Genomic DNA, 57671 nt, shown 5'->3' on the forward strand with positions numbered 1-57671 from the left:
ATGACATGGTGACGTATCAACTAAATCACGCCCGAAATCAGTTCTTTAAAGCGCGAAAAGCAGGCATTAAAAAAATCATATTTATTCATGGCGTTGGTGAAGGTGTGCTGAAACAAGAACTTCGGAAAATGCTCTCAGCCTTCGACGGAATCACAGTTTACGACGCTGACTACTCTAAATACGGACAAGGTGCAACTGCTGTAGAAATTTGGAAGCGAAGCGAAGACTGAAAGCTTGCAATACTTACTTTTTTTCATAATCTGGAATGTATTGATGATTGTTGGCCCATTGTCAGAAACTTTGTCAGCCGATTGAAAATGTTCATTAAATTTTTTATTTTTTAATTTAAAAATGAAAGAATACAATCAAAAGCGAATCGATTATCTTTGTGAACGAAGGGTATAATTAATACAGTATTTCTTACAAATGGAATTGAACATCTTCCGAGAGTTTGTAGTAGTTTTAGGGGTTTCCACCTTGCTTATTTTGCTTTTTCAGCGGATTAAAATGCCCTCCATCATTGGCTTTCTGGTCGCTGGAATGCTTATGGGACCTACTGGCTTGCGGCTGATCAGCGATATTGAACAAATCGAAATTCTCTCGGAAATAGGCCTTGTACTGCTACTTTTTTTAATAGGCATTGAATTTAACCTCAAAACCTTATCAGCCATAAAATCTACTGTGTTTATCGGTGGCGGTCTTCAGGTGTTGCTTTCAGTGGTTTTAGGCGGGATTATATCTTATATTTACGGCTATAGTGCCAATGTATCCTTGTTGATAGGTTTTATGATATCGCTGAGCAGTACAGCAGTAGTCATAAAGCTTCTTCAGATTCACGGACGCATCAACAATCCTGAAGGGCGAAATACCTTGGCAATTTTGATTTTTCAAGACCTGATCGCGGTACCTATGATGCTGCTGATACCCGTAATGGCAGGCAATGGTGGAGGAAATACCTGGCAACTTCTTGGCTTGCTTGTTTTGAAAACGCTGGTTGTGCTTATACTCGTGTATCTGGCAGCCAGATACATATTTCCGGCTATCATGTATCAAGTGGCCGCTACTAAAAGTCAGGAACTCTTCATCATCGTCATTCTACTCACCTGTTTTGCAATTGCCTGGCTTACCAATGAGGCCGGACTCTCACTAGCGTTAGGTGCCTTTTTGGCCGGACTGGTCATTTCCGAAAGCGAATACAGCCATCAGGCAGTGGCTAATGTATTGCCATTTAGAGAGGTATTTATGAGCTTTTTCTTTATTTCAATCGGCCTTTTGGTCGATTTAAAATTTTTGTTTCAGAACCTCCACTGGATTGTCGTGCTGGCTTTAGCCGTTATGTTTATTAAATTTATCACTGGCGCATCTGCCCTGATAATCAATGGTAAATCAACCCGACTCGCCATTATTACTGGCCTGGCGCTGGCACAAGTTGGAGAGTTCTCTTTTGTCCTGGCTAAAACAGCGATTGATCAGAAGCTTATTACAGCCGGAATGTATCAGTATTTCTTGGCTGTTTCGATTGTTACGATGATTATTGCTCCTTTTATCATCGGTCGAATTGACACTATCTGTGATCTTTTGGGGCAAACGAATGTACCGGTTATCCTTTCTAAGTTTAACACCATCATCCGGCCAGGTCAGAACGAGGACATAGAAGGTGCTTCAGTTGATGCGCTGGAAGATCACCTCGTCATCATCGGCTATGGCATCAATGGCAAAAACGTAAGCCGCGCTGCCCGATACTCAGGAATTCCGCATGTAGTGATCGAAATGGATGGCCGGCTGGTGCGCGAAGCCAAAGAAGAAGGAGTACCGGTGTTGTTTGGCGATGCGATACATTCCGAAATACTTAACAGTGCCCATGTAGAAAAAGCACGTGTAGCCGTAATTGCCATCTCTGACCTGGCGGCTACCAAGCGCATCATCTCAGCCATTCGCCTTTTAAGTCAATCCATTTATCTGATTGTGCGTACCCGCTATGTGCGCGAAATTGAAGAGCTCATTGCCCTCGGAGCCGATGAGGTCATACCTGAAGAGTTTGAGACATCCATCGAAATCTTCAGCCGTGTGCTCCATAAGTACCTGGTACCGATGCATCAAATCTCCGACGTTATCACCCGCATCCGCAGTACGCATTATGAACTCTTTCGCCCAATCGAAGCGCGCAGCTCAAGCTCAGTTGACCTTAATATTCCAGACCTGTCGGTAGCAGCTGTTCAGGTGAGCAAACTTTCTGCCGGACTTTCAGGCAAAAAGGTCTCTGAAAGCAGACTTCGCCAAGATTACAACCTAAACCTCATTGCCATTCGTCGAGGTTCAGAATTCATTCAAGAAATCAAACCTGATGAAAAGATTCAAAAAGACGATGTGCTCTATGTGGTAGGCACCTACGACAACATTGCTGCCCTCTACCGCCGTGTGAGCGATACCGGCCCCTGGGGCGTAGATGAATAGCCCCAGGGCAAAAAATACTCTACCTTTGCCTCTCTAATTCGTAAATTTTCTAATGGCTACAACAAGCGCCGACTTTCTTAAAATCGTCCGTGAAAAGTCTATCTCGCTCAACGATCAGGAATACCTCGATACCATTAACTACCTTGTCGACGAACAGCCTGTCTTAGCCTCTCTGCTCTTCGACCTTGACGATGAAATCTCCGAAGAGATGCAGGAGTACCTCTATCAGGTCGTTGTGATGCTTGTCAACGGCTTTAAAGAAACGGGCATTCACGTAAAACTCATTTCTGAAGAATCGGTCAAAAACATCATCGCTGAAAAAGACGACCTCTACAAATCGGCTGTAGATGACGAAAATCCGGTGTTTGAAAAAGAGAAAATGCTCGCCCTTAGCCATAATCCGGCTGTGCTCGAACTTCTGTACGACAATTATTTCGACCGTGTAACTGAAAATCCGGATGCTCACAATGTGTATGACCGGCTCAACCTGCTCTTTATGCTCGATGTACTGATCTCTGCCATCGAAGAAAACACCGATCTGCAGCAAGAAATATGAATCCCCTACCCGAACCGTCGGCTATAGTGCAACTAATGATGGCAAATGATGCCTTCAGTCAGTGGCTTGGCATCACTGTGGAAGAGATCAGGCCGGGATACTGCAGCCTGAGTATGATCGTACGGCCGGAGATGACCAATGGATTCGGGATCACTCATGGAGGCATAGCAATCTCACTGGCCGACAGTGCGCTGGCTTTTGCAGCGAATGCTGCCGGCCGCATGGCCAAAACCGTACAGCTCTCCTGCCAGTACATCAGGCCTGTTAATGCCCATGAGAGGCTTCAGGCTACTGCCATCGAAACGGAGCGCACACATCGCTTCAGCTACATCGAAGTGATCATTACACGTGGTTCTGAAAAAATTGCTGCCCTTCACGGCATGGCGTATCTGAGCGATAAAGAGTGGGTTATCCCACCCACTTCCTGAGAAGTTCTATAAAGGTCTTTCTATCAATTTCTTCGGCCCCGAGCGATCGGAGGTGAGCTGTGCTCATCTGGCAGTCAATGAGTTTTACAGCTCCAGAAGATACCCATTCCCTGCATGCGGATATCAGTGCAAATTTGGAAGCATTGGCCTCCAGGCTGAACATCGATTCACCGAAAAACACCTTTCCGAGCCAAACTCCGTAATATCCACCGACCAGCCGACCTTCGTGCCAGGTTTCGTATGAATGGACGATGCCTATCCGATGAAGCTCGGTGTATGCCTCAATGATGTCCCGGCCGATCCACGTGCCACGCTGTCCGCGTCTTTTTATGCAGGCACAATGGGTAATCACCTGCTCAAAAGCCTGATTTTTTGTAAGGTGAAAATGTCCTCTGTTAAAGACTGTACGCATGCTGTGGCTTACATGTACTTTCTCCGGAAAAAGTACCATCCGCGGATCGGGCGACCACCACTCTATGGTCGTGCCCGGCTCATACCAGGGAAAGTAGCCATGACGATAGGCATCTATCAAATTCGGTAATGACAGATCACCGCCTATGAAGACAGGAAAATCTCCCGGATCATTCGATGAAGGATAGGGAAAAATGGATGACAATTCCGAATTTTGACCCTGCATACAAATACTCTTGAACAATAGCAAAATAAACATCCGCCGAAGCGATTTTTACGAAATGGTGTGGGACGTGGTGCGGCTGATTCCGCCCGGCCGAGTGACTACGTACGGTCACATTGCAGAATACCTCGGCGCCAAAGGTGCAGCCCGCATGGTGGGCTATGCGATGAACGCTTCGCACATCCATCCCGATATCCCTGCCCATAGGGTAGTAAACCGCAAAGGCCTGCTTACCGGCAAACATCATTTCGGTCACCCTCAGCGAATGCAGAAGCTCCTCGAAGCCGAAGGCATCACCGTGCTCAACGATCAGGTACTACACTTTGAAAAGCACCTCTGGATACCTTCACGGGAGTTGGGGAGTGACGCATTTTTTTCTTAATCGACCATTTAACGCTCTTTATTCAGGTGGTCTGTATAAATCAATCAGAAATTTTACGGAATTAAAAAAAAGTCACCTTGATAACACAGGCTACAGATTTTCGCTCTTTTTTATCTATCCTTCAGAAGGATTTTAGCAGAATACATCTATTGTTTGGTGAAACTTTCCCGTGGTAAGGCAAGAGGGTTAAAAAAACATGGTGTTATAATCCTTTTTCCGCTTGTGATATGAATTTTTTTTGTAGAGTCCCAGAGTATTTGTTTATTAGGTTATTGTGTTAGTTAATTAAAATTTTGGGATAAGGAAGATTTATTTACAAATTTTCCTGCAAGATTTTTTAAAGCTTTTTCTTTAATTGGATTTGTTATTTTAAAATATTCTTGCAACATAAGGCTGGCTTATATTCTTACCGTTAATTGGTCTGCAAACAACTCTGCTTGTTTTAATACGGTATCAATTGCCTTTTGTTGTTTATCAGGTGGATAGCCATATTTATTCAGTGTGCGCTTTACGATTACCATGAGCCTTGCTCTGGCACTTTCTCTTATGGTCCAGTCTATGGTTGCATTGGCTCTTACTTTGTTGGCTATTTCTTTTGCTATTTCTTTTGAGGTCTCGTTACCTAATACCTGAACGGCACTGTCGTTTACTTCCAAAGCATTGTAAAATGCCACTTCATCGGGTGTGAGTCCGAGCTTTTCGCCTTCTTTATCGGCTTCTTTTATTTCTTTGGCTATATTGATGAGTTCCTGAATAATTTCAGCGGTTGTAAGTAAATTATTCTGATAGCGTTTGATCGCGCTTTCAAGCATTTCCAGCAATTTCTTGCTCTTTACCAGATTTGTTTTGGCTCTTACTTTCAGCTCGTTGTTCAGAATTTTTTTCAGCAACTCGATTGCTAAATTTTTGTGCTGCATTCCCTGAACTTCCAACAGAAATTCATCGGAAAGTATTTCCAATCCTGAAATATCGGGCTTCTGAATTCCCGCAGCATCAAAAATGTCAATCACTTTATCGCTGCTCAATGCTTCATCCACAATTTGTTTGATGGCGGTTTCTATTTCCACATCTGATTTACCACCACCAACAGGAGCATCAAACTTTACCAATCTTGATTTAACGGCTTGAAAAAACGCCACTTCGGTCAGATGAGGCTGTACTTCTTCTTTGGTAATGCAAAGCGAAAGTGCCTGACTTAATAAACTTACCTCACGAATAAACCTCTCTTTACCGTTCTGTAACCCTAAAATGTGTTCTTCTGCTTGCAGAATGATGGAGAGTTTTTCCCGTTCATCTGCAACAAAAAATCGGCGGTAATTGAATTTGAAACTGCCTTCGTAATAGGCCTGTGGTTCTTCAACCAAAATATCATTCCGGGTATTGCTCTCTTCATAGAACATTTGCTGCACCACTTCCAGTTTCTCTTTGAAAATATCAAATGCTTTTTCGATGTTTTCTGCCGGGTCGCCTTTTCCACCTGCTTCACCGTAAAATGAAAGCGCTTTCTTTAAATCGGTTCCAATGCCCAAATAATCCACAATCAAACCGCCCGGTTTGTCTTTGAAAACACGGTTTACCCGTGCAATGGCTTGCATCAGGTTGTGTCCTCGCATGGGCTTATCAACGTACATCGTATTCAGGCAAGGAGCATCAAAACCCGTAAGCCACATATCCCGAACAATTACCAACTTCAGCTCATCAGCCGGATTTTTCATGCGTTCGGCCAACATACGGCGTTGTTCTTTAGTGGTGTGGTGTTGGGCAATTTCGGGGCCGTCTGCACTATTGGTGGTCATGACTACTTTAATAACCCCTTTAGTCAAATCGTCATGGTGCCATTCCGGACGAAGTGCAATAATTTCTTTGTAGAGTTCGGCAGCAATTCTGCGGCTCATGGCTACAATCATTGCCTTGCCTTCAAAAACAGCCTGGCGTTGCTCAAAATGCGAAACAATGTCCCGGGCTAAATTTTTCAAACGTTCCGGATGTCCCACAATGGCTTCCAGCTTTGTCCATTTGGCTTTGGCTTTTTGACCACCCCACCCTTCGGGTACCCCTCCATCGGAGGGGAATTCTTGGTCTTGTTCTAATTCCCGGTCGAATTCTTCAATTAAGCGTCTGCCTTCTTCGTCCAGATTTACCTTTGCCAGGCGACTTTCATAATAAATGGGTACCGTTGCCCCATCATCTATGGCATCTTTTATATCGTAGCGGTCGATGTAATTGCCGAAAACCTGAGGGGTGTTTCTGTCTGTACCTTCAATAGGCGTACCTGTAAAACCAATGTAGGTGGCATTGGGTAAAGCATCGCGCATGTATTTGGCAAAGCCGTAAGCAATGCGTTTGCCGATGACTTCTTTGGTTACTGCGTCTTTTTCGTCAATCAATTTTGCTTCAAAGCCATATTGCGTTCGGTGGGCTTCGTCGGCAATTACTACAATATTTCTGCGGTCGGAAAGTTGGGGGAACTTATCGCCCGATTGAGGTAAAAACTTCTGAATAGTGGTAAAAACAATGCCCCCACTTGCCACCTTCAATAGTTCTTTGAGATGCTCTCTGCTTTCGGCCTGCACAGGTTCTTGCCGCAGCAACTGAACCGATGCCGCAAACGTATCAAACAACTGGTCGTCTAAATCGTTGCGGTCGGTAATGACTACTATGGTTGGATTTTTCATTTCGGGCGAAGTGATGAGCTTGCCCGCATAAAAAACCATACTCAAACTTTTGCCCGAACCTTGGGTGTGCCAAACCACACCGCCCCGCTTATCTCCGTTTTCGGCTGATGCCTGTATGGTTGATTGAACGGCTTTATTGACGGCATAGTACTGATGATAGGCCGCTAATTTCTTAACGGTATGCACCTGGATCAATCCTGTTTTGGGGTCTTCTTTTTTCGTTTTTTCAAATACAATAAAGTTGCGAACCAAATCCAGCAGTGTGGCGGGTTGCAGCATACCTCTGAGCAGCGTTTCTAATTGTGGCTTAAACCGGGAGGCCTCTCTAATTCCGTCAACGGTTTTCCATGCCATAAAACGCGAAAAATCGGCACTTACGGTGCCTGCTCTGCATTCCAGGCCATCGGAAATAATACAGATAGCATTGTATGTGAATAAGCTGGGAATAGTGGCTTTGTAGGTTTGTATTTGCTGATACGCACTTTTGATGTCGGCCGTTTCGCTGGCGGCATTTTTCAGTTCTATGACTACCAAAGGCAAACCATTGACAAACAGCAACACATCGGGGCGTTTGTGCTGGTTGTTTTCAATAATGGTGTATTGATTTACTACTAAAAATTGATTATTGGCCGGATGCTCAAAGTCAATCAATGCCACTTCGTGGCTGCGTTCATAGCCGTTTTCCTGATAGGGTACTTTTACCTTTTCAACCAGCAAGCGGTGAAATTCTTCGTTGTTGTGCAGCAAGTCAGGCGAAGCAATCCTTAACACTTTTTGAACAGCTGCTTCCTGTGCATCTAAGGGAATGTGCGGATTGATTTTAGCAATGGCAGTTCTCAGCCGATTGAGCAAAAGAATTTGATTGAAACTTTCTCTTTCGTTACCACCCCGTACTTCGGACACCCCTCCGGAGGAGGGGAATTCGGGGGGAGAACAGGCAGAGCCCGGCAAGTATTCCCAGCCCTGCGATTGCAGAATTTCAATTGCTGACTGTTCGATGATATTTTCGGATAGAATATTCATTTATTCAGATGATATTTATTTTTTCTTCTTTGAAAAGCAATTTTCCCACCCTCAAGGATATTACAAACCGCAGTATTTATTACAGGATTTTCTAATGAACCGCTGTCATAAGATAGTTTTTCTTCGTTGTTTGTTGCAACAATGACCTGTTCAGCGTCTGCATTTACTACAAGGTTTGCATTATGAGTTACAATTATAACTTGCCTGTATTTCTTTATTTCTTTGAAAATATCAGTAAGGTCATTAAAGATAAAATCGTTATCAAGATCATCTTCGGGTTGGTCGAAAATAATAGGTTGAGAAAAAATATTTGTAGCTAATTTTAAGCACAAATAAATAGTTCCTCTCTGACCTACTGAGATTTTATTCAAAGGTTTTCCTTTATAAGTGATTTTGGGCTGAACATATAAATATTTAGAACGGGATTGAAGATCATAAAATATTTTTTCAAACTCATATCTGTTAGAACGTAAATAATTTTCAATTTTTTGAAAAGATGTATCAATGTTTCTCAGAAAATCAAGGTAATTCTCTAAATCGATAATTCCAACTAATCCTTTCAGTTCTTCATAACTGTTTTTTCCTTTGAAAATTCTGCCGTCTAACTGTTCTTTTACGAGGTCGTAAAATGCATTTATATCAAAAACTATTTCTCCCTCAATCTTGATTTCTCTGTTGTTAATAATTTTTTTCATTAATTCCTTTTGCTGCTCATTCCAACCCTCTTTTCCTTGTAGAAGCCTACTCCAGCTTTGATCAATTGTAGATTTATGACGTAATAATTCCGAATAAATTAAATCAGCTATTTTCTTTTTATTGTTAAGAGCTGATTTTCGTTGGTTTTCTTTCTCTTCTATTTCTTTCTTTCGTCTTTCGTAAGATGAAATGGTGTGTCTGAACCGTTCTACATTTGAAAGCAGGGAGGCTATATCCCCTTTATAGTCCTTAAAATCGTTTTTAATTTTTGCATTTTCTTCTTGAGCTTCTTTTATTGTATCGTCAATATTTTTAATAGCAGCATCAATACCATCAATTTGTGGTTTAAAATCTAATAAGGGAATACCCTTGTTTAGTTTAGTAATTTGTTCGTTTGTTTTTTGTAGAAATTCAGTTAGAGATGTTTTGAGTTGCTCTAAACTGAGTTTTTCGCTTTCACAGTCTTGCAGTTTTTCAATGTTTGCTGTATACTTTTGTAGTTTTTCTTTATTTTCCTCTGTTGTAATCCTATCTAATAAATTACGATTTTTATCTATTTCCTGCTGAATATAAGATTTCTGGTTTATAGGATTATTATTTTCATCCCGCTTGTTAAACCATTCCAGAATAGTATTAAATTCGGATCTATAATTCTGGATAGTTTCATCAATTTTCTGGTCAAATGAAAGCGTTTCAAGTTCCAAAATCTTCTTAATTTCCTCTCCCAATCCTTTTGCATCTTTTACCTTCTCTTTCACTTCACTTTGGGATATAAAAAGAAAGGGTAAATCGTACTGAGTATCCAATGGAAAAGTCTCATCCGTGCTATTAAGTGATTTTTTCCATTTTACTTTAAAATCTGATGATAGATTAAATTCAGATTTTTCAAAAGGAACATTGTATTGTTTAAACCCGTTTGCAAAATAGTTTATCAAAACACTTTTACCGGCTCCTCGTCCTCCAATAATTGTTACTAAGTTCTGATTTAATGGGATTCTGTTTTTCTCAAATTGTAATTGCTCATTCTCGAATACATTTACAGGATTTTCAATTTCAATTTCTGTAAAGGCAGATTTTTCAAAGTCATATGCTGGGTTAGTATTCTGTATTTTTACCCTTTCTTCCGGCTCATAAATGATTTGCTTTAGCCCTTCGAAAGTAAGATCTGATTTTATCCAAACTTTTCTATCTTGATTCTTTGTAAATAACTCATCAAATGTATGCGCATCACTTCCTCCAATACATGCTTTTAAACTTTTAAATTCATTAATGAAGTCTTCCGAAGAAGGATGTTTTTTGCCTAAAGCCCATTGTATAGTATTGGGGTTTGTAGCAATTAAAATGTCAGATTTCTGAATAAGTAATTTTCTTGCCTGATGATCCTGACCATTCCACGAAACATTGCTTAAATCTTCATCAGAGGGCAAGGCAATTAGATATTTGCCTTCAAAGATGTTGCGTTTATTTGCAAGAATTTCACATATCTGTTTGTCATCAACAACTGCATTCATCATTCCAATATACAAAGGTGATTTACCTTTGAATTGTGTGTGTTGCTCAATTAATTTTTCACCTAATTTTTCTAGATTATTTTTTTTCAATTTTCGCTTTTCATCTTCACTCTGTGGGGCGGCCTCATAAATAAAATCAATTTCATGCAGGAAATTTTCCTCAATATCAGTAAAAGAAATATCGTCAGATAGTAAGACATGAAAGTTTATTCTATTGGAACCCACCAGTTTGTTAAGTCGAAATTCTATGTTCGGCAAGACGTAAATTGATTTGATCTTCTCAATTTCTTCTGAGTTAAAAAGCTCTTTTAATTTATCTTCTTTTTCAAAATACTCAGTCTTTATCTTCTTATAACCGTCAATTGTGAAATAGTCGGTTATTCCGATAGCTGAAACATTGTTTGCAATGGCTCTTTTAAATAATTCTTTTACATAAGTATCCCAATCGTTTCCAAAGCCATTATATAAATGAGAATATGGGGTGTGAATATGCAAATCCCATAATCTCCATTCTGAACCTCTTTTAAAATTTTCTTTCATATTGCCTTTCTGATTTTAACTCTTCACTCTTATTTCCCCGCTCATCAGCTTCGGCAGCAGCGTATCCCGCAACTGCGTAAGCGTGCGAATTTGCTGGGTGTTGGATTTGATTTTTTGGAAAAGGGGTTCAATTTCTTTATCAAAGTGCTTTATCTTTTCCTTTGGGGGAATAAGAAAATCCAGTGTTCTGAATGCTGCCTTTGAAATCTCTTGAAATACAGAACCGTTTCCTGCATTTTCTATCATTTCCATATTAGCCTTACACCACAAAAACATAAAATAGTTTGAAACGATTTTGTCGCATATAATTGCGATATACCCTTGATTGATGGCAACAGGAATTTCAGTTATAGCTAAATATCCAATAGGTGCTCTTGATGAAAGCAATAAAGTGCCAACAGGCAGAAGTCCAGAACTTATTTGCTTTAAACCTTCTTCTGTGATTTTGCGTGATGTGTCAAAAAGAAATATGGAAGTTGTGTTTGATAAATCTCTTGGAGAAGTCCAATGAATATTACCATCCCAATATTTCTGTTCTGTTGTGCTCGGTGTTGTTCCGCCTTTCATTGAAACAACATCATCAATAGTTCCAACCTCCCAACTCTCATCTGCTTCTTCTATGAACCACTGCCTGAAGAGGGTTTCAGCTAATTGCTCTAAGGTTTTGTTTTGGCGGTGCAGCAGGTCTATTTTGTCGTCTAAGCTGCTGAGTACTTCGGCTATGGCGGTTTGTATTTTTACATCATCCGTAATTGAAATATCTATTGAATTGAGTAAAGTTTGAGTTACAAGTGGGTGACTTGAACCCTCAGCATAACTGTTTAAATCTAAATTCCTCAAGAAATAATATAGAAACTTGGCATTGTACCCATTCTTTGGTTTTGCTGCTAATGCATTATCTGAAACCCAAATAGGTTTATCTTGATAATAAACAGAACCACAATAAGCACCAACTCGCCCAATTATTATTGTTTCCCCATTGTAATTTGAACTATCACAATAACCTAAAATCCCGTTTCCACCAAACACGGGTATATCCCCTTTTGTTTTTGGTCTTTCCTTGCCATTTCCAAACTGAACAAATTCTGATAGTTTATATTCTTTCCACTCACTCATATTATTGGTTTATTTTTAAATTGAAATTCGTTTTTCACTTTTCATTTTTCACTTTTCGTTTTTACGCTGCTTGTTTTAATTTAGCAATGTTTTCGGGGGCATGCCTTTCGGTCCAAAGAATAAAATCGGCATTTTTGCTACGCAAAGCGTCTAAGTATTCTTGCTGTATTTCTTTTTCTTCGTTATTGATTATAGCCAGTCCTATTACTTGTTTGTTGGTAATTTTTTCTCTTACGCTTTTAATATCCTCCCAGGTAAAAAGAAAATTGGGTATATTCAGTTTATTTAGAGTATTGAATGCTTTCAAAACAATTTCTTTCTCGCGGTAGGCAATTTGAAAATCGAAAGTAAATTCCAGTCCTGTGCTTCCTTTAGAAATAAATTGGGGGGTGTAAATAATTTCTTGTTCGTCAAGATAATTGCGTACATCTTCTTTAAAGATAGAAGCAACGGTGTGCTTGGCGAGCATATACATATCGTTAATTTCAGAAATGGCGGAAATGAGATTATGTTTTTTCTGAGCGAAGTTATTTTCAGTGGCTTCTACAATTAACTCATCATTTTGTAATTGTATGCCATAGGTGAGTAAAATCCGTTCGAGCAAATCTTTTCGTTTAGGCGAACGAGTAATAGCCGCCCCTGTTAGTTCAAGATTTTTGAGCGTAATTCCATCATCGGACATAAGAATTTTGCCATTGTCTTTTTTGGCGTAAATTTCTAATGTATCATTAAACAAGCCAATGAAAGGCGTGCTGATGACTGCCCAATTCGTACCTGTATCGGTTACAATGGTTGTACGTTCTTTCAAAAAATCGTAATATTTATTGATAAGTTCGTTTATCCAATGGTTCATAGAAGTGAAGGTTGCAGTATGTTAAAAACAGTTTGCAAATGAATTAATTTGTTGAATGAAAAAAATGCCTGCTCAATATCGTTATTGTTTGAGATAGTTTTCACGGGAAAACTATCCTCGGTTAATGGCAAAGCCCAATCTAAGGTAGTTTTATATCCTTCCACATAATAATGAATGTGATGTTCGTGATAATCGAAAAACTTACCTGCAAAAGGATGAAAAATTTCAGGAACTTTGGGTGTAATTGTTTCGGGGTTTTTGTGTTGTCCGTTATAGTCTATCCTTATCAGTCCAATTTTAGTGTCATCATCAAGCAGATATAACGTAAGTTTGAAATGATTTTTCTTGCTTTGGGTTATATCATAGATAAATGTGAAATCGGTATTATCAGGCGAAATAAGCGTATATCTTACCGTAAATGGAAATGGTTGTTGATGGATTTCAATTTTATCTTCCAATACACCATTCATTTCTACTTTTTTTGGTAATTCTAAAAGATATTGTGCTTGTTGTATCGAGAACATTTTGTTGCAGTATTTTTAGTTGATATGTAACAAATTTTATATCTCAAATGCCTTCGTAGTTATTGATGAGTTTTATGTCGTAATTCATGGTATTGAAATTTCGTTGGTTTTAATTGTCTAATGTTTAATCAGTGCTGCCTTCGGGATCCTCAGGCAGCATTTGGGGAGTTTTATTATCGCTGCCTTCGAGTGCCTCAGGCAGCGGCACCTCAGGGTGGCTGAGGTTCTCGAAGCCACCCTGAGTGTTCTCGAAGCCACCCTGAGTGTTCTCGAGCTCACCCTTTTTTAAGTCACGATAAGCAAGCGCTAATTGCGGAAGTAATTCCGGTGTTCCATTTATCAACGCTTCTTTCTTCTTCCGGCTCCAACCCTGCACTTGCTTTTCGCGATAAAATGCTTCGTCAATGCGTGCATATTCCTCAAAATATACCAGCTTCACGGGTAATCTTTTCCTGGTATGATTCGCCCCTTCACCCGCCTGATGTTGAGCCAATCGCAGTTCAAGATTGGTAGTACTGCCGGTATAGTAACTGCCGTCAGCGCATTCTAATATGTACATGTATCCTTTCATACTTTCATCTATGACGGGGGCTTCGGCTATTCAGGGTGGCTTCGAGAACCTCAGCCACCCTGTGTATTCTAAAAGCAAGCACCCTGAAAAGCTCAGCCCTCATGTATGTTTATTTTAGATAAATTAGCCATGATTCTATCATTCAATTCTTTCTCTTCCTGCATTTGTTTTTCCAGTTCGGCTTTGAGGGAAGCGAAGCGTTCGGCAAAGTTGAAGTCGTCTTCTTCTTCCGGTAGCCCCACGTAGCGGCCGGGTGTTAAGGCATAGTTTAGTGCTCTGACTTCCTCAATGGTTGCACTTTTGCAAAAGCCCTGAATGTCTTGGTAAGCTCCGCCTTCGACAGGCTCAGGCATCGCTTCGGCCGGCTCAGGCATCGCATTCCAACGATGGTAAGTTTGGGCAATTTTTTGTATGTCGGCATTGCTAAGTTCACGGGTTCTGCGGTTAATCAAATGACCCATATTGCGGGCATCGATAAAAAGGATTTGCCCTTTTCGGTTTTCACTTTTCTTTTTTCGTATAAACCAAAGGCAAGCAGGTATTTGCGTATTCAAAAACAATTTAGTGGGCAGGTTCACAATGCAGTCAATCAAATCGGCATCAACCAGGGCCTTGCGAATTTCGAATTCACCGCCCGCATTGCTGGTTAGCGAGCCTTTGGAAAGCACAAAGCCGGCCCTTCCGTTGGGAGCGAGATGATAGAGGAAGTGCTGTATCCAGGCATAGTTGGCATTGCCTGCCGGAGGAACCCCATACACCCATCGCGGGTCGTTTTTAAGCAATTCGCCACTCCAGTCGCTATCGTTAAAGGGCGGATTGGCAATGATAAAATCGGCTTTAAGGTCTTTGTGGGCATCGTTTAAAAAACTGCCTTCGTTGTTCCATTTCACATTGCTGCTGTCGATGCCACGTATGGCAAGGTTCATTTTGCAGAGCCGCCAGGTGGTTTGGTTGCTTTCCTGTCCGTAAATAGAGATACGGTCTGATGGATTAAGCTGTAATTTTCTTCCGTTGTTTTTTTTGTAATAATCCTGATGGGCTTTAATAAATTTTTCGCTTTGTACAAACATGCCCCCGCTTCCACAGCAAGGGTCAAATACCCTGCCTTCATAAGGTTCGAGCATTTCTACCAAAAGTTTTACTACACTTTCAGGCGTATAGAACTGACCTCCTTTCTTGCCTTCTGCCAGGGCAAATTGCCCCAGGAAGTATTCGTACACTCTGCCCAGAATATCTTTGGCTTGGGCTTCTTTAGTGCCCAGTGTTGCGGTACTAATCAGGTCAATAAGTCCGCCCAGGCTGGTTTTGTCTAATTTTTCCTGTGCATATACTTTGGGCAAAACGCCTTTCAAAGAGGGGTTGTCTTTTTCTATGGCATCCATGGCATCGTCAATGTCTTTGCCAATGGAGGGCAGTTTTGCTCTGCCTTGCAGCCACGACCAACGAGCAGAAGGCGGCACATAAAACACTTTCTCGGCGACATATTCATTTTTGTCTTCGGGGTCGGCTCCTTCATAGTCGCCTTTGCCTTCTTTCAGTTTGTGGTAAAGTTCTTCGAAAGCATCGGAGATGTATTTTAGGAAAATAAGCCCTAAAACCACATGTTTGTATTCGGCTGCATCCATGTTTTTACGGAGCTTGTCAGCCGCTTTCCAGAGTTTTTTCTCCAAGGATTCTTCTGCTATTTCTTTTGCTTTTTTGGCCATTATTGAGATTTTAATTGTTTGCTAAATTAGGTTTTGGTTATTTCTTTTCGTAATCAGAGCTTTGGCAGGAAATAGGGCCGGCTATAGTTGAATCTGGTTTTGCTAAGGGACAAATTAAATATTCTGATACAGTTCAGCATTGAATTATTCGTGTTTTTCTCTAGGCGTCAGTTGTAAGTCGCTTCACAATAAAAAAAATCGAAGTAAAAAATTAAAACACAAATAATATGGCAATGCATGTAGGTTTATTCGTTGTCCGTTTTAAATTTGTCCTAAATATTAGTCACCTGTCAGAATGGTTTATTTTTTTCTTAATTATAAGTTGTCTGTATGTTGTTGTCAGGTCGTCTTTTACAATTGCTGTCAATGGTTTAAAACGGTATAAAGGTCTGCAATTGTTAGGATTTTTAGCATTGAACTTGATTTGAAGCACAAAACTTTTGGCTACCACTGAAATGTAATCGAAGGACGAAACCCCGAATTGCAAATGTGCTTTATTGTACAATTTTTATCATTTTCGAGGTCTCTCATTGGTGAAGAATAAGTCGTAAAGTTCATGCAGTTCAGGCTTTATACTGTCAAACAGTTTTTTTAGTTTCTTTAATATTTATAGATGCCACTTCAGGAAAAATTCTCTTCAAATGTTTTATCTTCTTTATATAGTCTGGATAATAAAATTTCACCTATCTGCCATTAAATTCATTTATTTCAATGAGTGGCCAGAGATATTCATATGCATTCCACGTTGGAGTTTTTCGAACTTTTCTTATAACACTGTCTTTTGGGATGGCAGGATTCACCCTATTTTGAATGTAACCTTCTATTGTAAACCATTCTTTCGGTAAAAATCATATGTGCAAGTTGTTTTTCTACAACTAGTCTGGCACCTTTATTTCTTTTTTCAAGTTCAACTGCTCGAAACAATACATCGCTATTGGGAATCTGCTTGACAAAGTTTTTTAGATCAAATATTGGGTCAATCGTCAACTGTCCATAAACTATCGCACCGCGCAATAAAAGGTTATTTTGAAATAAGATAGAATAGAGATATCCTAAGTGTATAAGTGTCGAGCTTAAAATTGTCCCTGTAATAAAAATTTCACCCCCCCAAAAATATACATTAAAATCGAGCTTAATCTTTCAATGCGCTTTTTGTGACCAGAGACGAAAAGAGCTTGGATTTTTACCTGTTATAGGATAATTCAATTCTTTTAAAATGACATTTATCGATATGAATCTTACCAATTTTTCATAAAAAATTCGTACTCATTAACATCGCTCATAGGGTTGGAAGCTGTTGTGAGTAATCAAGATAGTACATGCCCACTTGGCGAAGCCATTCCCTTTTTGCAATTTATCCGTTACACACGAGATAAAATCCCCACCCACATATTCCTTAAAAACACTGTATGTTTGAGCATCTAAACGAATTTTTGTATGAAAAAACTTTTTTTCGCCATCCTATTCCTATCATATATCGTTCAGGCTCAGATTACTATGACGCCTGACCTGCTCTGGAAACTCGGGCGTGTCAGCCTCGAAGACCTTTCAACCGATGGCCGTACAGCGCTTTATGGAGTTACCTTCTTCGACGTGGACGACAACAAAGGCACCAAACTGATCTATGAAATACCTGCGTCTGGCGGTACGGCTACCCTGCTGGCCGATGACCAGAAGTCCATCTCAGCTGCCGGCTATATCGACCGTCAGCGAATCTGGTACCTGCATTCAGGCCAACTTTATCTGAAAGACGGAAACCGCACCACTCGGCTGACCGATTGCGAGGAGAGCATCCTTTCAGCCAAAGTGGTACGACTGACCAACGGCAATCTTCGGATACTCGCCGTGATGGAAGTACCAAACCCCGCTTACCGCCTCCCTCAGTACAAAACACTGACCAAAGCCAGATTTCGCCTCTACGACGACCTGATGTACCGCCATTGGAACTATTGGGAAGACACTCGTGTACAACACATCTTCTACGCCGACGTACCACTTACAGCGGAAAAGTTGAAGATGAATGCCTTCCGCGACATTCTCGAAGGTGAACCCTTCGACGCCCCTTTAAAGCCTTTCGGCGGCTCCGAACAATACACTACCACTGCCGACGGCCGCTACATCTTCTACACATGTAAAAAAATGACCGGCCGTGAATATGCCGTAAGCACCAATTCGGACATATATCGATATGAGGTAGCCACAGGTCAAACCATCAACCTCACAGAAGGTCAAAAGGGGTATGACATGAATCCAACCCTCTCACCCGACGGACGTCTGCTGGCCTATCTAAGCATGGAAAACGACGGCTACGAAAGCGATGTGCCCCGACTGATGCTTTATGACCTTGCCAACGGAAGTACCCGCCTGGCCATAGACAATACGTATTTGCACGACCTCGTGTGGGAGAGCAGCAGTACACTGCTCGTCACCTACGACGACAGCGCCACCGTACAAATCGGCCGTGTGACCATCGATACCCGACGCAATCGCTTTACCCTTACGCCAGTAACCACCGGTTGGTACAACTATGGCAGCCTTCGCTCAGCCGGAGGCACCCTGCTGGCCACGCGCATGGATATGAACCATGCGCCGGAAGTCTTTCGCATCGACCGCCGGGGTCAGTCCTCTCAACTTACACAGGTCAATACCGGCATCTACAGTGCCATCCGCAAGCCTACCGTCACACGTCGGCTTGTGCCTACCACCGATGGCCGACGAATGCTCGTGTGGGTCATTCTGCCCCCCGACTTTGACGAGTCCAAAAAATATCCCGTACTCCTCTACTGCCAGGGCGGGCCGCAGAGTCCGGTGTCGCAGTTTTACAGCTTTCGGTGGAATTTTCAGGTCATGGCCTCCCAAGGTTATATCGTCGTCGCCCCTAATCGGCGCGGTGTGCCCGGTTTCGGTCGCGAGTGGAACGAAGCCATCTCCCGCGACTGGGGCGGACAAGCCATGCGCGACTACCTCAGCGCCATTGACCATGTGGCTGCTGAGCCTTGGGCCGATGAATCCCGCATGGGTGCCGTAGGTGCCTCGTACGGTGGCTACTCGGTGTACATGCTCGCCGGTCTGCACGAGGGCCGCTTCAAGGCTCTGGTATCGCACTGCGGCCTCTTCCATATGGAGAGCTGGTACGGCACTACCGAAGAACTCTTTTTTGCCGATTGGGATCTCGGTGGCCCCTATTGGCAGCATCCTGTGCCGCGCAGTTACACCGAGTTTTCCCCTCACCTCTACGTCGATCGTTGGACAGCGCCTTTGCTTGTCATTCATGGTGAGCTCGACTTCCGGGTGCCCGTAGAGCAAGGTCTTCAGGCCTTTCAGGCAGCTCGTTTGCGTGGCTTACCGGCGAAGCTACTGTTGTTTCCCGACGAAGGCCACTGGGTACTCAAGCCCCAGAATGCCCTCATCTGGCATTCGGAGTTTTTCCGCTTTCTCGAAACACATCTGAAAAATTAATTCTCCACTGATACACCCATCAGCCTATCTTCGCTCAGCAAATCACAAAATCTATTACTACTATGAGCACACCCTCTGATGCCACCATTGCAAGAAATATTGGCCTCAACAATGGCTACATTTTCGGTGCCCTCTACGGCGGCTACACCCTTGCAGCTTATCTCATTAATCTTGAATGGTTTACCATCACATGGGCAGGTACCGTCCTGTTTGTTGTGGGAATTGTGATGATGATTTTATCGATCAATACCACCAAAAAAGCCCTCGGTGGCTACATCGGCTTTCGCGACTCCTTTATTACAGCTTTTATCACAGCACTGGTCGGCTCGCTCATCAATACAATTATTACCATATTGATTTTCAACATCATAGACAAGTCAGCTGCCCAGACCGTCATCGACATACTTACTGATAAGATGGAGGCTATGATGGAACGCTTCTCTGTACCCCAGGAAAAAATCGACGAGGCCGTAGCCAATCTCGACAAGACCTTTGCACTAGCCACACAGCTTCGCGGCTTTGCCGTAGGACTGGCATTTTACGCAGCCATTTCCGCTGTACTTGCCGCATTTCTCAAAAAAAAGCGACCACTGGAATAAATGCTTATCTTTCAAAATTATTCAAAGTTCCGGAAATAGTTTTTTAACTTCAATTTCCGGGACTTTTTTTTCTCAATATCTTCTCCGGAATTTCAAAGAACAATTCCAACATATTATCCAATAAAAATTTTATTTTTCTTGTTGAAAGTCAACCATGAATTTGTGAAGCAAATTTTTTATATTTTATCTTGCTACAAATTAATTAATTATGATTGAATTGACATCAATATTTATCATTTTAGAATTAAAATAAGTGGTGACAATACAGATAAAATAATTTAGAATGAGCAGTTTTTTTCCTGTTTATTACGAATTAAAAATTGAAAAAAGATAAAAAATTGATATGTTCGGAATTCGTATGGATCAAAGATTCTAATAAAAAATAAAACCCGGCAGACCGGGTTTTATTGATCAAACTTAATTTAAATTTTAAAACTTATGCTCAAAAAACGCTTGTGACTTCGTAGGGATTCGAACCCCAAACCTTCTGATCCGTAGTCAGATGCTCTATCCAGTTGAGCTACGAAGCCATTTTTAATTTTAGGTGTGCAAAAATACTACTCAAAAAGTATTCAACAAGAACTTTTTTCAAAACGATTTCTTAATGTATCTCGGCAGATAGACCGCGGTTCAATAGCTCTGTGCACATCGGCACCAGCTCTTCGTAAGTGCCGTTTTTCACCTCGCATTTTCCTTTCAAATGTGTGATCCAAGCGCATTGTTCTGCTTGCTCGGCTGTGTGTCCGCACACCTGTATAAGCGACTCAATCACCCAATCAAAGGTGTTCACATCGTCGTTGTAAAGCACAATGCTTTTAATGGAGGTGAGCTCTTCGAGTACGAGCGTTTTTGTATCGGTCTGATATTCAAATGCCATAATACTTCAACTCCATTTTTAAATCTACTTACAAAGGTACATAAAAATAGCAACTCCTTCTATAATCGTACTTGCTCAAGCACGGGTAAAAATCCAAGAAAGTGACCCGAGATTTCTTTGAAGCTCTCCGTTAGGTCAGAAAGATAAAAGTGGTATTCGCCTTTGTATTGCGAAGGCGATAGCAGGCCTGTATCCTCAAGTACCTTTTTTAAGTGCTCAGCAACAATTTTTGGAGTATCGAGAATCTGAATAGAGTGGTTAAAAAATGCGCTTACCTCAGGTTGAATGAGCGGATAGTGCGTGCATCCTAATATTAGGCCCTCCATCTTCTCGAAATTTTCGCCTTCCATATAGTGTCGAATGAGCGATTTACTCACTTCAGTGCCATACAATCCCTCTTCGATCATACCGGCTAGTAATGGAGTAGGCTTTGCTTTTACTTCAATGTTTTCACAAGCTTTCAAAAGCTTAGCTGTGTACACTCCACTGTTGATGGTAGCTTTAGTACCAATAATTCCGATTTTTCGAAAGCCATTTTTGCACACGTACTGCACTACCGGATCGATTACATTTACAATGGGCAATCTATCGCCCCAGTGGGCACACAATGGGTCATAAGCTGCAGCAGAGGCTGAATTACAGGCTATTACGAGTATTTTAATACCCTTATTGTAGAGAAATTCGCTGATCTCAAGAGAATACCGAATGATGGCCTCCCTACTCTTTTCACCATATGGCAAGTGTGCTGTATCGCCAAAATAGAGAATGTCTTCATTGGGTAATGCTGCCATTATGGCTTTAGCCACCGTGAGTCCTCCTACTCCACTGTCAAAAATTCCGATGGGCGAATAGCTGTCTCTGAGCACGCTGAGAATGTTTTCACTGCGAAAATACAGCCGAACCAGCCCTCCACTCTACCCAAGAGTCTCGAGTTTCGTGCAACTTACAGAATTCCAATCGTATGCCCTCAGGTAAATATTCTATTAAGCGTGTGATGATCCACTTCAGCATATTTTCAACCGTTGGTGTTTCGTGTAAAACGAGCACTTTCATATCAGTCGGTATGCTATAGCCATTCGAAAATTCGGATTTTTCAATGATTAATGCATGGTCTAGTACATCGATTACTGAAGTTTGTACAACTGCTTTTAAACGCTTTAGATCGATGATCATCCCGCGTTCGGGACCTGAAGTTTGTATTTTACCTGAAACTCCAATTTCCAATACATACGAATGCCCGTGAATATTACGACAGTATCCGGGATAATCGGGCAGAAAATGTGCAGCCTCGAAGTAAAAACGACGGTGTAATGCAATGGAAGAATTCATTTGGCCTTAGGCATAAACAGCTGGCAAATGAATGATGTACAAACTCGCAGAGAAATGACTTTTTACAGCTGTTTCAAGTTTATGTCAAAAGCGTTTTTCAGTACTCTAAGCCGATGGGAGTACTTCTTCAGGTCAGGGCGATAAATGCCATTTTGATCAAGCATATCGATTCTGACCATACCGCTACCGGCATGAATAATTTTTTTACCGGGTAGAACTATACCAACATGAATGATTCTTCCGTCTTCGTCGTCAAAAAAGGCTAAATCGCCGGGCATGGCCTCTTCCACAAAGCTGAGTTGCATGCCTACAGTGGCTTGCTGATAGGAGTCTCTGGGCATGCTGACTCCGGCCATGCGGTAGGAAATCTGCACAAGGCCGGAGCAGTCGATGCCAAAATGGGTACGCCCTCCCCATAGATAGGGAGCATACAAAAAATTAAGAGCCGTATCGACGATAGTAGCTCGAGTTTTCACTCCTTTTACTGTAGGGCCGCTAAACACAAGAGTTTCACCGCCAATCGTAAACTCACCATTTTCAATTTTCGGAATTTTACTTCCCAACAAGATAGAAAAGAAGTGGTTGCTGTTTTTTTTCAGTATCAAATCCACCATGTCGGCGCTATAGCCTGTATAATCGGTGTAATGAACTTGAAAGGTCTCATTGTCGATCAGGCATATTTGTTCAGTTAAAACCCATCCCTGGTAGTCATCGTGTGATAAACGCACTTTGACCCATTCATCATTTTTGGTCTCAAGTATGTGCATCAGCTCCCCAAAGAGTATCTGATTGACCATTTCAGATCGATGGGAAGGTTCCTTTCTCATCGGAATAACTGACAGCAGCGAGATTGCCTTATCAAGCATAGCGATCGACAAGAAGTTTTTTTTTTTTTTTTTAGGCTTTTTACATCAAATTTTCAATGACGATGGCTGATGCCCCTCCCCCACCGTTGCAAATTCCGGCAGCGCCATATCGGGCATTGTTTTGCTTGAGTACATTTATCAGAGTAACGATGATTCGCGCGCCACTACATCCCAGAGGATGCCCCAGCGACACAGCACCACCGTTTACATTAACTCGAGCCGGATCGAGGTTCAAAATCTTTATGTTAGCTAATCCTACGACAGAAAAGGCTTCATTAAGTTCAAAATACTCAACATCTTCGATTTTAAGACCAGCCTTTCCGATGGCTATTGGCAATGCCTTAGCGGGTGCCGTCGTAAACCACTTGGGTTCTTGTGCAGCATCGGCATAGCTAACAATTCGGGCCAGAGGCTTTAGGCCGAGCTCCTGAGCTTTTTCCAAACTCATTAGAATTAGGGCCGCAGCTCCGTCGTTTAGCGTTGATGCATTAGCTGCCGTGATCGTACCATTCTTTTCAAAAACAGGTGGTAGAGTGGGTATTTTATCAAATTTTACGTTTTTGTATTCTTCATCTTCAGCGAAAACAATGGGATCACCCTTGCGCTGAGGAATGGTCACAGGTATTACTTCATCGGCAAATTTACCCGACTCCCATGCTTTTGCACTTCGCTTGTAGGATTCAATAGCGAAGTTGTCTTGATCCTCTCTCGAAAAAGAATATTCTCTTGCGCACAATTCACCACAAGTTCCCATGTGCTGACCGTCGTAGGCATCTAGCAAACCATCGCGAAGCATTCCGTCGACCAATTTTAAGTCTCCCAACTTTTGACCGGTTCGACCTGTAGCCAAATAATGAGGTACCATGCTCATATTCTCCATACCGCCGGCCACTACCACTTCATTATCGCCCGTTTTGATCGACTGGGCAGCCATCATCACTGCCTTCATGCCTGAAGAACACACTTTATTTACAGTGGTACAAGGCACTTCGGGCGATAAGCCACCTTTCAGAGCAGCCTGGCGCGCAGGTGCTTGCCCCAAATTGGCCTGTAATACGCAGCCCATCAATACTTCATTTACCAGTGACGGATCGAGTTGAATTTTGGATAGTGCTCCACGGATAGCCACTGCTCCAAGCTCCGGAGCAGGTACTGTACTAAGGGAGCCGCCAAAAGAACCTATAGGAGTACGAACTGCTGAAACAATAACAACATCTTTCATTTCTGATAAAAATTAAATTGCGCGCAAGTTATATATTAGATGTGTTTCAAAATTTTTAGGGTTGAACGCCTATTAAAAAAATTGCAGGTACTTTTTCAAGTGTAACGAGATTTTCTTTAGCCCAATCGGAAATTCTTAAAGTTTTAATAAACTGCGCTGGACCCGTTAAATCTGAAGCCACACAGAGAAAAGTATCAGGCCGAAGGGTTTGAAGGCATTCTTCAACTAGTTTAGTGTTTCTGTAAGGCGTTTCAATAAAAATAAAAGTTGTTTTGTCTTTTAATGAACGGGCTTCGAGCTCTTTAATTTTTCTCCTTCTTTCGTGTTTTTCTACAGGCAAATACCCCACAAAGGCGTAATTCTGACCATTGAGTCCCGATGCCATCAGCGCTAGAAGTAGCGAAGAGGGCCCCACCAAAGGTACTACCTCAATGTTTCTTCTGTGGGCTTCCATCACGAGCAAACTGCCGGGATCAGCTACAGCCGGGCAGCCAGCTTCGCTTAGCAGTCCCACATTTTCGCCAACTTTACATTTATCCAGAAAGGAAAAAAAATCGCTCTCCGTCCTGTGCTTGTCGATTTGTACCACTTCAATGGAACTCTGCTGAATATAGGGGACTACTTTTTTTAGAAAAGCGCGGGCTGATTTGGCATTTTCAGCAAGGTAAAATTTCGTGTTTTCAATCACTTTTTTGGTGCCCAAAGGGATGACTTCCAATGGATTGATTTCAGAAATCAAAGAAGGTATCAAATACAATTTACCCATTTTGGGCGGACTGTTTTTTGACGAAATACTTTTGAATAATGGCATCGCAAGCTATATCGACTAATTTAAATACTGACTCAAAGTCGTTCTCCGTTCCATAATAGGGATCAGGAACTTCCAACATCTGGCCTGGAAAAGCTTCTTCAGTCATCATTTTTACCTTTCTTAAGTGCTCAGGCGTTTGAGCCATCGAATACAAAGCATCGTAAATCGATCTGTCAGCAGCATAAATAAGGTCGAAGTGTTCGAAGTCTTCCGGTCGAAACTGTCTGGCGCGTTGGTCAGAGAGGTCAATACCGTGTTTTCGGGCATTTTTCATCGTACGCGGGTCTGGCTTTTCGCCAATGTGATACGACGAAATTCCCGCCGAATCTACTACAACATCTTCTACGCCTAGAGCTTTAAGTTTACTTTTTAAAATGCCCTCAGCTAAGGGCGAACGACAAATATTTCCAAGACAAACCATTAATATTTTCATGCAATCCCCTTCCTTAGTTCTTCGCTCATTTGGTGAACGGCAGCTTTAAGCTGTTCTTTGTAGGCAATAACCTTCGCCAGAATTGACGGGTCAGATTGTCCAAGGATTTGAGCTGCCAAAATTCCTGCGTTTTTAGCACCATTTAGGGCTACTGTGGCTACTGGCACACCAGTAGGCATCTGTAGGATAGAAAGCACTGAGTCCCAACCATCGATGCTGTTTGATGATTTCACAGGTACGCCCACCACAGGCAGTGGCGTGATGCTCGCTACCATACCTGGCAAATGAGCTGCTCCACCGGCACCTGCTATTATTACTCGAATGCCTCTCAAGTGGGCATTCTTTGCATATTCAAACATTTTATCGGGTGTACGATGTGCTGAAACCACATCCAATTCATAGGCAATTCCAAACTCTTTCAACACATCAGCAGCCCCTTGCATCACTTGTAAATCGCTTTTCGAACCCATGATGATGCCTACGAGCGGAGCATGTGTCATTTTATTCGATTAATAAGTTTTTTATTCTCTGATTTTTTTTCTTGAAGAGCCACCACTTCAAGCGCGTTTTTATCGACCACAGCCGTAAACTCCAGTCCTGCACTGTAGAGGCGAATGCTCACCATGTTTTTGTTTACCTGAATTACCTCGCCTTCATGCGACACCAGTGGTCCCTCGATGATCTTTGCCTTAGCTCCTACAGGTATCTCTTTTACTTCGATTACAGCATGCTGAAATTCAGCGAGAAAAGATTTAAGGCGATCCATTTCCACATCGCGCACAATTGCAGGCTTTTTAAGCCAATACACAAAATTGAGAACACCAGGTGTCTGCAGTACTTGGATGCGTTCATTCTCTTCCACGCGCACAAATACATAGGATCGTATTATTACCTCATCTACGTATTTTCGCCTATCGCTCCATTGTTTGAGCACTCTGCGAATCGGACAGTAATTTTCGATACTTTGTCGGGTGAGCAAATCGGCGACCTTCTTCTCATTTCTGGGTTTTGTGTAAACGATCATCCATTGCTTACCCATAAAAAGTGTTTTACGTTGTTTAGCTTGCAAAGTAAAAACGCTCTGATATAAAGCCGATCATGATGTGAAAAAATTATTTCAAAATTTTTGTACTATGTATAGCATAGTACATTCTTTTATTTATATCTTTGTTTAATAAACATCATCTGTAAAGTGAATGAATTAAAGGAGCAAGTCAACGCACAAATGCGCAAAGGCGTTCTTGAACTCTGTGTATTAGCTATTCTAAATCAAAGCGATGCATATTCAAATGATATAATTGAGGCATTAAAAAAGCACGAAATTATCCTGGTAGAAGGCACGTTATATCCCCTACTTACGCGCATGAAAAACCAGGGACATCTCACCTATCGATGGGAAGAAAGCAACCAAGGCCCACCGCGTAAATACTATTCGATTACTCAAGCGGGAAAAGAATATTTCAATACATTAAGAACCATATGGATTGATTTTTCTTCTTCTATCAACAAACTTTTGCAACAATGAAAAAAGCAATATCAGTACAGGTAGCCCGTGTACCATTTACTATGAGCTCAGAAGCTTTTGAAACTCTGGCGTTGTATTTAGAAAATATCAAGAAAGTCATTCATCCTGATTATCGGGAAGAAACGCTGAATGATATTGAATTGAGAATTGCAGAGTTGTTAAATCAAAAAAAGCAAAATAATCATATCATTGAAAAAGAACTCATTGACGAAATTGTACAAATTATAGGAAAACCAGAAGAATTTTTAGATCATAAAGAAACCTCAAATACCTCTTCAGAACTTTATAAATTTGATAAGAAACTTTTTAGAGATCCCGACAATAACATTTTGGGAGGAGTTGCTGCCGGATTCTCTCATTATTTTTCTGTTCATAAAATCGTTTTTAGGCTTTTTTTCATAGTTCTAACTTTTTATCAAGGTATTGGGATTTTATTATACCTTTTCTTTTGGGTTATTTTACCAAAAGCAAAAACATATGTAGAAAAAATGATTATGAAGGGCGAGGAGATTCCATCTCAATATTTAGATCAAGTAATAATTGACAAATACAATTCCAAAAAATTTTTAGATTCGAGAGCTTTACATAACAAATTATTTGAAAAATTACTTGATTTTATAGGAAGTATTTTGATTTATACCAAAAATTTTTTGGTAAATTTACTTTCCCGTAGCTCACTGGCAATTTTGTCTATTGCAATTATATTGTTTTTAATAATTACCTTTTTAGCTAGTTATGAAATTCTAACAGATAGCATAACAATCAATAATGTTAAAATTACAAAGGAAAATGCATTAAACTATATTTTATTAATCTTCCCTTCTACCCTTTATGCAGGTTTATTTTTTATAAGTATTATTACTTTAATTGTAAGTCTATTAGCTGTATTGAAAATAGGATATAGAAATTTGACTAAGAAGAATGGTATAAAACGGGCTAAAAGTCTTTATCTTGCACTTTTAGCATTATTACTTTCTTTTGTTATAACAAGAGTTTTAATATATTTTATTGAAAAAAATTTTTCTGTGCAAACTTCTTTTATACTTCAATCGGATAATTTTTCAATATCAGAAGGTGAAATTTTACATGTTGTACCAAATAATATATTCGCATTTGATGTTCTTCCTATTGTATTAAAAGGAGATTCAGTATATTCATCAAATATTGATTTTGTTTTTATTAAAAGTCAAACAGATAAAGCGATGTTTACTGTAAAAGCTGAAGCTAAAGGAGCGAATGAATTGGAGGCTTTTAAAAACATTCAAGGCGTCAGATATCAAGTATATAAAGAAGGCAATAGAATAAATGTTTTTTCCTATTTTTCATATCCAAAATACATTGGATTTAGAGATCAAAAAATAATTATTGAAATTCACCTTCCTGTAAATCAAATAATATATTTACCCGAAAATTTCTCAGGTCATTATGATGTTTTTGAAGATGAAGAATCAGAAGACTTATTACCAGGATATTATAAAATGACAGAAGAAGGACTAATTAAATTATAGAGTTCCTTACCAACATATGTTCTGAAAGTGTGAATTTCTATATTTGTCAAAAATCTCAAATGTGAGAAAATTTTTTATTTTTTTAATTATATTTCTACATTCCATATTTATTTATTCCAATCCAAAGCCTTTATTTAAAACATTTGGCCCTACTATTACCAAAGGAAGTGGAATAAACTGGCAAGTAACCCAAACTAAAGAAGGATTAATAATTGTTGCATCTTCAGCAGGAGTTAAAATCTTTGACGGTTACAACTGGGAAATTGTAAAAAACAGGCTCAACTCAGAAGTATATTCAATACATTACAATCCTGAAGATTGCAATATCTATGTAGGGGGATTAGAAGACTTCGGTTATATTGAGCTTGACAATTCAAATAAATGGACATATATCTCCTTATTCAATCTTTTACCGCTCTCCCAAACTTCATTCGGAAAAATATGGCAAACGATTATTACTGAAAATGTTTACTTTATAAGTGAAAAATTTATTTTTGAATACGATCAAATGAAAATCACTATTCATCAACCTGAGAACAATACATTTTACAAAGCTTTTGTGTATAAAAATACTTTTTTCGTTCAGGAGGAAGGTGTGGGCCTTTTTGCAATCGTTGGTGGAAAGAAAAAATTCATAAAAAACAGTAATATTTTTAACGACAAATTAATTGAATTTATACTTCCAACAACACAAGGTGCTAAAGTTTTTTTTAGCGATGGTGTAGTTGCACAATGCAAAATAGAAAACAATGAAGTAAAAGACGTAATATTTGAAAGCAATCAGGTTTCAAAATACATTAAAAATGGTTCTCTTAGAAAAATTCTTCATCTGTTTGACGGAAATTATGCATTTGCATTGGGAAATGCAGGTGTTGTCATTACAGATTCCTCTTTTCACATCAAATGCATTTATAACCAAGAAAATAAAATAATAAATGAGTTTGTAAACGATATATATGAAGATTATTTTGGAAATCTTTGGACAGCGGAAGAATATTTAATCCGATTTATCAATTATGGATCACCCTACAGTATTTATACAAACTCAGATGGCATATTTGGCGTAATACATTCATTTGTTGATCTCAAAAATGCAGTTTACTTATCGGATCAATACAACATTTATATTTTTGAAAACAGCGAACTAAAAAAAATTCATCAAATAAACGAGATTATCCGAAAAATTTATAAAATAGATGAAAATTCATTCTTTGTATTAACAAATAAGGCTATTTATATATTTGAAAAACAAAAGTTCACTAAGTTGTTTGAATTTTCCGAGGGAAAAAACATTTTCACCTTCGATAATGCCAACAAAATTTTTGGAGTTTATAATAATCATTTAATTTTAATTTTTTCGATAAAATTCTCAAAAGTTTCTTTTGAATTTCTGAAAACCTTAGACCAGGTAGAAATAAGTGACATTGTAGTCGATACAAATAAAAGGATATGGTTTTCTACTACATCAAGTGGAGTAGGATTTTTATTTGAGGGAAAAATAAAATTTTATGATACAAAATCAGGATTACCTTCCTACTTCAATAATCGAATAGTATATGTAAACAATCAGATATATATACTGACTCAAGAAGGTATTTTTAAACCAGATAAATACTTAAATAATTTAAGAAGAACTTCGGACTTCGGCGATTATATTTCAAAACAATTCGTAACAAATATAAATCCTTCAAAATTTGGATTATTTATTAAATTAACAAACGAAAAAAATCAAAATGAATTTTACTTAATTAATTCGTCTCTCACAATAGATAGTGATTTTAATAAAATTTTTAAATACTTGCCGGAGAGAGGATTTGCCGGATGGCATTTAACACATGACGATAAACTTTTGATTTCTTTTATTGAAGGACTTTATGTACTTGATTTAAATAAATCCCATAGACTGTATCAACCGCTTGAGATTACCGTTCAACAAATGTTGTACAATCAAAAAGGATACTACGATGAAAAACGAAATAGAATAGTACTAAATTACGATTATGGTCCTTTGCAAATATTTATCACGTCTCCTTATTACGAGGGTCAAGATAAGATTACATATTTCTATCGAATAAAGAATGGCAACAACGAATGGCAAGAATTAAAAAATAGCAATATTATTGTGATACCGCAATTACATTTTGGTAATTACGAAATTCAAATTTATGCACGCAACATTTATGGAATTAATAGTGAAATAAAATCTATACCTATACATGTCAAAACACCCTGGTATTTAAATCTTTATTTTATTATTTTCTTAGTTATTTTAATTGTAATTATACTTTTATATATCCAAAAACTTAGAGAAAGTTATCTTGCAAAAAAGAACAAAGAACTCGAAGAATTAATACAACTCAGAACGAAGGAATTAATCGATGAAAAGAAGGAACTTGAGCGTTCAAAGGAAGAATTATATGAATTATCAAAACAGCGCAATCAATTGCTCGGTGTATATGCTCATGACCTAAAAAATCCTCTAAGTGCAATAGATGGCATAAAAGAGTTGATGGAGGTAACTATTTCTACTACCGATCTCGATGAAAGTATAAAGAAGGAGTTGATGGAATACCTGTCGATGATTAAGAGCTCTACGACTCAGATGATGAGCATCATCCAAGACATTTTAAGCAGCGTTCGTCAAGACTCATTTAAACAAAAAATTGACAAAAAAATCGTAGATATCATTGAAATATTGAGTGAGCATTACTCTTTAATGAACAATTATGCTCGTCAAAAAAATATTCAAATTCACTTTCAACCTAAAGGCAAATATTTGGTAAATGTGGATGAAAGAAAAATAGGAGAAGTTTTTCAAAATTTGCTTTCGAATGCAATTAAATATAGCAATGAAAATTCCACTGTTGAAATAGGTATCAACACTGAGATTAGAAACGGTAAAGAATTCGTAAAAATTAGTATCAAAGATCAGGGACCTGGCTTTACTGAAGAAGATAAGAAAAAAATGTTTGGGCTTTTTCAACGTCTCTCTGCTAAGCCCACAAAAGGAGAAAGTTCTACGGGTTTAGGTTTATATATTGTAAAAAATTATACGGAACTAAATGATGGATTTGTAGAGCTCGAAAGCACTTACGGCGAAGGATCTACCTTTCATATTTACTTACCTCTGGTAGAAAAAATTGTTTAAGTTTAACAGAAATACATCCAAAATCCGAAGAGTATATAAATAGTTAAAAAGACCAGGGAATCAAATTGTTTTATAGATGTTTTTCTCTTTAAATATATATAAAAATAAACAGTGATCAAGGAAAAGAAATAAGCTCCAAACATACATCGATAATTAATTGAGCTATCATCAGAATTACCCCAAAAAAACAATGGAAATACGAAAACTACTACCCAATTAAATACACCGCTTCCCATCAAATTAGATATGGCGACAGATGAAATATTTTTTCGAATTAAATAAATGGTAAGTAAAAATTCCGGAATGCTTGTAATACTACCTATGAGTAGAGCACTTGTTAGCACATCTTTTCCGCCAAACACGAATGAAACAGCCTGGCCTGATTCTACAAGAAAAATACTGCCAAAAAACGTCAATAATACTCCATAAAGAAGTGATGAAACGGGATGTGTTTTAATAAAGGACGATGCAGGAAGTTGCCTTTCATTTAAATTCCTTAGAACACTTTTACGAACTAAATAACCAAAGAGAATAAAAAGAATGAAAAAAATTATGAAAGTAACGGGATGAATTTTTGATGTATATATGAAATTCAAAAACAGTATAAAACCAAATAAAATCTGCACCCATAGATCTTCTTCACGATGAAATCCTGAAACCCTCACAGGATATCGCCATACTACCAGACCTAGCAACAGTGTGAAATTAAAAACATTACTGCCGATTACTAGAGGAAATGGCACAGACGTATAGTGAAAATATATGCTGTATAAAACACAAAAAATTTCTGGTAATGATGTAAATGCCGACAATATTAAAAAGCCCACTGCAGCAGGCTGATGGCGAAAAAAAACTGAAATGTGAATCGTAAACCTAAATAAAAAAAAATATCCTGATCCGATGAGAATAACAGCAGGAATCAGGAGTAATTCGATCATACTAACGCTTTCGGCTTATGGTACCTTCGATTTCTTGTTTTACTTTTTCGATTTCTTTTGTTGTATCATTAAGTTTATCTTTTTCGATTACTTCTTCAGCCGAACGAGTGATTTCATTTTTTATCTCCTGAGTAGCTCTGCGAATTTCATAAATACCTCTCCCTAAACTGCGAGCAATTTCTGGAATGGAATCAGCACCGAAAAAAAGCAGAACAAACAGTAGAATGAAGACAATTTCACCAAATCCTATAAAAAGAAGCACTTTTTAAAACGCTTTATGATGAGCAAAGATATAGCCAATAAATAAAAAAGCCGGTTTTCATCCGGCTTTTTAAAAGTGCTAAATTTCACTCAAGCAAATTACAACTAAACATTTGCAGCCTTGTGTGCTTCTTGCAGCTTTATACGATCCTCTTCGCTGAAGGTATCGTATACTACAGGAGTTGCGATGAACAGAGATGAGTAAGTCCCTACGATCACGCCCATCATGAGGGCAAACATAAACCCGCGAATTACTTCACCACCAAAAATGAAAATTATTACCAATACAAATAAAGTGGTAAGAGAGGTGTTGATCGTGCGACCTAATGTATTGTTCACCGCTTCATTGATTACTTCGTTGATAGGTTTACGACGGCTGTGGGTTGCAAAATACTCGCGAATGCGGTCGAAGACAATAACAGTATCGTTAAGCGAATAACCAATAACTGTAAGCAATGCCGCGATAAAAGCCTGATCGATTTCCAGCGTAAACGGAACGATGCCGTAGAGCAACGAGAAGAGTGAAATTACCACCAGTACATCGTGGAAGGCTGCCAGAACTGCGCCAAGGCTGAATTGCCAACGGCTAAAGCGAACAAGAATATACAAGAAGATCACCAGCAATGAGAAAACCAATGCCCAAATTGCTGACTCCTTGATGTCGTCGGCTATGGTAGGACCAACCTGTCGCTCAGCCACTATACCGATTCCGCTGTCGTTATCCAGAAACTGGCTTTCAGGAACTTCAGTTGCGTAAAAAGGTTTGCAGGCCTGGTAGAGTTTGCCTTTTATTTCATTTTCTACCTCGAGTCCGGTCTGATTGATTTTGTATTTGGTGGTAACAATTACCTGATTGGCAGATCCGATGGTTTTTACGGTAGGTACAATCTTTTTTCCTGACTCATCGATAAAATATTCACCTATTGCAGTTGCCAGTTTTACTGTATTAACGGGTTGATCAAAGCGAATTTGATAAGATCGGCCACCTACAAAGTCAACGCCATAATCTAATCCTCTTGTAAACAGAGAGATGATACCTGCAACAATAATAGCTCCTGAAATAAAATAAGCGCGCTTGCGCAGAGCTAGGAAGTCAATTTTTGAATTGGTAAATATTCCTTCCGTAAACTTTGAAGAGAAAGTAATGCTTTTCTTTTTTTCTAAACGAGCCTCAAAAATCAAGCGAGTGATGAAAATGGCACAGAAAAGAGAAGTGAAAATACCGATGATCAATGTAGTAGCAAAGCCTCTGATCGGACCCGTACCAAATACATAGAGGATGATACCGGTGAGCAATGTTGTAACATTAGCGTCGATGATGGATGAGTAAGCAGCTTTGTAACCGTCAGAAATAGCCAGTTTCAATCCCTTACCGGCACGCAACTCTTCGCGAATGCGCTCGTAAATAATCACATTGGCGTCAACTGACATGCCTATGGTAAGAACTATACCGGCAATACCTGGCAAGGTTAGCACCGCACCAAGTGAGGCCAGCAGTCCAAAAATGAAGAACATGTTTACTACAAGTGCAACATTAGCAGCCACGCCTGCATTTTGGTAATAAAAGATCATGTAAATCAACACGATCACCAGCGCAATTACAAAAGACCAAATACCAGCTCTGATGGATTCTTTACCAAGAGAAGGTCCCACGACGTCAGCTTGAACGATGCGGGCAGGCGCGGCTAGTTTACCGGCTTTTAAAATGTTTGCCAAGTCTTGAGCTTCTTGGATAGTAAAATTGCCTGTGATTTGAGTACGACCACCTGGAATTTCATTTTGCACCTGCGGAAAAGAGTATACAAGATTGTCGAGCACTACTGCCACTGAGCGCTTTGGGTCTTGGCTTGCTGCTTCGCGAGTAATTTTCTGCCATTTTTGAGCACCCACGGCATTCATAGTCATGGTTACGATGGGGCGATTTCGCTCGTCAAAGTCCTGACGGGCATCGATCACCACATCGCCAGACAGATCTGGACGATCGTCGCGATTTCCTTTAATGGCTAGCAAAAACAATTGTTGTGATGACCCTTCAGGCTTAGCTGACCAAAGAAATTTCACGTATCTTTTGTCTGCCGGGAGTAATGCTCTGATTTGAGGCATTGAAAGATACTTATTTACTTTAGCTGTATCTTTTACAAGGGCTATACCAACGATCGGACCCGGAACTGCACGGTTGTTTTGAAAATCGTAATAGGGTGCAAGTACTTCAAAGAGAGGATTGTATTGATTTTCTACCACAGAGGTATCGCTTTCTGCTTTTGCAGTATCTGTAGTTGTCCTGGTTTGCTCGGCTTGCGCGGTAGTTTGTTCGTCATCTACGCTCTTGATATTAAGTATATCTGAGGCTTTTTGATCTTTCTTCTCATCAATAGTAGTTGATTCCTTATCTCTTGGCACCAGTACTCTCAAGCGCTCATTGGCCTGGCTGAGAAAGTCAAGAAATTCGGAACCTTCATAAAGATTCCAGAATTCGAGCTGAGCGGTGCTTTGCAAAAGTTTTTTCACACGCTCAGGTTCTTTCACACCCGGAAGTTCGATGAGAATGCGTCCACTGTTTTCGAGCTTTTGTATGTTTGGCTGCACAACGCCAAATTGATCAATACGGGCGCGCAATACAGTAAATACATTGTCAATAGCACCTTGTACCTCACGGCGAATTTCTTCCTTAATTTTTTCATCAGGCGCATTAAAACCTACGCGGTCGTTGAGCATTTTGGTGCCAAAAAGCGTGGGGTCGGAGTAACGCAGAGATAGGCCTTTAGCCTTCATCAGTGCATCGAGCTCTGTAAAGAACAGATTGGCGTAATTGTCCTGAGTGCTTCTCAGCTTTTTGTCTGTATTGTCAAGTGCTTCGAGGATGAGAGGATTGTTTTTATCACCAGCTAAGCTGCGAATGATGTCGCGTACCTGTACCTCTAGAATAACATTCATACCTCCCTTCAGGTCGAGGCCAAGGTTCAGTTCCTTTTGCTTGACTTCGGCGTATGTATATTTTCTTATAAGAAGATTTAAAACTTTTTCAGAAGCCATTGAGTCGAGATAGCGCTGCTCGGCTTCTCTGTCGCCCCTGGCATATTCACGGGCTTTTCGCTCTATTCTAGAAGCTGTAAAGGTAAAAGTGAGCTGGTAAAGGCAAGCGATGGCAAAGGCTATAGCAAAGCCTTTGATAAGTCCCTTATTTTGCATTCCTTACGATGGATTAATGAGTTTTTTAATTTGAGGCCGCAAATATAGCCGACCGTTTCTAATTCAAAAGTCCTGAGTTTTATTTAAATGGCCACACCTGGTTTTTAAAATCCACTCGTGCCAATCTGTAATATTTGTCAAGCGTTACTTTCTTAACTTCCTTGTATGGTACATCAGTTTTAAGCTCATAAACTGGTCGTACCCAAGGCCAATAGGGCGCTGTAACAAATCCTTGGCGAGGTTGAGTCTGATACATTAAATCGATTGGAACGAAATAGGCATATTCTTTATCGGCTTCTACATATACCTCTACAGGCATGATTGCTTTACCAGAATTTTCAATCACAACCACTGCTCGTCCGTCTGCATCTTCGCGCACCTCTTTGATGGCTACTTTAAGTGTTTTGGTGGAGTTAATCCATTGATGAAAATACCAATAGAGCTTTACACCCGACACTTTTTCCATACACTTGCGCAGTTCATCAGGGCCGGGATGTTTAAATTTATAGGTATCATAGAAGAGCCTTAGCCCCTCAATCACTTTCTCGCGACCGATGATACCTTCGAGCTGAGCTAGTAATAAAGATCCCATGTAATAGGCCGCCGTACCATAGTTTCTGTTTGTGTGAAAATGATCAGCATGAATAGCCATAGGTTCAAAATTGCCATCGCGGGCTAATGCCACATAGCGCTCAAGCGAAGGGATGTGCGGATTAGCCCGGCGGAGAGGATCGTCAGGAGGAAAGAGCTCATTCATAATCAGATCTTCCACATACGTAGTAAATCCTTCGTCCATGTAGTGATGTAGCGATTCATTAAATCCCAGAATGCCGTAAAACCAGCAATGTGCTGCCTCATGCACGCATAGGCCAACCATACCTTTTAATTCTCCGCTACCTAACACAAGTGTGGCCATCGGATATTCCATTCCTCCATCCCCACCCTGAATAAAGGAATACACAGGATAAGGATACTTTCCAACGTATTTCTCCATCAGTTTAAAGAAGCGCTCCATATAGGCAGGAAGCTGTTCCCATGTGGCTACGTTTGCGGTTCGTGGCTTGTAAAAAAATCGTAGTAGCGGGCCATCAGAAATTTGATAGGTATTATGGACATATTCCGGATCGGCAGCCCACACAAAGTCGTGCACATTTTCAGCCTTGAAGTGCCACGTAATACGCCCGTTGGGATTGTGTTTTACGGATTTTTTTGAATAACCATAACCGATTTCATCTGCATTTTGCAAAACTCCGGTAGCTGCTACTACATATCGTGCCGGCAAGGTGATGCGCACATCCCAATCGCCAAAAACGCCATAAAACTCCCTGCCGACGTAAGGATTAGGATGCCAGCCGAGCCGGTCGTAGTTGCACAGCTTCGGATACCATTGTGCCATGCTGTAAGCTACGCCTTCTACGTTGTATCGGCCTGTACGTCTGATTTGCACAGGCACCTGACTTTGGTAGCGCATTTCTATCACTGCACTATCGCCCGGCAATACAAGTGCTTTAGGTATATGGAGAATGGTTTCGTACACATTGAAGGGCGTATCCTTGCCATTCACCTTCAAAGATTGAATTCGATGGTATCCGATTTCCTCTGGCTTGAGCCTTGAGATGCGGTCACCTACCCTTCGGTCGGGATCGGCTATGGTGCGCGAGCGCACATCCATCATGCTGCCCGGCTGAAAGGCATTGTAATACAGATGAAAAAAGAGTTCATTAAGCGTATCCGGACTTTGATTGTACAACACCAGCCTTTGCAAGCCCGTAAATTGATGCCTGCGGTCGTCAAAATCTACAGTTATATCATATTTTACCCGGAGCTGCCAGTCTGTAGCATGTGCGATGTGAACGAAGAAAAATAAGGTAAGGAAGAAAAATCGTCTGTTGATCATTCGGCCAATGTTTAAACGTCAAAGAAAACCACCGGCCGAAAATAAAAAAACCGACAATATGTCGGTCGATTGAGTGGAGCTGGCGGGATTCGAACCCGCGTCCAAACAAGGAATACATCAGCTTTCTACATGCTTAGTCTGTCGTTGCTTTTTCGACCACCGGATGGAGACAGACACCCTGCCGATGGCTTAGCTGCTTCAATTTCGGGGTGTGACTGCAGCATTCACTCCCCTATTCACCCTTTTATGACACCCTGTAACCCACCGCCGGGCGAATCGGCTGTGGCAGGATGACTTGCTCTGCCACCTGGTGACAGATAAAGCTAATCAACATCCCGTTGATTAAGCAGCAAGTGCGTAGTTGTTGTTGCCATTTATGGCTGTGACCAAGATTTACGAGCGTCGTCACCTGGCTCGGCATGCTTACTGACACATTCATCTTGCTGTCAAAACCAGTCAGCCCCAAAGAACTTTGCAAGGCGCAAAATTATCAACTTTTGTGCAAAACTTTTTCCAAAATATTTACTGTTGTCTACTGCATAGTATCCCTCTCATACAGTTTTTGAGAAATATACGTGAAATCCTAAATTTTTTCGATAGGTAAATCCATAAGTATAAAATTTAATCCAAATTATTTCCCTTCATTCTGAAAGTTATTGCCTTATCATGCATTAAAATTCATTCAAGTTTTGACTAACTTAAACGATCCGGTCTGTGAGTATCATAACCCACTTTAGAAATCAAATGGGCAATGCAGGCAATCTCTAATCCTTCTATCTAATACAACCAACCGAATACTATGACTCCCTCTGAGTTCTCAAAGAGAATAGATTAAGAACAGAAAGAATGGATTTTCGATCGATTGATAAACTGCAGGATACTGCCCCATGGCAAAAATCAGTACAGTAAGAATAAGGCAATCTAAAACAGCTTCATGCGTTTAACTGATATTTTCAAAAAGAGCTGAACCAATAGGATCATTAAGCAAAATCTGAGGAGTATTACTTCCGTAATTTTTCTGTATAAAAACCTTGCAGCAAGGGTAGGCTGGAGTGTTTTAGATATTTCTTCAAACTCATCAGACTTAAGGTATTTTAAAATCAACACTACCCAAAAAATCAAACCCCCTTAAACTACTCCACCTGGTACCCAGAACCTTGGTATTTCAGCATAATTTAAACCTGTCGATTATGAGATCTACCCATTTTTCAAGAATCGGAACGGTGAGATTTTTTTAATACAGAAGTGTTCCAATAGGTATTGCAATGACTAATTAATAGTCGGATTAATGAGAACCAATAATTTGATTTGTTAGGCAGTGAAATATGCTTCTAAAATTTCTAATATTTCTGCGGGCAAAACAATGTCCATATTGAGTATCGGGCCAATACCAAGCAGGCCAAGAAAAGTTAATATTAGTGCCAGGTAAAGCTTTTTCCTACCCACAAAATACCAATAATGAATACGTGGAACAGCTGTGCAAATCACAATCTGAAACCAATAGATAGGGCAGGAAAGACGGGCACTCCGATATCAACATCGCCATAATTGGCGGGTTTATTGCCTCTGTATATTCCTACGGGTTTATTGCCTCTGTATATTCCTAAAAGATACTCGATCTGAACATTGGTGTATAGCGGAAGTTTGAAAATTTTATAATCAAACCTATATCCAAACCGAACGCTGGCAGCCAGATCAAATCCGTTGTAGAATTTATCTTGTGTCAGATCTTTATAGAAATTGTATGCAGGCCATAATTGCCCCTCGATGTTTAAATTTTTCCAGAGATATCGCCTGTAGCCGATAGGAATAGTGGAGGCACTAAACTGCCCGATAGCATCATTTTTATTAGGTTAATAATTTTTCAGATAAGTAAAGCCAATAATTAGATGGTCATTTTTTGTTAATTAACAAACCATTTGTGCGGAATAAATTCTAAAAAAGGCTACCTAAGGGAAGACTTCGATACTATATCGATGACTGTTAGTGATCTCCTGAGTATAACAGTTGAAAGAAAACATAGATGCGGTGAGAGTGGTAAGTAGAATTTTTTTTCATAATTTTACAATAAAGGCTTTATTTTAAAGGTTTTTGCAATTTTTCGCATGAGAGAGTTAATACATATGATGTCGTGTATTACGATAAAATAGTTTTACAAGGCACTGCACCAACCAATACGCCAAACGCCCGAGCCTATTCCATAACCAACTCTAAAGTATAGTTAACGATGTAATAAGCAAGTGAAAAAGAAATAATATCTGGATTAAGTTTACAATAAAAAAAAAACTACAGCCCAAGATCCTTTATCGGGTAACTTAGATAGTTTAGTAGGAGGAGATGATTTTTCAGCCGTAGCGAGCTATTGATTTGAATTTTTTACAAACATTTTAAAGAAGATCCGGGAAGAATCTTTAGTTGAGTGCAATGGAATTATCGCCTTAAAAAAATATCTAAAATTTAACAAATACAATGCACAATATAAAGTGCATAATATGTCCAAACCATTGATAAAATGTAACACTACCGAAACTTTACTGCAATACCCCAAAATGACTTCAAAAGTTCTATTATAAGCAAGGCAAAAAATCAAGGAAAAAACCAAGTAGTCTTAAAAGGGCTCTAATGCAGCCATTTTTTTGTTGTAAAACCTAATTTTTGATTTAAAAAAGAGGTTGTGCAACGGTTACCGCTGTTGTGTGCTGCCCTTCTGTTATTTCGTCCTCAATTTTCGTTTGCATGGTAGGAAATGAGACTCTCATTGTCAAGTGCTGATTTGTGTGTCGGATTGTGTGACTTGACAATGTGTGTGGCTTAGCTTTGGCTTTCATAGTCATACTTTTTCAAAAAAGGGTTTTGAATTTTGATTAGTTCGTCTCTATAAATTTTAATAAATGATTTTAATTCGATTTTCATTCTGTTCTTATTAAAATTTTCTTCGTGTCTGGGATCCTTATAACAGTGACATAAAATGCATAAACACTGTAAGTTGCTTTCCTTATTGTTTGTCTTATCACCGTCTATATGGTGAGTATGCCAATATCTCCTATGAATTGCTGCTTTGGGGGCAATCCCACATGATTCACAAGTGTAATTTCTTTTTTCTCGGTAATCTTTACTTATTTTCTCTTTGCCACGAACATATCCGAAAATATCAACTTCGATATTGTTTTTTTCAATATCACTCTTATCTAATTTGTCAAAAAAGTCTTCGGTGGTTTCAATGCTATCAAAAATCTCTCTTTTGCAATAACCACAGTATACGAGTACTTGATCTTTGTATTCTTTTCTTGTTGTCTTATCAATTAGGTCGTTAACATTTGAATTTGACCACTCGTAACGTTCTTTAAATTTACCTTCTTCGATAAACTTTCTAATGATATGGCATCTTGTAAGATGAAATTTTGGATATGACCCATAAGTTGAGATATAAGGCTCTTTAATGAACATATAGCCACGATATTTTTTACCCTCGTATTCGAGATAAATTCCATCATCTTCAAATGAAATTGAACCTGCCTTATATGCTTTTTCAAAGTCAATACCTTTAATAATTCTGAAACCACTAGAACTTTTGAGAGAGGGAAATCCCCACTCATCAAGTTTTTTAGAAAGTTTATCAAATTGATAAAGCATATTATTTACCGATTTCTTTTAAAACTCGTTCTACCAGATTTTCACTAGTAGTAATTATTCTAAATTCCACACGTCTTGAAAAATTGTTATTCGCAGGTTTGCCAGAGATAGCCGTTAGCTGCTTGTTATCATCTAATGTGCGACCATACGAAAGTCCATTAGCAGTCAACCAAAACTGGAGTCTGTGCTCATCTTTCTTGGATAAATTTTTATAGTATTCCATATTTCTGAAATACTTCAAAACTTGAGCAGACCTCAATTGTGATAATATTACATTACCAATATATGGATCTTGGTCGTATTTTAAAGCTGAAACTGTGTCAGTATGTCCTTCTATTCTTATTTCAGAAATTTTATCTTTATATTTTTCCTTCAATAAAACATTGAAATATCTTGGGAGAAAATCATCAAGAATTTGAGCAAAATAAGGCCGAATTGTGGTTTGTCCTGATTCAAAAAGAACGTCCGGATTGGTAAATTTTATAGAAAGGTCTTTGTCAAGTTCGACTTGCCATTTTTTAAAGTCATCTTTAAATTCATTTTTTAGTTCCGCATATAACTCCTCCTTAGTTGCCTTAAACTCTTCAAAGATAATATCTCTTTCTTTTTGTTTTTTTTGAACTTCAAAAATATATGATATCGCAATGAACATAAATATAACCATCAATCCCGTCATTATGTCTGAGAATGATATCCAGTTACTTTCGTTGCTTTTGTTATTTCCCTTGTGAATAGCCATTTAGTTATCTTTCATAGTTGACTATAATCCTTTGAATCAATGTGTCAAGATTTTGTAGAGTATCGTTCAATCTTTCATAAAACTCTGCATTGATATTTTCCAGGTCATCGGAAAGTCTTTTGCTCGCTTTTTCAATAATGCTCACGCCTTCATTTAACTGTTTCTTCGTATTCGCCCAGAAAACTTCATTGATATCCTTTATTTTCTCTATTTCTTCTAACCTTGTCAGAAGTTTTGCAACGCTATCACTAAAGTTCATCTGATTTCTTACCCAATTGTTAAGCTTATTTGTCGTTTCATCAAATGCTTCTGTATTATCCTTTAATGTGTCCACTGTTGAAGTTAACTTACCCACTATTTCCTGGAACTTAGTATCATCAATCATTACCTTTTGCAATTCTTCTATCAATTTAGTTAGATGGCTATTTTCATCTGTAAGCTTGGTAGTGTTTTCAGTAATTTCTTTTATAGCCTTGGCAGTAATTGCAAATTCGTTTGATACATTTCTGAATTGGTCAGTCAGTGTCTGAATCATTTCCTTGTTTTCTTGTTGCCATTGATTCATTCTTTGAACGCTATTGTTGAGCTCTTGGAAGTTTTCCTGAACCAATTTTTCAATAAGAGCAGACATTTGAGCATTAAATTCTTCTGTTGCCCGCTTCATTACTTCAACGAGAGCTTCAGTATTATTCTTAGCAAGCAACTCAGAAAATTCATCAAACTTCCTGCTTATTAGTTCATTATTCTTGTTCATTGACTCTACTATCCAGTCAATGTTTTTCTTTGCTTCTTTTGAATATTCGTTCTGTTCCGCTCTAAGCTTTTGAATTTGTGTCAAAAGACTTGTCTCTCCATCTCCACCGAGTGCCTGCTGAACTTTTTCAAGAGTTTGGTATTGTTTGTCATACTTTGTTTCTAGTTCAGTGAATTGGTTTCTAAGCTTAACTAGTTGTGTTGACAAACTATCATCTGTGTCTCCGACTAGAGAACGATTGAGTGTATTAAAATTTGAATGATTCTGTTCTTTTGAATCTTTAAGTATTAATGTCATTTCCTGCAATGCTGCTAACTCATCAGTTGGTTTTGGCGGAGCCTTCATTTCGACTGCTCTCAAAACTATTTGTGATATTTTACCAAAAAGCAGAGATAAAGAAATGCCCCAAATTGAAGTTGAAAAAGCAGTTTTAAGTCCGTCCAAAAGTGTGGGAATGCTGCCAGTGATATCATTTACATCAAATTTTCTTAAACCAAAATATATGCCGACAAAAGTCCCTAAAACTCCAAGTGTTGTAAAAACTGTAGGGATAGAATCATAAACGTATGGAACTATCTTGTTACTGTCTTTTAGCGACCAAACTCGATAAATGTAATAAAGTGAGAAAAGTGTCCAGCCAGCAATAAGGCCGTAAATAAATAGCATATATGTTTCCATTCTATCAGTCTATTTTTTAATCTTAAAGTTACTTCTTGTCATTGTCGTTGTCTTTTAGGGTTTCGCACAACGTTTTTGCAGCTATGCCCAGTAGCCATTTTGCGGGATTCGTCACTGTCACTCGGTACAATGTTTCTGCGGAGTTCGCTGTTTCAAGTTGCTCTTTCATAGGATATTAGGTGTAGGTGCTGTTACCAGCATACTTTTTTATTTCTTTATAATCATTCTTGTTTAAGTGAAACAATAATATTTCTTTTGGGTATTCATTTTTTAAGTTTTTTAGCTTTTCCAAGAAACTGATATATTTCCCACGTCCAAAGGGTGTAAAGCCTATTCTTCTTACCTTATTATTTTGACAGAATTCAAAAATCTCGTCTATGTTAGTTCTAAGTAGATTAATAACTTTTGGAATTTTGTCGAAAAAGTCTCGCTGACCCTGATCTGAAAAAGAAATTATCAAAGCATCAAGTTCTTCATAGTAATTCCAAATACTGTCATGAATTATTTGAAGTTTAAGGTGAGGGTTTATTATTATTTGAGTTTTTATCATCGCAAGCTTTCTCATTTGAAAAACTTTCGCATGTCCCCTATGATAATTATTTTTCGAAAAAATAAATGGACTCAAATATCTGTAATCATCTTCTTTTATTTCTTCGATATCATAGGGCAAGTCCATGCTAACATGATACATGTTGTGATAATAGTTTTTATTCATGATGTGAATATACTGTTCCTTGAACAAGGGCATAGCATAACCTAAAAACATATCGGAATTAATTGCATAGCTACCACCTCCTTCGTAAAGTCCTTCATTCAATGACACAAAGCAATCAATTTGTACATTCTCTTTTTTTAAAAAAGCAATTGATTCAAGGCAATCCATACCTACGCATGTGATGTTGTCAATCTTGAAAATTTGCTTAGGATACCTATTTCCATACTTGAAACAGTTATCAATAAGGTATATTCTATCAAAATAAAGTTCTTTATATTCTTCTCTAATTGGACCGGAAGCAAAATAAACTAACGTTTTCATTATAGTCTAAAAATGAGTTGATAAGCTATATCTTTCATGAGGTCTAAAGTCAGTGGTTTTTTCTAAAACTTTAAAAAGAAGTTCATTAACAGCAATAATAATCCTTGAATAAATTTCAAGCCTTTTCCTTTGAAATACCTCTGACATTTCAATTGTGTTTTTTATTCCATGAAATATGTTATTACGAACCATATAAACAAAACGGATAATATCGTTTTTAAATTTCCCAATTTTAATTTCAATAGACCTCATTAAGTTTTCAAATTCATTTTTAAAGTTTTCCCTTTCAGATTCTGTAATGCGATTATTAGGCGTTATTCTTGAAATTGTTTCAATAGTCCTATCAATAGGGTCTTTGCCCTTAATCATTTTCACAAAAAACTCTTTATCACTATTGTCGACCTTTGAAAAGATAAAATCAATCATTGCTTTGTACTTTTTAACTTCCAATGGCTCAATTTCCTTTCCATCTTCAATTCTTTTAGGGAATGCGATTAATTTTCTGTTTTTCAAACTTACTTCCCAATCAAAATTATAGAATGAATTAAAAGCAAATTAAGAATAAATGAATTTAGAAGGCTCAAATAATTTCCAGGCCCCCGGTTCGTATTCAACTATATGGTCAAATTTTTTTGTAATGTAGTGCAACCTATTTTGGTCCTCAATTTCTTCTGCAAAATTTTTTTTGATAATTTATTTTCAATTCTTCTTCCATCTCAATTTTATTTAGAGTTGCTGCTAACGTTTTCGGGCTTTGCGTTCGGGCGGGCTTTTTAGCACTACACTTGATACGAAGCACGAAAGTTCAAATGTAGCACAAAGCTTCAAGTTTACACAGCCTGCCCCGATTTTCATCGGGGTCACCCCGCCTGACGCAAAACCCATGTGCCTATTGCACAACTAACTCAAATGTGTGAAAAAATATTGTAAAAAGCAAGCATACATTTATTAAGCTTGCAGTATGCAAGGCAAAAAAGAACTACAACCCAAGATGCTCTATCAGGTGCATATAGACAGCCTGGTAGCAGAAGATTATTTTTATCGTCAGCTATCACGCGCCATTGATTTAAACTTTTTGTATAAGGCTACCGAGCCGTATTACGGCAAAGAAGGCCAGGCCAGTATCGACCCGGTGGTATTTTTCAAGATATGTTTGGTAAGCTAGGAAGGCTTTATATAGAACTAGGAAAAAGACCAATACGGATGCCAGCGAGGACATCGAGCGATACTACCCTTTAAGAAAATAGCTACCGACAGCAAAGGCTACACCAAAAGGATCTACCGCAGTGATAACAGCAAATGCAAAGATTGCCCCTTTAGACAAACCTGCATAGGCAAGAGTGATTTTAAGAAGATAGAAGACAGTATAGATAAACCGTATTACGATAGGATGCATGAAAAACTAAGCAAGAAGAAGGATTATGCCAAAAAACTAAGCCGCATACGTAGTAAGACAGTAGAGCCGGTGTTGGGCACTTTGCTGAACTATTTAAACTTAAGAAGAGTAAACACTCGAGGGATGGCGGGAGCTAACAAGCATGTATTGTTAAGTGCAATGAGTTATAACCTGAAAAAATACCTAAAGTTTATCCAACGCAAAGCACAAATAAAAGTGCAAGCCATGCCCAAACCCGAAATAAGGTGGAATACTGCCGAAAATTTTCTGCAATACCCCAAAATGGCTTCAATACTTTCATTTTAAGCGTAGCAAAAAAACGAAAGCAAAAAATCAAGAACTAAACCAAGTGCTCTTAAAAGGGCTCTAATGCAGCCATTTTTTTGCTGTAAAACTTATTTTTTGAGTTTAGAAGGGAGTTGTGCAACGGTTACCGCTGTTACCAGCTGGCGTTCTGTCGTCCGTGTCCTGGAACGCTTTACTGTCAATGATTTTTAAGTCAGTCCTTATTTTTCTGTCGAGGTTTGCGTGTCGGGTATTTTTTATTTTCAGAAGGGCAGGAGTTTTTTTAATTCAATTTTTTCTTGGGATGGGAATAAGCACGCTCTTTTGCAGCTTTGGTTTTTGTGTCTGGATTGAGCGGCTGCAAAATGTGTGTGCTTATGTGAGTTTGCTATTTGGCAAGTTGTAATATTCTGTATGCTCCCCTTGCTACAATGATAAATACAATTGCTCCAATGATTAAGTCAGGATAGGATGAATTGAGCCAATTTACCAAAAGTCCTGCCGTGATTACTCCTGTATTGATGATGACATCATTTGAAGTAAAAATCATACTTGCCTGCATATGTGCTTCTTTACTTTTGCCTTTTTGCAAGAGATACAAGCAAATTGTATTCGCAACCAAAGCGAAAATGGAAACGATAATCATTGTTTGAAAGTCAGGAATTTTTTCTATGCCGATAAATCTTCTTATGACTTCTGTAAACCCGATAAGAGCAAGGACGATTTGAAAATACCCTGCAAACTTTGCAATGTTCTTTTTTCTTGCGACCGTTCCGCCAACTGCAAACAAGGCAAGACCGTAAACAATGCCATCTGCCAACATATCCAAACTGTCAGCTACCAAGCCCATTGAATTAGCAATGAAACCTGTAATTATTTCAATAATGAAAAATGAAACATTGATAATTAAAACTGTCCAAAGTAATCTACTTTCTTTGCCATTAGATTCTACATCAAAAGTCATTTCATTTTGTTCTGTTGAAACCAATTTTGTGTTCAGGTTTAAACTTTCCAATAATGCTAAAATTGATTCAACTTGTCCGTTATGATATACAGTAAGTTTTCTGTTGGCTATGTCAAACTCCAATGATTTTATGTTGTCCAAACTCTCCAATTTCATTTTTATCAATTGTTCTTCACTTGAACAATCCATTTTTGATATATGAAAAATGCTTTTTGTTGTCATAACTAAATCCCTTCTAATTTAAACCTAACTCCAACATAAATTTCTCGTCCCCGTGTCGGACCCCAAACGGAAGATGTGTCAAAGTATGGACTGAACGGGTTTTGCCAACTGATTATCGGTTGTTTTTGGCGGAAGTCAAAAATATTTTCGCAACCTGCATATACTTCAAATTTCTTGAAGTTGTAAGTGAACTGTGCATTTACGATTGTGTAAGGTTGAGAAAAGTCAGGTCGTTGAAATTCTATTGGGTTTGATTTAGTGTCGGGCAAACGTTGTTCTCCATACCAATGGACATTTAAATCAAAGTGAAATTTGTTTGTCAAGGGTTTATAGCTAAAAGTTGTCAGCACTTTGTGCATAGGGTTGAACGGTAATAATTGTTTTGTTTCTCCCTTTTGTCGGTAAACATCCAAAAAATTATATCCTGTTTTCAATTCAAACCTTCTGTAAATTTTAAAATACAATTCTGCCTGAAAACCGTTGCTTAAACTTGTCCCCGTAAAGTTTTTTATAATTGCTTTAGTGGGGTCTGTGTCGTAGTCAGGAAAGATTTGATTTTGAAAATCTGTTCGGTAGTAATCAGCACTGAAGTAACCTGAAAAGTTGTTGTCTTTCGTCTCAAACTTTTGTGTCAGGTTTATGCCAAAGTTTACCGCTTTTTCGGGTTGTAATTGCTCGGCAAAAATGATGTCTCTTGAACTAACAAGCAATCCGATATTCTCGCTGAATAAGTTCACCGTTCTCCAACCCGTTCCGACATTTGCCCGAACAATGGTATTGGGAGCAATGTCGTATTTCAACAAAGTTCTTGGTGTAAACTGAAAACCGAATTGGTTGTGGTGGTCGCCCCGAACACCAGTAATCCAAGTGAGTTTATTATTTAAAAAACGCATTGTGTTTTCGGCAAAAATTCCGGGAATGTTTTCTAAACGCTGATAATTTCCTGCATAAGTCCGCTGTAAAAAAGTATCGGTAAATGCAATATCTTCATTCAAGTTCAGATGACGGTAACTTATTCCTGTTTTCAAATCGTGTTTGGAGTAGTTCAGTTCATACTGAATGTTTCCGTAAAAATTGGTTTGTTGTGCATTGTATTTTACCGTTCCGAAAAATGAATTTTGTTGTTGATGAAAAGCCGAAGCAAACATAACGACATTGTGTTTATCATTTATGCGATAACCTGTTTTCGTCCAAATTTCTGGTTGGTTAATATTTACACTCTGCCCGTAAACGCTCGTGCTTCCTTTGTCGCCTTCAGCATTGAAAAAAGTTTGTCCGCCAATGCGTTGTTCATTGAAAAAACGTAAACCAATTCTGCTGTTCCAACCCCAATCTTTTTCATTTCCGTATTTCCATTTGTTGGAAATCATATAACGGGTAAGCAAAGGCAAATCAAGAAAATTATCGTTGTCTCGGTCAATTTTATTGGCTGGTTGCACGGTGTGAAACGCTGTTAAATTGCTCCATTTGCCTTGTTTAAAAGCATAGTTGGCATTGAAGTGCTTCTCCAAGAAATTGTTCATATACGCGTTGAGCAACAAGCGGTCTGTTTTGTCGGGTTCTTTAGTTTCCACATTGATTTGTCCGCTAATGCTCTCATAACCTTGCAACACGCTGTTTGCTCCTTTTGAAACATAGATATTGTCAACCAATGTGCCAGGAATACTGCTGATACCATAAGTGTAGGACAAACCTTGTATCATTGGAAAGCCGTCAATCAACACTTGGTTGTAAACGCCCGATAAACCTAAAATCCGTAACTCTTTTGAGTTCGTAATTACATTAGTCGTTTGCGGTTGCACGGTGGTTTGTGTTTCAAAGCAACCTGCCAAGTCGCAACAAGCAGATTTTCTTAATTCTGTTTGCGTAATTTGCTCGGTTTTAATTGGCTTGATGTCTGAAATGATAATTCCGTTCCGTTGCCCTTGAACGACTACTTCATTAAGTGTTTTTGTTTCTTGCAAACGGAACTCAACAAAGGTTTGATTGGTAATTTCAATCGTGTCAGGCGAATGTCCCACATAACTTGCGATGAGTTTTTTGTCTGAAATATCTTTTACAGAAATTTCAAATTCTCCTTTGTTGCCTGTGGATACGCCAATAGTTGTACCAAGCCAATAAACGCTTGCACCAATTAGCGATTCTTTTTTGTCGTTGGTTACTTTTCCTAAAATAGTTTGTGCCGAAAGGCTAAACGGAAAAAGTAAATCAACAATGAATATGTATTTTTTCATTGTCTTGATTTTTAAAAGTAGTGCAAGGCATTGAAAAGCACCCTGCACTATAAAATGATTTACTGTTTTATTTTGTATGGTCTTTCGTCAGGGTTTTCGCAACTGCCTGTGTTTTCAATAGCAGCAAAAATTTCCTTTTCCGTAACCAATGCAGGATTATATTTCAATTCAAAGGTTGTTGTTGTGCCTTGTTTTCCCGCTTTGCAACTGATCACGCCTTTCACTTTCTCCACATTGGCGGAAATCATTTTCAAGTCCATTGAACAGGTAATACCCTTAACCTTTATGGTAACTATTTTTAAACTGTCCGTTGTCTGGTTGTTAGGTGTTGTTTGCGAAAACGCACTGTTTGCTGTGGCTGTCAATACTATGAAAGCCAAAACGAATGATTTTATGAATTTCATTTTTTCTGATTTTGAATTGTTTAACGATAAGAATTACTGCTCCGAGTTTTTCGGTGCAATGTCTAATAGGTTGTTAAACAATTTTTGGCGGTTGCCAAACGTCAGAAGCAAATTGAGAAGTAAAAGCGGATTGATAGGTAAATCCTTTGTCTGAGAAAGCTGTTGGTTTGGGAAGATAGTCAAACGGTAAATTCAAGCAAACTAAAACGCAAGAACTACAAACCTGAAAAGGGTTACAGGATTTTCCGTCACAGTCGTTGTCTTTATTTTGTTCTTGTGAGTTGTCATTGTCTGAAATCGGGGTGCATTGTCCGCCACAACAATTTTGCACGGTGTCTGTCTGCAATGAAAGCAAATCAATTCCCGGCTTAACAGCAAGGAATAGAATAAAAGTTGCTAATATGAATGTCAATAATTTCATTGCTCTGCAAAGATATGATTTGTTTATGAAATCCTAACCTGTGCGTTGGCAAAATTGGCTCTTTGGCTTTTGCCGAAGGGTTGGCTTTGAGTGTCGGGGCAAAAGCCAATGTGCCAATGTGGGTTGGCTAAAAATTGAATTAAAAAAGTGCGGTGGGGAAAATAAAAAATATAGAAGGGGAGGCAATGAGTGTCGGCCTACATGCTGTCCAACTGTATGTTTTAAAAGTCCTGTTCATTCGTCAAGTTTTGTAAAGCGTTTTTGTCAGTCGGTAGGGGCGTTGTCTGCTTTGTCGGTGTCTTTTTACGCTTGCTGGTAACGGTCGAGTGTATGTGCCGTAAGGGTTTGCGGAGCAGTAACCTGTCCACCGACACGAAAGTTTGAGCGGGCTACAATGCTTGAATACCCACTGAAACCCTTATGGCATATACACTTTGTGCTTGTTGCACAACTAACTCAAAACTGTGAAAAAATAATGTAAAAAACAAGCATAAAAGCGATAATATTTGATTAAGCTTGCAAAATGCAAGGCAGAAAAGAATTACAACCCAAAATGCTCTATCAGGTGCATATAGACAGCCTGGTACCGGAAGATAATTTTTATCGTCAGCTGTCAAGAGCCATTGATTTAAACTTTTTGTATAAAGCTACCGAGCCCTATTACGGCAAAGAAGGCCAGGCCAGTATCGACCCGGTGGTATTTTTCAAAATATGTTTGGTAAGCTAGGAAGGCTTTATATAGAACTAGGAAAAAGACCAATACGAATGCCAGCGAGGAAACAGGGCCATATTACCTTTCAGGAAAATAGCAACAGACAGCAAGGGTTACACCAAAAGGATCTACCGCAGCGATAACAGCAAATGCAAAGATTGCCCCTTAAGACAAACCTGCATAGGCAAGAGTGATTTTAAGAAGATAGAAGACAGCATTGATAAACCCTATTACGATAGGATGCATGAAAAACTAAGCAAGAAGAAGGATTATGCTAAAAAACGAAGCCGCATACGTAGTAAGACAGTAGAGCCGGTGTTGGGCACTTTGCTGAACTATTTAAACTTAAGAAGAGTAAACACTCGAGGGATGGCGGGAGCTAACAAGCATGTATTGTTGAGTGCAATGAGTTATAATCTGAAAAAATACCTAAAGTTTATCCAACGCAAAGCACTGATAAAAGTGCAAGCTATGCAACAATATGAGAAAGTATGTAGTAATATAAAAAATTGTATCAAATATTTTTATTTGAATCCCCATATTGTCCAATTAAACGAAGAATAAAAATAATCAACAATTCCGAATGTGCATAAAACGCAGCTTTTGCATTCAAAAATATAAAAAAAACTTAGTTTTTTGAATTTAAAAAAAGGTTGTACATCGGTTATTTATGTTGGTGGTTATCTTTTCATTCCCTTTAAAGTTTTTCCCATAATTGAACTTTAAGTTTATCCTAACTGCTAAATTCATTAATTCTGGGTACCCTGGGATGAGCGAGGCTGAAAAATCGATTCTGTCCGATATCATATACTTGTATTCAATTTCACCTCCATACCACAAAAATAAGTGTTGCCATCTATCATTGAAACCACCCTTAAATCTGTCTCGATTGACATATCCATTAATTTATTGCCAATTTCTTCTTTACACCAAGGTTGGTCCTATTCCTCCAAATAAGCTATGCTTGCCTTTTTTAAAGATTTTTGCTCTTAATCCAATATGCGAAAAACCACCTAATTTCTCCGCACAGTCAGCGTACAATGCCTGAACTGCTTTTACAGATATTATATCAATATATACAAACTTTTCAATCAGAATCTCTATTCCATAGTTCATTACTAAATATGCGTTATTATCTAATTTATTTGACATCAAGAAAGAATTTTCTTTTTCTCCTTTTGGATGAATGCTAAGTCCAAAGAATTTCAAACCAATATTATCTTGTACCATTGCTCCTTTACTCAAAATAAAGAAGGAAATTACTATAATAAGTATGATAGAATTGTTCATTTATTTTAATTTATATATTCACAAAAATATTTTTTTGCTCGGCTTTCAGGTCAAATTTAGTAACACAAAACTTTGAACTAAGCTCAAAAATTGATTCGAAAAACTGCACTTGAATTTAAACACTTCACCCTGTACGAAGCCAAATGCATGTTGGCGGTTCTTTTATTTTATTTTTTTACATATTTCAGTTTTCGCATATTGTATTATTATCACTTTAGATCTGGTTAAGTTTTTCACATTCCTTCGTCTGCGTCAATCATTAGCCTTGTTCCAAATTTATTCCTAAACATTTCATTTCTTAAATTACTTAAATCATTTGTTGTACCCTCCAATGAAAAATACCCTTTATTATTCAATGCCTTTTTAATAAGAAACAAATAATAATGTCCAAAACAACACCATTTATCAGCAAATCGTTTTTCTCTATCCTTCCTACTGCTCCCTGGTATAAATTCATTTGATTTTCCGTCTTAATCAAAGTTAAGTAAAGGTATGCTGTCAAATCCACCACCTATGCCAAGCATATTTCTGCCTTCCATAGTTGCAGCTTTTAATTTCATTAATGGAAAGACTATCCTGTCTGCCTTAATGTATTTTTCATTTACTTCGATAACGTCTTCAAGATGTTTCAAATTAATATCTTTTCTAATGTCTATACACCATTCGTATCGAAATGGAACTATTAAAATGTTTTCTATTGGATATGAAGAACTAGTTTCACCGGTAATAATACCATCTTCATTTTTAGCATATAAACTTTTTTCACCTAATTTTGAAAGTATTGGATTTTTATCTATTCCTTCAAACCCAATATGTTGAAGCCGTTTCTTTAAGTTTTCTTTGCTCAAAGAATTATACCCACAAATAACTTTTGTGATTCCGAAAAAATAAACATAGTTTTTTGGTCATATTATCACTGTTAAAATCAATTTTTTAAATATACTTTCAAAAGTAATTTCGTAAAAATATTTAGTTGCTTGGTTTTGTTTGTATGTGCTACGGCAAATTGAGATATTGAAATTAAGAGACCAATTATAATAAATAACATTTTATAAAATGTCGTGTCGTAATAAATAAATAATAGCCAAACCGATACTGATACAATTATAACTGATAGAATAAATATTCCCCAAATTGTTGTATGAATACCAAATCGTTTCATAATTCTTCTTGCAATCGGATTTCTCTCTTGTGAAATTGAGTTTATCTGAATGGAAGTGGTGTAGCAATCAAAATACTTTGATAGTATAACTAAAAAGGAAACTATGTAAATACAAATATTCATTGTTAGTGTCTTGCCTAATAATTTGTTAGTTCAGAATTTATTTTGTTTTGTTTCCATTTGTGTGTCTATTTAAACTGACTGCCAACGTTTGGCGGCTTGCCACAGGCGGGGCTTTTCAGCACTACCGCTCATTTGGAAAATCGCACTTCAATTATACGAAAAAACTGCCAACCAAAGCACTGCAACCCCGCTTGCGGCAAACCGCTGTTAGCAGCTGGGCTTCTTGTCTTTCGTCCGCCTTGTCGTTAGTTGTCTGCACGTTTGTAATGAAGTTGAGTTAGTCCGGTGTCAAATGTTTTTACGTTTACAAGTTTCAGTTTTTGTTCAGGTCTATTGTCTTTAAATAGTCTTGTTCCGTTACCAACTAATATTGGAATAACCGAAATTATTATTTCGTCCAACAAGTTATTTTTTAAAAGTTCGTTTACTATTTCTGCTCCACCGTCACAAAAAACATTTTTACCTTTTTCACCTTTTAATTTTCTTACTAATTTGGTCAAATCGCCTGAGTAAAAAGTTGTCTTGCCGATTGTCGGTCTTGATGTCCTTGTAATGATGTATGCGTTTTTGTCAGCGTGCGGAAACTCTCCGACTTCTTTCATTACCCAATCATACGTTTTTCTTCCGAGTATAACGGTGTCCACAGTTGAAACAAAGTCTGTATAACCGTAATCTTCTCCTTCTTTCTGAACTATTGAAAGAAAACTCAAGTCGTCATTTGGTTTGGCGATGTAGCCGTCCAAACTCATTGCGATGTAAAGAATTATTTGTCTATTCTTACTCATCTATAATTCAAAATTATTTTAGTCGTTAGTTGTAATGCTGTCGGATAATTGTTAGTCCTTTAACAAGTCCTTTTAGACCTGAATTACTGTCCCCCTTGACTGAACTGAAATAAAAGAACGAAAGTAGAAAGTTAATTTGTCGCTTCGTAAAAAGTTCCCATGGGGGACAGTCTTTCAGCGTCTTTTATGTTACTTCGTCAATGTAATCGAAGTAGTCTGATAGCTATGCTGCTAATTGTGCAATAATAGGCACAGACCTTATTATTTCTTATTTGTATGACAAGTATGTTTAGAGCATCAATTTTTTGATCTAAACTCTGTTGGAGTCATTCCGGTTTTTCTTTTAAAAATCCTTGCAAAATACTGAGGATATTCAAATCCTAAGGAATAAGCGATGTCAGAAATTGATTCGTTTGATATTAGCAACCTATTTTTTGCTTCTTCAATGATAAAAAAGTTGATATATTCTATGGCGCTCATTCCTGTTTCTTTTTTTAGTAAGTCGCTAAGATAGTTTGTCGATAGATGTACATTCTCAGCTAGATATTTTACACTTGGTGGACCATATTTTTCTATTAGCTCTGAATTAATGTATGTATGCAATAACGATTCCAATTTTGAGATAATATCCTTATTTCTGCTCTTTCGTGTAATGAATTGTCGCCCATAGAATCTTGCTATGTAATTTAAGAGCAACTCTATATTTGTCACAATTATATCTTGACTGAATGAGTCAATGTTTTCTTCAAGTTCATTATTAATCCTCTTTATACAATCATAGAGTATATTCTTTTCTTTTTCTGAAAGATGAAGCGCCTCAGAAATTTCATAATGAAAAAAAGTATATATTTTTATTTTGTCTGTTAAATGAGTTCCTCGAATAAGATCGGTATGGAAAAATAATCCCCACCCCGACATATTTTCTTCTCTTTCAATGACGCTCTCAACTGTTATAATTTGTCGAGGAGCAAGGCAAATTAGTGAACCTTCTTGGAAGTCAATTGTCTGCCGTCCATATCGTAAAGAATAGTTACAATAGTTTTTACAAATTACTGCATAAAAATCAAAACTAATACGCGCTCCCTCTTCAATATATACATCAATTTTACTGAAATCAACAATAGCAATAAGCGGATGCTTGATATTAATGGATGTATCTAATTTTTTAATTTCACCAATGCTATCAAGATTAATGATGGCTTTCATAGCTACTCTTTATACATAGAAGTAATAATTTTATCAAACATTTTGTCGCTTAACCATTTACGCATAAAAAGTGCAAGTTTAGCCATATACCCCGCTACATATCGTGTTTTTGGTTTTGCTGTCGTCGCGGCTTTTACAATTAACTCTGCTATTACTTTGGGCTCAGTAAGAGTTTTACCTTCAGCATATGATTTAATCATAAAATTATAGACTCTATTAACAAAATTAGCATACGCACCATTGCCTGATGTCTTTTTTAAATTTTCTGCTGCTATAGTCCCCCAAGGAGTTTTGATTCCTCCGGGTTCAATAATGACCACATCAATTCCGAATGGTTTTGTTTCAACTCTCAAACAATCAGATAAACCTTCTAGAGCATGTTTAGATGCATGATACCAGCCTCCAAAGGGGGAGTATACTTTTCCACCGATTGTTGAAACATTGATTATACGTCCAGATTTATGTTGTCTCATATTTGGCAGAACAAGTTGCGTAAGACGTGCCAGACCAAAAAGATTTACCTCAAATTGTCTGCGAGCTTCCTCAATTGGGACATCTTCGATTGCTCCATAAGAACCATACCCTGCATTGTTGATAAGAATATCAATACGCCCTTCTTTACTAATGATAGTTTCTACACAGCTTACAATAGACTCTTCGTTTGTTAAATCTAGGTATACTATGCTTACCCCTTTGGATTCTAAAGGTTTCATTTTATCGATACTACGAGCTGCCCCATAAACTTTGTATCCCATTTCAGCTAACAAGATAGCTGTTATTTCGCCAATGCCAGAAGAGGCACCGGTTATCAAAACTGTTTTCTTCATACTGATCCTCCATTAAATAAACAAGGTTTACATTTGCAAATGTGACACAACGATGGGCAAAGGTGATAATACAAATCATGGATTTTCGAATACTTTTTACAGACAATTATTTTAACATTTTCCAAAGTATTGCTGCTAACGTTTTGGCGCTTGGCGCAGTGGCGGATTTCGGAGTAAAAAACTGTCAATACAGCTCAAATGTTGATGCGGGATGGAATGTTTAATTAACCACGTCACCCGCCGGGTGGGGTAAAACGGAGGTTAGTGGCTGCTGTTCTGTTTTTTTAGTAGTTCTTGTTCAATGTCTTTTAATGATTTTTCATCTTTGTTTTTCCAAGTCTGTGGTCCGGTAATACTATAACCTACGATTACTGCTGCAGCAGGTGTTGCTGTGTCAAAAAGTGTATTTTTCTTAAATACATATTTGTTACCTTCCAAAACAAGAGTTTCATTTTTTATTAATTTCTCTCTAAGTTCTCTGTAACCTCTATGCAAACTTGGTTTAATGTCTTTTGCTGCTTCTGAGCCTTCTAAAACCACAATACCTTCGTCAGTCTGCAAAGCCGATGCTTTAAGTCCTGAAACAGATAGGAATAGTTCTAAATTACGTGTCATTGAAACAACTTGATTGTCTTGGGTTGTTGCAGTAAATGTATTGTGTTCGTCATTTTTTTTACTTGAAGTAGTGACATCTTCTAAAAGCTTATGTCCTAAAACACCAATTAGTAACTTGATGTAGATTAAAAATTCTTCCATTGCGTCTCGGTCAGCAGGAGGCAAAGAAGAAAGTTGTGATTGATTGTTGTTGTCAATTTTATATCTTCTTGTCGAAAAGGCTATTTGAATTAGCCGGCTTTCTAAATATTTAACATGTGATTTAGTCAGATTTTCGTCCTTGCTGACGAATAGAATTACTTCATTCCAAAACTCTTTGTTTGCTACGTGATTTAGAAGTCTGTCATAAACATTTTCTGCCTCTCCAATATAAGCTTTGGGTCGCCCGTATCTTCGTCTTGTCCGAATAGGAAATATACTCCTGGTCTTTTAGCTTCATTATATTCATTAAGTT

General features: G+C 38.4%; 49 protein-coding genes, 1 tRNA gene, 1 other RNA gene and 2 pseudogenes (2 of these 53 only partly in view). 14 read left to right on the plus strand and 39 right to left on the minus strand.

Annotated features, from left to right (window positions below; genetic code table 11):
* The 4 genes from ACK4EX_RS09095 to ACK4EX_RS09110 all read left to right on the plus strand — a co-directional run.
* Positions 1–230, plus strand: the 3' portion of a protein-coding gene (locus ACK4EX_RS09095; protein ID WP_409772014.1) for a Smr/MutS family protein. It extends 301 nt beyond the left edge of the window; 230 of the gene's 531 nt are visible here — the last part of the coding sequence; the start codon falls outside the window, past its left edge; the stop codon is at positions 228–230.
* Positions 231–426: 196 nt separating this feature from the next.
* Positions 427–2454: a cation:proton antiporter gene (locus tag ACK4EX_RS09100; protein WP_409772016.1), complete on the plus strand. Its 2028-nt coding sequence runs from the start codon at positions 427–429 to the stop codon at positions 2452–2454.
* Positions 2455–2506: 52 nt separating this feature from the next.
* Complete coding sequence (locus tag ACK4EX_RS09105) at positions 2507–3010, plus strand: hypothetical protein (RefSeq protein ID WP_409772019.1); 504 nt, start codon at positions 2507–2509, stop codon at positions 3008–3010.
* Positions 3007–3438 (plus strand): PaaI family thioesterase, encoded by a 432-nt coding sequence (locus tag ACK4EX_RS09110; protein WP_409772021.1) that lies wholly within the window; start codon positions 3007–3009, stop codon positions 3436–3438. The genes ACK4EX_RS09105 and ACK4EX_RS09110 overlap by 4 nt, the downstream gene beginning before the upstream one ends.
* Here ACK4EX_RS09110 and aat read toward each other — a convergent pair.
* Positions 3419–4054, minus strand: coding sequence for a leucyl/phenylalanyl-tRNA--protein transferase (gene aat / locus ACK4EX_RS09115; RefSeq protein WP_409772023.1), 636 nt, complete (start codon positions 4052–4054; stop codon positions 3419–3421). The two genes, ACK4EX_RS09110 and aat, sit on opposite strands and share 20 nt — an antisense overlap.
* 76 nt (positions 4055–4130) lie before the next feature.
* Between aat and ACK4EX_RS09120 the strand changes: the two genes are divergently transcribed.
* A complete protein-coding gene (locus ACK4EX_RS09120) occupies positions 4131–4454 on the plus strand; it encodes an MGMT family protein (protein ID WP_409772129.1) in 324 nt (107 codons plus the stop codon).
* A gap of 398 nt (positions 4455–4852) precedes the next feature.
* Here the strand turns inward: ACK4EX_RS09120 and ACK4EX_RS09125 are convergent, their stop codons facing one another.
* From ACK4EX_RS09125 to ACK4EX_RS09155, 7 genes are all read right to left on the minus strand, one after another.
* Positions 4853–8152 (minus strand): type I restriction endonuclease subunit R, encoded by a 3300-nt coding sequence (locus tag ACK4EX_RS09125; protein WP_409772025.1) that lies wholly within the window; start codon positions 8150–8152, stop codon positions 4853–4855.
* Positions 8149–10899, minus strand: coding sequence for a TrlF family AAA-like ATPase (locus tag ACK4EX_RS09130; protein ID WP_409772027.1), 2751 nt, complete (start codon positions 10897–10899; stop codon positions 8149–8151). The genes ACK4EX_RS09125 and ACK4EX_RS09130 overlap by 4 nt, the downstream gene beginning before the upstream one ends.
* Before the next feature lie 15 nt (positions 10900–10914).
* The gene (locus ACK4EX_RS09135) at positions 10915–12015 is read right to left on the minus strand and encodes a restriction endonuclease subunit S (RefSeq protein ID WP_409772028.1); all 1101 of its coding nucleotides are present in this window, start codon (positions 12013–12015) and stop codon (positions 10915–10917) included.
* A gap of 61 nt (positions 12016–12076) precedes the next feature.
* The gene (locus ACK4EX_RS09140; protein WP_409772031.1) at positions 12077–12868 is read right to left on the minus strand and encodes a DUF1828 domain-containing protein; all 792 of its coding nucleotides are present in this window, start codon (positions 12866–12868) and stop codon (positions 12077–12079) included.
* The gene (locus ACK4EX_RS09145) at positions 12865–13392 is read right to left on the minus strand and encodes a DUF6978 family protein (RefSeq protein ID WP_409772033.1); all 528 of its coding nucleotides are present in this window, start codon (positions 13390–13392) and stop codon (positions 12865–12867) included. The genes ACK4EX_RS09140 and ACK4EX_RS09145 overlap by 4 nt, the downstream gene beginning before the upstream one ends.
* Positions 13393–13516: 124 nt before the next feature.
* Entirely contained in the window at positions 13517–13963 is a 447-nt protein-coding gene (locus tag ACK4EX_RS09150; RefSeq protein WP_409772036.1) for a GIY-YIG nuclease family protein, read from the minus strand.
* A 92-nt stretch (positions 13964–14055) separates the two neighbouring features.
* The gene (locus tag ACK4EX_RS09155; RefSeq protein ID WP_409772037.1) at positions 14056–15669 is read right to left on the minus strand and encodes a type I restriction-modification system subunit M; all 1614 of its coding nucleotides are present in this window, start codon (positions 15667–15669) and stop codon (positions 14056–14058) included.
* Between the two features lie 1437 nt (positions 15670–17106).
* On the opposite strand from ACK4EX_RS09155, the gene ACK4EX_RS09160 reads away from it, so the two are divergent.
* Positions 17107–19128: a S9 family peptidase gene (locus ACK4EX_RS09160; RefSeq protein WP_409772039.1), complete on the plus strand. Its 2022-nt coding sequence runs from the start codon at positions 17107–17109 to the stop codon at positions 19126–19128.
* Positions 19129–19190: 62 nt separating this feature from the next.
* Positions 19191–19727 (plus strand): DUF4199 domain-containing protein, encoded by a 537-nt coding sequence (locus tag ACK4EX_RS09165; RefSeq protein WP_409772041.1) that lies wholly within the window; start codon positions 19191–19193, stop codon positions 19725–19727.
* Positions 19728–20183: 456 nt separating this feature from the next.
* On the opposite strand, the gene ACK4EX_RS09170 is transcribed toward ACK4EX_RS09165, so the two are convergent.
* The 10 genes from ACK4EX_RS09170 to ACK4EX_RS09215 all read right to left on the minus strand — a co-directional run bounded on the left by ACK4EX_RS09170 (position 20184) and on the right by ACK4EX_RS09215 (position 26304).
* A tRNA-Arg gene (locus ACK4EX_RS09170) sits at positions 20184–20257 on the minus strand.
* Between the two features lie 71 nt (positions 20258–20328).
* Positions 20329–20604, minus strand: coding sequence for an ATP-dependent Clp protease adaptor ClpS (locus ACK4EX_RS09175; RefSeq protein ID WP_409772044.1), 276 nt, complete (start codon positions 20602–20604; stop codon positions 20329–20331).
* A 59-nt stretch (positions 20605–20663) separates the two neighbouring features.
* The gene (murI, locus tag ACK4EX_RS09180; protein ID WP_409772046.1) at positions 20664–21470 is read right to left on the minus strand and encodes a glutamate racemase; all 807 of its coding nucleotides are present in this window, start codon (positions 21468–21470) and stop codon (positions 20664–20666) included.
* Between the two features lie 13 nt (positions 21471–21483).
* On the minus strand, positions 21484–21933 hold the full coding sequence (locus ACK4EX_RS09185) for a 6-pyruvoyl trahydropterin synthase family protein (RefSeq protein ID WP_409772049.1): 450 nt from the start codon (positions 21931–21933) through the stop codon (positions 21484–21486).
* A 62-nt stretch (positions 21934–21995) separates the two neighbouring features.
* Positions 21996–22799, minus strand: coding sequence for an NlpC/P60 family protein (locus ACK4EX_RS09190; protein ID WP_409772051.1), 804 nt, complete (start codon positions 22797–22799; stop codon positions 21996–21998).
* Between the two features lie 40 nt (positions 22800–22839).
* Positions 22840–24021, minus strand: a complete 1182-nt coding sequence (locus tag ACK4EX_RS09195; protein ID WP_409772053.1) for an acetyl-CoA C-acyltransferase — start codon at positions 24019–24021, stop codon at positions 22840–22842.
* A 55-nt stretch (positions 24022–24076) separates the two neighbouring features.
* Positions 24077–24787: an SAM-dependent methyltransferase gene (locus ACK4EX_RS09200; RefSeq protein ID WP_409772054.1), complete on the minus strand. Its 711-nt coding sequence runs from the start codon at positions 24785–24787 to the stop codon at positions 24077–24079.
* Positions 24780–25265 carry a low molecular weight protein-tyrosine-phosphatase gene (locus ACK4EX_RS09205; protein ID WP_409772056.1) on the minus strand — a complete coding sequence of 162 codons (486 nt, stop codon included), beginning with the start codon at positions 25263–25265 and terminating at the stop codon, positions 24780–24782. Before ACK4EX_RS09205 ends, ACK4EX_RS09200 begins: the two co-directional genes overlap by 8 nt.
* Positions 25262–25765: a 5-(carboxyamino)imidazole ribonucleotide mutase gene (gene purE / locus ACK4EX_RS09210; RefSeq protein ID WP_409772059.1), complete on the minus strand. Its 504-nt coding sequence runs from the start codon at positions 25763–25765 to the stop codon at positions 25262–25264. The genes ACK4EX_RS09205 and purE overlap by 4 nt, the downstream gene beginning before the upstream one ends.
* Complete coding sequence (locus tag ACK4EX_RS09215; RefSeq protein WP_409772061.1) at positions 25762–26304, minus strand: UpxY family transcription antiterminator; 543 nt, start codon at positions 26302–26304, stop codon at positions 25762–25764. The genes purE and ACK4EX_RS09215 overlap by 4 nt, the downstream gene beginning before the upstream one ends.
* Before the next feature lie 153 nt (positions 26305–26457).
* Here ACK4EX_RS09215 and ACK4EX_RS09220 point away from each other — a divergent pair, with 153 nt between their 5' ends.
* From ACK4EX_RS09220 to ACK4EX_RS09230, 3 genes are all read left to right on the plus strand, one after another.
* The gene (locus ACK4EX_RS09220; protein ID WP_409772063.1) at positions 26458–26790 is read left to right on the plus strand and encodes a PadR family transcriptional regulator; all 333 of its coding nucleotides are present in this window, start codon (positions 26458–26460) and stop codon (positions 26788–26790) included.
* Positions 26787–28298 (plus strand): PspC domain-containing protein, encoded by a 1512-nt coding sequence (locus tag ACK4EX_RS09225; protein WP_409772065.1) that lies wholly within the window; start codon positions 26787–26789, stop codon positions 28296–28298. Before ACK4EX_RS09220 ends, ACK4EX_RS09225 begins: the two co-directional genes overlap by 4 nt.
* Before the next feature lie 61 nt (positions 28299–28359).
* Entirely contained in the window at positions 28360–31446 is a 3087-nt protein-coding gene (locus ACK4EX_RS09230; RefSeq protein ID WP_409772067.1) for an ATP-binding protein, read from the plus strand.
* A gap of 2 nt (positions 31447–31448) precedes the next feature.
* Here ACK4EX_RS09230 and ACK4EX_RS09235 read toward each other — a convergent pair whose 3' ends face one another.
* The 10 genes from ACK4EX_RS09235 to ACK4EX_RS09280 form a co-directional block, all read right to left on the minus strand.
* Positions 31449–32384, minus strand: coding sequence for a hypothetical protein (locus ACK4EX_RS09235; RefSeq protein ID WP_409772070.1), 936 nt, complete (start codon positions 32382–32384; stop codon positions 31449–31451).
* A gap of 1 nt (position 32385) precedes the next feature.
* Positions 32386–32646: a twin-arginine translocase TatA/TatE family subunit gene (locus ACK4EX_RS09240; RefSeq protein ID WP_409772072.1), complete on the minus strand. Its 261-nt coding sequence runs from the start codon at positions 32644–32646 to the stop codon at positions 32386–32388.
* Between the two features lie 104 nt (positions 32647–32750).
* On the minus strand, positions 32751–35834 hold the full coding sequence (secDF, locus tag ACK4EX_RS09245) for a protein translocase subunit SecDF (RefSeq protein ID WP_409772073.1): 3084 nt from the start codon (positions 35832–35834) through the stop codon (positions 32751–32753).
* Positions 35835–35913: 79 nt separating this feature from the next.
* Complete coding sequence (locus ACK4EX_RS09250; RefSeq protein ID WP_409772076.1) at positions 35914–37731, minus strand: M1 family metallopeptidase; 1818 nt, start codon at positions 37729–37731, stop codon at positions 35914–35916.
* 71 nt (positions 37732–37802) lie between these two features.
* Positions 37803–38195, minus strand: a transfer-messenger RNA (tmRNA) gene (gene ssrA / locus ACK4EX_RS09255).
* Between the two features lie 2347 nt (positions 38196–40542).
* Positions 40543–41364, minus strand: a complete 822-nt coding sequence (locus tag ACK4EX_RS09260; RefSeq protein WP_409772078.1) for an HNH endonuclease signature motif containing protein — start codon at positions 41362–41364, stop codon at positions 40543–40545.
* 1 nt (position 41365) lies between these two features.
* Entirely contained in the window at positions 41366–42103 is a 738-nt protein-coding gene (locus tag ACK4EX_RS09265) for a flagellar motor protein MotB (RefSeq protein WP_409772079.1), read from the minus strand.
* Between the two features lie 4 nt (positions 42104–42107).
* Positions 42108–43535 carry a hypothetical protein gene (locus ACK4EX_RS09270; RefSeq protein WP_409772081.1) on the minus strand — a complete coding sequence of 476 codons (1428 nt, stop codon included), beginning with the start codon at positions 43533–43535 and terminating at the stop codon, positions 42108–42110.
* 175 nt (positions 43536–43710) lie between these two features.
* Complete coding sequence (locus tag ACK4EX_RS09275) at positions 43711–44571, minus strand: hypothetical protein (protein WP_409772083.1); 861 nt, start codon at positions 44569–44571, stop codon at positions 43711–43713.
* Between the two features lie 6 nt (positions 44572–44577).
* Entirely contained in the window at positions 44578–45084 is a 507-nt protein-coding gene (locus tag ACK4EX_RS09280; RefSeq protein WP_409772084.1) for a hypothetical protein, read from the minus strand.
* 448 nt (positions 45085–45532) lie between these two features.
* Here ACK4EX_RS09280 and ACK4EX_RS09285 point away from each other — a divergent pair, with 448 nt between their 5' ends.
* Positions 45533–45736 carry a hypothetical protein gene (locus tag ACK4EX_RS09285; protein ID WP_409772086.1) on the plus strand — a complete coding sequence of 68 codons (204 nt, stop codon included), beginning with the start codon at positions 45533–45535 and terminating at the stop codon, positions 45734–45736.
* 51 nt (positions 45737–45787) lie between these two features.
* A pseudogene (locus tag ACK4EX_RS09290) lies at positions 45788–46273 on the plus strand (transposase); the annotation flags it as partial.
* A gap of 367 nt (positions 46274–46640) precedes the next feature.
* On the opposite strand, the gene ACK4EX_RS09295 reads toward ACK4EX_RS09290, so the two are convergent.
* The 4 genes from ACK4EX_RS09295 to ACK4EX_RS09310 all read right to left on the minus strand — a co-directional run bounded on the left by ACK4EX_RS09295 (position 46641) and on the right by ACK4EX_RS09310 (position 50497).
* Positions 46641–47438, minus strand: coding sequence for a cation transporter (locus tag ACK4EX_RS09295; protein ID WP_409772088.1), 798 nt, complete (start codon positions 47436–47438; stop codon positions 46641–46643).
* 2 nt (positions 47439–47440) lie between these two features.
* Positions 47441–49672, minus strand: a complete 2232-nt coding sequence (locus ACK4EX_RS09300) for a TonB-dependent receptor (RefSeq protein ID WP_409772090.1) — start codon at positions 49670–49672, stop codon at positions 47441–47443.
* 59 nt (positions 49673–49731) lie between these two features.
* Positions 49732–50076 (minus strand): heavy-metal-associated domain-containing protein, encoded by a 345-nt coding sequence (locus ACK4EX_RS09305; RefSeq protein WP_409772092.1) that lies wholly within the window; start codon positions 50074–50076, stop codon positions 49732–49734.
* A gap of 73 nt (positions 50077–50149) precedes the next feature.
* A complete protein-coding gene (locus tag ACK4EX_RS09310; RefSeq protein ID WP_409772094.1) occupies positions 50150–50497 on the minus strand; it encodes a hypothetical protein in 348 nt (115 codons plus the stop codon).
* A 523-nt stretch (positions 50498–51020) separates the two neighbouring features.
* Here ACK4EX_RS09310 and ACK4EX_RS09315 point away from each other — a divergent pair.
* Positions 51021–51224 carry a hypothetical protein gene (locus ACK4EX_RS09315; protein ID WP_409772097.1) on the plus strand — a complete coding sequence of 68 codons (204 nt, stop codon included), beginning with the start codon at positions 51021–51023 and terminating at the stop codon, positions 51222–51224.
* A 51-nt stretch (positions 51225–51275) separates the two neighbouring features.
* Positions 51276–51773: pseudogene (locus tag ACK4EX_RS09320) on the plus strand (transposase); the annotation flags it as partial.
* A 360-nt stretch (positions 51774–52133) separates the two neighbouring features.
* Here the strand turns inward: ACK4EX_RS09320 and ACK4EX_RS09325 are convergent.
* The 7 genes from ACK4EX_RS09325 to ACK4EX_RS09355 all read right to left on the minus strand — a co-directional run.
* Entirely contained in the window at positions 52134–52499 is a 366-nt protein-coding gene (locus ACK4EX_RS09325) for a hypothetical protein (protein ID WP_409772099.1), read from the minus strand.
* Between the two features lie 470 nt (positions 52500–52969).
* Positions 52970–53347: a hypothetical protein gene (locus tag ACK4EX_RS09330; protein ID WP_409772101.1), complete on the minus strand. Its 378-nt coding sequence runs from the start codon at positions 53345–53347 to the stop codon at positions 52970–52972.
* Between the two features lie 682 nt (positions 53348–54029).
* Positions 54030–54569 carry a dihydrofolate reductase family protein gene (locus ACK4EX_RS09335; protein ID WP_409772104.1) on the minus strand — a complete coding sequence of 180 codons (540 nt, stop codon included), beginning with the start codon at positions 54567–54569 and terminating at the stop codon, positions 54030–54032.
* 297 nt (positions 54570–54866) lie between these two features.
* On the minus strand, positions 54867–55775 hold the full coding sequence (locus tag ACK4EX_RS09340; RefSeq protein WP_409772107.1) for a helix-turn-helix domain-containing protein: 909 nt from the start codon (positions 55773–55775) through the stop codon (positions 54867–54869).
* 2 nt (positions 55776–55777) lie between these two features.
* Positions 55778–56602: an oxidoreductase gene (locus tag ACK4EX_RS09345; protein ID WP_409772109.1), complete on the minus strand. Its 825-nt coding sequence runs from the start codon at positions 56600–56602 to the stop codon at positions 55778–55780.
* Positions 56603–56863: 261 nt separating this feature from the next.
* Positions 56864–57382: a DUF4357 domain-containing protein gene (locus tag ACK4EX_RS09350; RefSeq protein ID WP_245966078.1), complete on the minus strand. Its 519-nt coding sequence runs from the start codon at positions 57380–57382 to the stop codon at positions 56864–56866.
* Positions 57383–57549: 167 nt separating this feature from the next.
* Positions 57550–57671: the end of a hypothetical protein gene (locus ACK4EX_RS09355; RefSeq protein WP_245966077.1), read on the minus strand. 124 nt of this gene lie beyond the right edge of the window; only the last 122 of its 246 coding nucleotides appear in the window; its start codon lies off the right edge, out of view; its stop codon occupies positions 57550–57552.

Origin of the sequence: Thermaurantimonas sp. (assembly GCF_046299575.1) — a bacterium.
Lineage (GTDB): Bacteria > Bacteroidota > Bacteroidia > Flavobacteriales > Schleiferiaceae > Thermaurantimonas.

Bases quoted from the DNA above. Each gene is read 5' to 3' on its own strand.
- ACK4EX_RS09100 (WP_409772016.1), top strand. From the start codon at position 427: ATGGAATTGAACATCTTCCGAGAGTTTGTAGTAGTTTTAGGGGTTTCC.
- ACK4EX_RS09105 (WP_409772019.1), top strand. From the start codon at position 2,507: ATGGCTACAACAAGCGCCGACTTTCTTAAAATCGTCCGTGAAAAGTCT.
- ACK4EX_RS09110 (WP_409772021.1), top strand. From the start codon at position 3,007: ATGAATCCCCTACCCGAACCGTCGGCTATAGTGCAACTAATGATGGCA.
- ACK4EX_RS09120 (WP_409772129.1), top strand. From the start codon at position 4,131: ATGGTGTGGGACGTGGTGCGGCTGATTCCGCCCGGCCGAGTGACTACG.
- ACK4EX_RS09125 (WP_409772025.1), bottom strand. From the start codon at position 8,152: ATGAATATTCTATCCGAAAATATCATCGAACAGTCAGCAATTGAAATT.
- ACK4EX_RS09130 (WP_409772027.1), bottom strand. From the start codon at position 10,899: ATGAAAGAAAATTTTAAAAGAGGTTCAGAATGGAGATTATGGGATTTG.
- ACK4EX_RS09135 (WP_409772028.1), bottom strand. From the start codon at position 12,015: ATGAGTGAGTGGAAAGAATATAAACTATCAGAATTTGTTCAGTTTGGA.
- ACK4EX_RS09140 (WP_409772031.1), bottom strand. From the start codon at position 12,868: ATGAACCATTGGATAAACGAACTTATCAATAAATATTACGATTTTTTG.
- ACK4EX_RS09145 (WP_409772033.1), bottom strand. From the start codon at position 13,392: ATGTTCTCGATACAACAAGCACAATATCTTTTAGAATTACCAAAAAAA.
- ACK4EX_RS09150 (WP_409772036.1), bottom strand. From the start codon at position 13,963: ATGAAAGGATACATGTACATATTAGAATGCGCTGACGGCAGTTACTAT.
- ACK4EX_RS09155 (WP_409772037.1), bottom strand. From the start codon at position 15,669: ATGGCCAAAAAAGCAAAAGAAATAGCAGAAGAATCCTTGGAGAAAAAA.
- ACK4EX_RS09160 (WP_409772039.1), top strand. From the start codon at position 17,107: ATGAAAAAACTTTTTTTCGCCATCCTATTCCTATCATATATCGTTCAG.
- ACK4EX_RS09165 (WP_409772041.1), top strand. From the start codon at position 19,191: ATGAGCACACCCTCTGATGCCACCATTGCAAGAAATATTGGCCTCAAC.
- ACK4EX_RS09175 (WP_409772044.1), bottom strand. From the start codon at position 20,604: ATGGCATTTGAATATCAGACCGATACAAAAACGCTCGTACTCGAAGAG.
- ACK4EX_RS09185 (WP_409772049.1), bottom strand. From the start codon at position 21,933: ATGAATTCTTCCATTGCATTACACCGTCGTTTTTACTTCGAGGCTGCA.
- ACK4EX_RS09190 (WP_409772051.1), bottom strand. From the start codon at position 22,799: ATGCTTGATAAGGCAATCTCGCTGCTGTCAGTTATTCCGATGAGAAAG.
- ACK4EX_RS09195 (WP_409772053.1), bottom strand. From the start codon at position 24,021: ATGAAAGATGTTGTTATTGTTTCAGCAGTTCGTACTCCTATAGGTTCT.
- ACK4EX_RS09200 (WP_409772054.1), bottom strand. From the start codon at position 24,787: ATGGGTAAATTGTATTTGATACCTTCTTTGATTTCTGAAATCAATCCA.
- ACK4EX_RS09205 (WP_409772056.1), bottom strand. From the start codon at position 25,265: ATGAAAATATTAATGGTTTGTCTTGGAAATATTTGTCGTTCGCCCTTA.
- purE (WP_409772059.1), bottom strand. From the start codon at position 25,765: ATGACACATGCTCCGCTCGTAGGCATCATCATGGGTTCGAAAAGCGAT.
- ACK4EX_RS09215 (WP_409772061.1), bottom strand. From the start codon at position 26,304: ATGGGTAAGCAATGGATGATCGTTTACACAAAACCCAGAAATGAGAAG.
- ACK4EX_RS09225 (WP_409772065.1), top strand. From the start codon at position 26,787: ATGAAAAAAGCAATATCAGTACAGGTAGCCCGTGTACCATTTACTATG.
- ACK4EX_RS09235 (WP_409772070.1), bottom strand. From the start codon at position 32,384: ATGATCGAATTACTCCTGATTCCTGCTGTTATTCTCATCGGATCAGGA.
- secDF (WP_409772073.1), bottom strand. From the start codon at position 35,834: ATGCAAAATAAGGGACTTATCAAAGGCTTTGCTATAGCCTTTGCCATC.
- ACK4EX_RS09250 (WP_409772076.1), bottom strand. From the start codon at position 37,731: ATGATCAACAGACGATTTTTCTTCCTTACCTTATTTTTCTTCGTTCAC.
- ACK4EX_RS09260 (WP_409772078.1), bottom strand. From the start codon at position 41,364: ATGCTTTATCAATTTGATAAACTTTCTAAAAAACTTGATGAGTGGGGA.
- ACK4EX_RS09265 (WP_409772079.1), bottom strand. From the start codon at position 42,103: ATGGCTATTCACAAGGGAAATAACAAAAGCAACGAAAGTAACTGGATA.
- ACK4EX_RS09270 (WP_409772081.1), bottom strand. From the start codon at position 43,535: ATGGAAACATATATGCTATTTATTTACGGCCTTATTGCTGGCTGGACA.
- ACK4EX_RS09275 (WP_409772083.1), bottom strand. From the start codon at position 44,571: ATGAAAACGTTAGTTTATTTTGCTTCCGGTCCAATTAGAGAAGAATAT.
- ACK4EX_RS09285 (WP_409772086.1), top strand. From the start codon at position 45,533: ATGCAAGGCAAAAAAGAACTACAACCCAAGATGCTCTATCAGGTGCAT.
- ACK4EX_RS09295 (WP_409772088.1), bottom strand. From the start codon at position 47,438: ATGACAACAAAAAGCATTTTTCATATATCAAAAATGGATTGTTCAAGT.
- ACK4EX_RS09300 (WP_409772090.1), bottom strand. From the start codon at position 49,672: ATGAAAAAATACATATTCATTGTTGATTTACTTTTTCCGTTTAGCCTT.
- ACK4EX_RS09305 (WP_409772092.1), bottom strand. From the start codon at position 50,076: ATGAAATTCATAAAATCATTCGTTTTGGCTTTCATAGTATTGACAGCC.
- ACK4EX_RS09310 (WP_409772094.1), bottom strand. From the start codon at position 50,497: ATGAAATTATTGACATTCATATTAGCAACTTTTATTCTATTCCTTGCT.
- ACK4EX_RS09315 (WP_409772097.1), top strand. From the start codon at position 51,021: ATGCAAGGCAGAAAAGAATTACAACCCAAAATGCTCTATCAGGTGCAT.
- ACK4EX_RS09325 (WP_409772099.1), bottom strand. From the start codon at position 52,499: ATGAACAATTCTATCATACTTATTATAGTAATTTCCTTCTTTATTTTG.
- ACK4EX_RS09335 (WP_409772104.1), bottom strand. From the start codon at position 54,569: ATGAGTAAGAATAGACAAATAATTCTTTACATCGCAATGAGTTTGGAC.
- ACK4EX_RS09340 (WP_409772107.1), bottom strand. From the start codon at position 55,775: ATGAAAGCCATCATTAATCTTGATAGCATTGGTGAAATTAAAAAATTA.
- ACK4EX_RS09345 (WP_409772109.1), bottom strand. From the start codon at position 56,602: ATGAAGAAAACAGTTTTGATAACCGGTGCCTCTTCTGGCATTGGCGAA.